Source organism: Candidatus Defluviilinea gracilis (assembly GCF_057138825.1).
Map to the genome: position 1 here is coordinate 1 of NZ_DBNHEF010000028.1, position 57,671 is coordinate 57,671.

Annotated in this window: 51 protein-coding genes and 1 pseudogene (1 of these 52 running past the window's edge); 22 read left to right on the plus strand and 30 right to left on the minus strand. The window is 53.2% G+C overall.

Annotated elements, in window-relative coordinates:
* The first annotated feature begins 371 nt into the window (after positions 1 to 371).
* Positions 372 to 941 carry a thymidine kinase gene (locus AC16KF_RS03615; RefSeq protein ID WP_484035930.1) on the plus strand — a complete coding sequence of 190 codons (570 nt, stop codon included), beginning with the start codon at positions 372 to 374 and terminating at the stop codon, positions 939 to 941.
* A 319-nt stretch (positions 942 to 1,260) separates the two neighbouring features.
* On the opposite strand, the gene AC16KF_RS03620 is transcribed toward AC16KF_RS03615, so the two are convergent.
* Positions 1,261 to 2,124 carry a phospholipase D-like domain-containing protein gene (locus AC16KF_RS03620; RefSeq protein WP_484035931.1) on the minus strand — a complete coding sequence of 288 codons (864 nt, stop codon included), beginning with the start codon at positions 2,122 to 2,124 and terminating at the stop codon, positions 1,261 to 1,263.
* Positions 2,125 to 2,243: 119 nt separating this feature from the next.
* On the opposite strand from AC16KF_RS03620, the gene hpt reads away from it, so the two are divergent.
* The 4 genes from hpt to AC16KF_RS03640 all read left to right on the plus strand — a co-directional run bounded on the left by hpt (position 2,244) and on the right by AC16KF_RS03640 (position 6,092).
* On the plus strand, positions 2,244 to 2,801 hold the full coding sequence (gene hpt, locus AC16KF_RS03625) for a hypoxanthine phosphoribosyltransferase (RefSeq protein WP_484035932.1): 558 nt from the start codon (positions 2,244 to 2,246) through the stop codon (positions 2,799 to 2,801).
* A 73-nt stretch (positions 2,802 to 2,874) separates the two neighbouring features.
* Positions 2,875 to 4,527 (plus strand): tRNA nucleotidyltransferase/poly(A) polymerase-related protein, encoded by a 1,653-nt coding sequence (locus AC16KF_RS03630; protein WP_484035933.1) that lies wholly within the window; start codon positions 2,875 to 2,877, stop codon positions 4,525 to 4,527.
* Positions 4,528 to 4,634: 107 nt separating this feature from the next.
* A complete protein-coding gene (locus AC16KF_RS03635) occupies positions 4,635 to 5,168 on the plus strand; it encodes a ribonuclease H-like domain-containing protein (RefSeq protein WP_484035934.1) in 534 nt (177 codons plus the stop codon).
* A 159-nt stretch (positions 5,169 to 5,327) separates the two neighbouring features.
* Positions 5,328 to 6,092 carry an alpha/beta fold hydrolase gene (locus AC16KF_RS03640; RefSeq protein WP_484035935.1) on the plus strand — a complete coding sequence of 255 codons (765 nt, stop codon included), beginning with the start codon at positions 5,328 to 5,330 and terminating at the stop codon, positions 6,090 to 6,092.
* Between the two features lie 238 nt (positions 6,093 to 6,330).
* Here AC16KF_RS03640 and AC16KF_RS03645 read toward each other — a convergent pair whose 3' ends face one another.
* On the minus strand, positions 6,331 to 6,744 hold the full coding sequence (locus AC16KF_RS03645; protein ID WP_484035936.1) for a response regulator transcription factor: 414 nt from the start codon (positions 6,742 to 6,744) through the stop codon (positions 6,331 to 6,333).
* A gap of 160 nt (positions 6,745 to 6,904) precedes the next feature.
* Between AC16KF_RS03645 and ppdK the strand changes: the two genes are divergently transcribed.
* Complete coding sequence (gene ppdK / locus AC16KF_RS03650) at positions 6,905 to 9,712, plus strand: pyruvate, phosphate dikinase (protein ID WP_484035937.1); 2,808 nt, start codon at positions 6,905 to 6,907, stop codon at positions 9,710 to 9,712.
* 157 nt (positions 9,713 to 9,869) lie between these two features.
* On the opposite strand, the gene AC16KF_RS03655 is transcribed toward ppdK, so the two are convergent.
* The 3 genes from AC16KF_RS03655 to AC16KF_RS03665 form a co-directional block, all read right to left on the minus strand.
* Entirely contained in the window at positions 9,870 to 11,882 is a 2,013-nt protein-coding gene (locus AC16KF_RS03655; RefSeq protein WP_484035938.1) for an alpha/beta hydrolase, read from the minus strand.
* A 475-nt stretch (positions 11,883 to 12,357) separates the two neighbouring features.
* Positions 12,358 to 13,110 carry a LysM peptidoglycan-binding domain-containing protein gene (locus AC16KF_RS03660; protein WP_484035939.1) on the minus strand — a complete coding sequence of 251 codons (753 nt, stop codon included), beginning with the start codon at positions 13,108 to 13,110 and terminating at the stop codon, positions 12,358 to 12,360.
* An 84-nt stretch (positions 13,111 to 13,194) separates the two neighbouring features.
* Positions 13,195 to 13,887, minus strand: a complete 693-nt coding sequence (locus tag AC16KF_RS03665) for a lysophospholipid acyltransferase family protein (protein WP_484035940.1) — start codon at positions 13,885 to 13,887, stop codon at positions 13,195 to 13,197.
* 152 nt (positions 13,888 to 14,039) lie between these two features.
* Between AC16KF_RS03665 and eno the strand changes: the two genes are divergently transcribed.
* The 3 genes from eno (at position 14,040) to AC16KF_RS03680 (ending at position 16,645) form a co-directional block, all read left to right on the plus strand.
* Entirely contained in the window at positions 14,040 to 15,338 is a 1,299-nt protein-coding gene (eno, locus tag AC16KF_RS03670; RefSeq protein ID WP_484035941.1) for a phosphopyruvate hydratase, read from the plus strand.
* Between the two features lie 26 nt (positions 15,339 to 15,364).
* Positions 15,365 to 15,616 (plus strand): YgiT-type zinc finger protein, encoded by a 252-nt coding sequence (locus AC16KF_RS03675; protein ID WP_484035942.1) that lies wholly within the window; start codon positions 15,365 to 15,367, stop codon positions 15,614 to 15,616.
* A 564-nt stretch (positions 15,617 to 16,180) separates the two neighbouring features.
* Positions 16,181 to 16,645, plus strand: coding sequence for an IS66 family transposase (locus tag AC16KF_RS03680; RefSeq protein WP_484035943.1), 465 nt, complete (start codon positions 16,181 to 16,183; stop codon positions 16,643 to 16,645).
* 114 nt (positions 16,646 to 16,759) lie between these two features.
* Here AC16KF_RS03680 and AC16KF_RS03685 read toward each other — a convergent pair.
* A pseudogene (locus AC16KF_RS03685) lies at positions 16,760 to 17,182 on the minus strand (adenosylhomocysteinase); the annotation flags it as partial.
* On the opposite strand from AC16KF_RS03685, the gene AC16KF_RS03690 reads away from it, so the two are divergent.
* Entirely contained in the window at positions 17,183 to 17,650 is a 468-nt protein-coding gene (locus tag AC16KF_RS03690) for a WD40 repeat domain-containing protein (protein WP_484035944.1), read from the plus strand.
* Positions 17,651 to 17,803: 153 nt separating this feature from the next.
* Here AC16KF_RS03690 and AC16KF_RS03695 read toward each other — a convergent pair whose 3' ends face one another.
* Together AC16KF_RS03695 and AC16KF_RS03700 are read right to left on the minus strand one after the other, a co-directional pair.
* Complete coding sequence (locus AC16KF_RS03695) at positions 17,804 to 18,604, minus strand: carbohydrate-binding protein (protein WP_484035945.1); 801 nt, start codon at positions 18,602 to 18,604, stop codon at positions 17,804 to 17,806.
* A gap of 30 nt (positions 18,605 to 18,634) precedes the next feature.
* A complete protein-coding gene (locus AC16KF_RS03700; protein ID WP_484035946.1) occupies positions 18,635 to 19,027 on the minus strand; it encodes a hypothetical protein in 393 nt (130 codons plus the stop codon).
* Between the two features lie 312 nt (positions 19,028 to 19,339).
* Between AC16KF_RS03700 and AC16KF_RS03705 the strand changes: the two genes are divergently transcribed.
* The gene (locus AC16KF_RS03705; protein ID WP_484035947.1) at positions 19,340 to 25,027 is read left to right on the plus strand and encodes an nSTAND1 domain-containing NTPase; all 5,688 of its coding nucleotides are present in this window, start codon (positions 19,340 to 19,342) and stop codon (positions 25,025 to 25,027) included.
* Between the two features lie 73 nt (positions 25,028 to 25,100).
* On the opposite strand, the gene ahcY is transcribed toward AC16KF_RS03705, so the two are convergent.
* The 4 genes from ahcY to mtnA all read right to left on the minus strand — a co-directional run bounded on the left by ahcY (position 25,101) and on the right by mtnA (position 29,505).
* The gene (gene ahcY / locus AC16KF_RS03710) at positions 25,101 to 26,432 is read right to left on the minus strand and encodes an adenosylhomocysteinase (protein WP_484035948.1); all 1,332 of its coding nucleotides are present in this window, start codon (positions 26,430 to 26,432) and stop codon (positions 25,101 to 25,103) included.
* A 145-nt stretch (positions 26,433 to 26,577) separates the two neighbouring features.
* The gene (locus AC16KF_RS03715; protein ID WP_484035949.1) at positions 26,578 to 27,531 is read right to left on the minus strand and encodes a carbohydrate kinase family protein; all 954 of its coding nucleotides are present in this window, start codon (positions 27,529 to 27,531) and stop codon (positions 26,578 to 26,580) included.
* A gap of 163 nt (positions 27,532 to 27,694) precedes the next feature.
* On the minus strand, positions 27,695 to 28,456 hold the full coding sequence (locus AC16KF_RS03720; protein ID WP_484035950.1) for a site-2 protease family protein: 762 nt from the start codon (positions 28,454 to 28,456) through the stop codon (positions 27,695 to 27,697).
* Positions 28,456 to 29,505, minus strand: coding sequence for an S-methyl-5-thioribose-1-phosphate isomerase (mtnA, locus tag AC16KF_RS03725; protein WP_484035951.1), 1,050 nt, complete (start codon positions 29,503 to 29,505; stop codon positions 28,456 to 28,458). Before mtnA ends, AC16KF_RS03720 begins: the two co-directional genes overlap by 1 nt.
* Positions 29,506 to 29,700: 195 nt before the next feature.
* Here mtnA and AC16KF_RS03730 point away from each other — a divergent pair, with 195 nt between their 5' ends.
* The 3 genes from AC16KF_RS03730 (at position 29,701) to AC16KF_RS03740 (ending at position 33,906) form a co-directional block, all read left to right on the plus strand.
* Complete coding sequence (locus AC16KF_RS03730; RefSeq protein ID WP_484035952.1) at positions 29,701 to 31,443, plus strand: peptide ABC transporter substrate-binding protein; 1,743 nt, start codon at positions 29,701 to 29,703, stop codon at positions 31,441 to 31,443.
* A gap of 191 nt (positions 31,444 to 31,634) precedes the next feature.
* Entirely contained in the window at positions 31,635 to 32,672 is a 1,038-nt protein-coding gene (locus tag AC16KF_RS03735) for an ABC transporter permease (protein WP_484035953.1), read from the plus strand.
* A 334-nt stretch (positions 32,673 to 33,006) separates the two neighbouring features.
* On the plus strand, positions 33,007 to 33,906 hold the full coding sequence (locus tag AC16KF_RS03740; protein ID WP_484035954.1) for an ABC transporter permease: 900 nt from the start codon (positions 33,007 to 33,009) through the stop codon (positions 33,904 to 33,906).
* A gap of 136 nt (positions 33,907 to 34,042) precedes the next feature.
* Here AC16KF_RS03740 and AC16KF_RS03745 read toward each other — a convergent pair whose 3' ends face one another.
* Positions 34,043 to 34,930, minus strand: a complete 888-nt coding sequence (locus AC16KF_RS03745) for a hypothetical protein (RefSeq protein ID WP_484035955.1) — start codon at positions 34,928 to 34,930, stop codon at positions 34,043 to 34,045.
* 54 nt (positions 34,931 to 34,984) lie between these two features.
* Between AC16KF_RS03745 and AC16KF_RS03750 the strand changes: the two genes are divergently transcribed.
* Positions 34,985 to 35,236, plus strand: coding sequence for a CBU_0592 family membrane protein (locus tag AC16KF_RS03750; RefSeq protein WP_484035956.1), 252 nt, complete (start codon positions 34,985 to 34,987; stop codon positions 35,234 to 35,236).
* Positions 35,218 to 36,063 (plus strand): hypothetical protein, encoded by an 846-nt coding sequence (locus tag AC16KF_RS03755; protein ID WP_484035957.1) that lies wholly within the window; start codon positions 35,218 to 35,220, stop codon positions 36,061 to 36,063. The genes AC16KF_RS03750 and AC16KF_RS03755 overlap by 19 nt, the downstream gene beginning before the upstream one ends.
* 3 nt (positions 36,064 to 36,066) lie before the next feature.
* Here AC16KF_RS03755 and AC16KF_RS03760 read toward each other — a convergent pair whose 3' ends face one another.
* Positions 36,067 to 37,122 carry a prenyltransferase gene (locus AC16KF_RS03760; RefSeq protein ID WP_484035958.1) on the minus strand — a complete coding sequence of 352 codons (1,056 nt, stop codon included), beginning with the start codon at positions 37,120 to 37,122 and terminating at the stop codon, positions 36,067 to 36,069.
* Positions 37,123 to 37,368: 246 nt separating this feature from the next.
* On the opposite strand from AC16KF_RS03760, the gene AC16KF_RS03765 reads away from it, so the two are divergent.
* Positions 37,369 to 38,010 (plus strand): class I SAM-dependent methyltransferase, encoded by a 642-nt coding sequence (locus AC16KF_RS03765; RefSeq protein WP_484035959.1) that lies wholly within the window; start codon positions 37,369 to 37,371, stop codon positions 38,008 to 38,010.
* Positions 38,011 to 38,073: 63 nt separating this feature from the next.
* Here AC16KF_RS03765 and AC16KF_RS03770 read toward each other — a convergent pair whose 3' ends face one another.
* From AC16KF_RS03770 to AC16KF_RS03845, 16 genes are all read right to left on the minus strand, one after another.
* Positions 38,074 to 38,970, minus strand: a complete 897-nt coding sequence (locus AC16KF_RS03770; protein WP_484035960.1) for a UbiA prenyltransferase family protein — start codon at positions 38,968 to 38,970, stop codon at positions 38,074 to 38,076.
* A 25-nt stretch (positions 38,971 to 38,995) separates the two neighbouring features.
* Positions 38,996 to 39,712 carry a bifunctional 2-polyprenyl-6-hydroxyphenol methylase/3-demethylubiquinol 3-O-methyltransferase UbiG gene (gene ubiG / locus AC16KF_RS03775; protein WP_484035961.1) on the minus strand — a complete coding sequence of 239 codons (717 nt, stop codon included), beginning with the start codon at positions 39,710 to 39,712 and terminating at the stop codon, positions 38,996 to 38,998.
* Positions 39,699 to 40,826, minus strand: a complete 1,128-nt coding sequence (locus AC16KF_RS03780) for a sedoheptulose 7-phosphate cyclase (RefSeq protein ID WP_484035962.1) — start codon at positions 40,824 to 40,826, stop codon at positions 39,699 to 39,701. The genes ubiG and AC16KF_RS03780 overlap by 14 nt, the downstream gene beginning before the upstream one ends.
* 13 nt (positions 40,827 to 40,839) lie before the next feature.
* A complete protein-coding gene (locus AC16KF_RS03785; RefSeq protein ID WP_484035963.1) occupies positions 40,840 to 41,319 on the minus strand; it encodes an S-ribosylhomocysteine lyase in 480 nt (159 codons plus the stop codon).
* A 69-nt stretch (positions 41,320 to 41,388) separates the two neighbouring features.
* Entirely contained in the window at positions 41,389 to 42,633 is a 1,245-nt protein-coding gene (locus AC16KF_RS03790) for a sugar phosphate isomerase/epimerase family protein (protein ID WP_484035964.1), read from the minus strand.
* Between the two features lie 281 nt (positions 42,634 to 42,914).
* Positions 42,915 to 44,615: a sensor histidine kinase gene (locus AC16KF_RS03795; RefSeq protein WP_484035965.1), complete on the minus strand. Its 1,701-nt coding sequence runs from the start codon at positions 44,613 to 44,615 to the stop codon at positions 42,915 to 42,917.
* A gap of 3 nt (positions 44,616 to 44,618) precedes the next feature.
* Positions 44,619 to 46,676: a sensor histidine kinase gene (locus AC16KF_RS03800; RefSeq protein ID WP_484035966.1), complete on the minus strand. Its 2,058-nt coding sequence runs from the start codon at positions 46,674 to 46,676 to the stop codon at positions 44,619 to 44,621.
* 98 nt (positions 46,677 to 46,774) lie between these two features.
* Positions 46,775 to 47,671: an EamA family transporter RarD gene (rarD, locus tag AC16KF_RS03805; protein WP_484035967.1), complete on the minus strand. Its 897-nt coding sequence runs from the start codon at positions 47,669 to 47,671 to the stop codon at positions 46,775 to 46,777.
* Between the two features lie 59 nt (positions 47,672 to 47,730).
* On the minus strand, positions 47,731 to 48,114 hold the full coding sequence (locus tag AC16KF_RS03810) for a DUF2203 family protein (protein WP_484035968.1): 384 nt from the start codon (positions 48,112 to 48,114) through the stop codon (positions 47,731 to 47,733).
* Between the two features lie 49 nt (positions 48,115 to 48,163).
* Positions 48,164 to 50,611, minus strand: a complete 2,448-nt coding sequence (locus tag AC16KF_RS03815) for a heavy metal translocating P-type ATPase (protein ID WP_484035969.1) — start codon at positions 50,609 to 50,611, stop codon at positions 48,164 to 48,166.
* A 22-nt stretch (positions 50,612 to 50,633) separates the two neighbouring features.
* Positions 50,634 to 50,837 (minus strand): hypothetical protein, encoded by a 204-nt coding sequence (locus AC16KF_RS03820; protein WP_484035970.1) that lies wholly within the window; start codon positions 50,835 to 50,837, stop codon positions 50,634 to 50,636.
* Between the two features lie 38 nt (positions 50,838 to 50,875).
* On the minus strand, positions 50,876 to 51,067 hold the full coding sequence (locus AC16KF_RS03825) for a YHS domain-containing protein (protein ID WP_484035971.1): 192 nt from the start codon (positions 51,065 to 51,067) through the stop codon (positions 50,876 to 50,878).
* Between the two features lie 135 nt (positions 51,068 to 51,202).
* Positions 51,203 to 53,356: a copper-translocating P-type ATPase gene (locus AC16KF_RS03830; RefSeq protein ID WP_484035972.1), complete on the minus strand. Its 2,154-nt coding sequence runs from the start codon at positions 53,354 to 53,356 to the stop codon at positions 51,203 to 51,205.
* Positions 53,357 to 53,532: 176 nt separating this feature from the next.
* Positions 53,533 to 53,751: a heavy-metal-associated domain-containing protein gene (locus AC16KF_RS03835; RefSeq protein ID WP_484035973.1), complete on the minus strand. Its 219-nt coding sequence runs from the start codon at positions 53,749 to 53,751 to the stop codon at positions 53,533 to 53,535.
* 23 nt (positions 53,752 to 53,774) lie between these two features.
* Complete coding sequence (locus AC16KF_RS03840) at positions 53,775 to 54,191, minus strand: cupredoxin domain-containing protein (protein WP_484035974.1); 417 nt, start codon at positions 54,189 to 54,191, stop codon at positions 53,775 to 53,777.
* 31 nt (positions 54,192 to 54,222) lie between these two features.
* Positions 54,223 to 54,492, minus strand: a complete 270-nt coding sequence (locus AC16KF_RS03845) for a metal-sensitive transcriptional regulator (RefSeq protein WP_484035975.1) — start codon at positions 54,490 to 54,492, stop codon at positions 54,223 to 54,225.
* 244 nt (positions 54,493 to 54,736) lie between these two features.
* Here AC16KF_RS03845 and AC16KF_RS03850 point away from each other — a divergent pair, with 244 nt between their 5' ends.
* The 5 genes in view from AC16KF_RS03850 to rquA are tightly spaced (at most 33 nt apart) and all read left to right on the plus strand, a layout consistent with a single transcriptional unit that may run on beyond the window.
* Complete coding sequence (locus tag AC16KF_RS03850; RefSeq protein WP_484035976.1) at positions 54,737 to 55,135, plus strand: RrF2 family transcriptional regulator; 399 nt, start codon at positions 54,737 to 54,739, stop codon at positions 55,133 to 55,135.
* Positions 55,136 to 55,168: 33 nt separating this feature from the next.
* Positions 55,169 to 56,170 (plus strand): prenyltransferase, encoded by a 1,002-nt coding sequence (locus AC16KF_RS03855; protein WP_484035977.1) that lies wholly within the window; start codon positions 55,169 to 55,171, stop codon positions 56,168 to 56,170.
* Between the two features lie 27 nt (positions 56,171 to 56,197).
* Positions 56,198 to 56,602, plus strand: a complete 405-nt coding sequence (locus tag AC16KF_RS03860; RefSeq protein ID WP_484035978.1) for a succinate dehydrogenase/fumarate reductase transmembrane subunit — start codon at positions 56,198 to 56,200, stop codon at positions 56,600 to 56,602.
* A gap of 7 nt (positions 56,603 to 56,609) precedes the next feature.
* Positions 56,610 to 56,981, plus strand: coding sequence for a succinate dehydrogenase/fumarate reductase transmembrane subunit (locus tag AC16KF_RS03865; RefSeq protein ID WP_484035979.1), 372 nt, complete (start codon positions 56,610 to 56,612; stop codon positions 56,979 to 56,981).
* Positions 56,982 to 57,008: 27 nt separating this feature from the next.
* A protein-coding gene (gene rquA, locus AC16KF_RS03870; protein ID WP_484035980.1) for a rhodoquinone biosynthesis methyltransferase RquA crosses the window boundary here: on the plus strand, positions 57,009 to 57,671 show its 5' portion. It continues 105 nt past the right edge of the window; the window shows 663 of its 768 coding nt (coding positions 1-663); the start codon lies at positions 57,009 to 57,011; the stop codon falls past the right edge of the window.

Consider the following 57,671-nt stretch of genomic DNA (forward strand, 5'->3'; position numbering starts at 1 on the left):
GGATTTTTTGTCCGCTAATCCTCACGAATTCACGCTAACCTTTCTCGGAAAAATTCGCGCAGATTAGCGGATTCGAAGGCAAAACACCGTGTTTTGAGCCTCGAGATTTTCAAATGCGATTACCCTAAACAAATTGCTTGCAGAATGATTATTCTCAGGTAAACTTACAGGCAGATGCGAAATCGTCTGCCTGTTTTGTTATATAAATACTTACCGCGAAGGAGCGAAGACCGCGAAGAAGATTAGACTCCATCCAAGAAATGGGACGCTGACCGCGTAGCGCGCAGAAAAACGCAGATTTTTTCTTTTTTAGTCAGCGTTAGTCAGCATTTATCTGCGTCCAACAATGACCTTCGCGGTTCATAATAAAAATGAAGCATAGTCACGGTTCGATTGAAGTAGTCTGCGGTTCGATGTTCAGCGGCAAGACGGATGAGTTAATCCGCCGTCTCGTCCGCGCGACGATCGCCAAGCAAAAGGTGCAAGTATTCAAGCCCGCAATTGACATTCGTTATGCAGTGGAAAAGGTCACGTCACACGCTGGCTCAGACTTCGACGCGATTCCCATCGAAAAAGCGACGGAGATCATCAACAAGATCGATTCGGATACAACCGTCGTCGGCATTGACGAGGCGCAGTTCTTCGACCCTGAGGTTGTCCCCGTCTCGCGCGAGTTGGCGTCACGCGGAATCCGCGTCATCGCGGCGGGGTTGGATACCGACTTCCGTGGCGAACCGTTCGGTCCGATGCCGATCCTCATGTCCATTGCCGAGGAGGTGGATAAACTCCACGCGATCTGCATGGTCTGCGGCGGCGAAGCCTCGCGCACGCAGAGACTGGTCAACGGCAAGCCCGCAAAATTTGACGATCCCGTTGTCATCGTCGGCGCGTCAGAGATGTATGAGGCGCGGTGTCGTGAGCATCACGAAGTGCCGAGATAACGCGATAAAGCATCTTATGCGAAGTTGACGGTATAATCTGCCAAGATTTGGAGACGGATTATGAAGAATGGCAACAGACAGACCTCAGAAAACAAATGAATATGTGAGTACCGCGGAGCTGTTTGGAACTATTAGAATCTTAGCATAATTGGATCTTCTGCTATACCTAATTCCCCGCAAATCGGACAATAATCCTCTTCGATCGAGCCGTCATAATTTTCATAGAACAAATCTATTTCGCTTGTGTTTATCCCATATACACGATTAACCAATTTGCCAAAATTTTGACAGAGAGCATTCTCGCAAATTATTGGAACCACTAATTTTTGACTCTGTACCATACGCGCCTCTCCTTATCGTAAACTATTAAACCTGCTTTCCGCAATGTTACCTGAGCATTTCTAACTTGATGTTTCCAGAGTTTTCCGAAGTGTTTACCATCAATAACACGATCAACATCGTCATCACATAAATCAGTATGAATATCCTTCACTTGGAAATGCAACTCTGCAGTTGGCATGGGTTTTTGAGACAACAAGTAAAGTAGGGTTTCAGAAAAAATAGAGTTTATACTTTTGTGTTTTACTCTTACTCGTATCAGATTGTCTTCAATGATCCTTTGCTGGTTTTTTGATTCCAAACGTAGTTTTTTGGAAATTGTTTTCTGTTCAACCTGAATTATTTTTCTTATGCTCTCGACTTGTGCTTGAATTTCTTCCAATTGGTTGGGCGTAACAATAGCACCCAATTTTTTGTATTCATCTATGTCATTTTGGATTTTGTTGACAGCGTCGTGGCTGTCTATCTTAATGCCATATTCTAAATTTCTTATCCCGCCGCCATCTGTAAAATTGGCGGATGTTATAATAGCACTTGATTTATTCGAAATATAGACCTTTGCGTGGATCTTGGGCAAATAAACAACGGTGACATTGTAATGATTCTTGAAAAGATATAACAATGCCTGTATTTCAGTTGCACCTTGGACTAGCGTTCTTAATGAAATATCCGTCAAAATACTAATTTTCACATCTTTATCAGGTCTATTTTTTGCAATTGCTTCAGCCAGCATTTTGATGGGGTTAAATGTTATGTATGGCGAGCAAATTAAACAATCTGAAGTAATGCTTTGAGCGAACTCTTCAAAAGTAGATTTGAATGGAGAACGAATTAAATTTAGCACGTTGCTTCACCTCTCATTCAGGACTCGTTCTCCAATTTTAACACGCAAACATTAAAATAAAGAAGTCTACTGATTGGGAAGAAATGATTCATATCCTTTGATCCAAAGTGTGTTGTAAAATGCAAAACTACAAAGACATCCTCGCCGAAATTCTTGTGGACGAAAAATCCCTCCAAGCCCGTATCGCCGAACTCGGCGCGGAGATCAGCGCGGATTACCCCGACGGCAATTTGCTCCTCGTGTGCATCTTGCGCGGCGGCGTGCCATTTCTCGTTGACCTCAGCCGCAACATCACATCTCCGCACATGATGGACTTCATGGCGGTTTCATCGTACGGCGCGGGCAAACGCGAATCAAGCGGCGCGGTGCGCGTCGCGATGGATTTGCAAATGGACATCCGCGACAAAGACGTGGTGCTTGTCGAAGACATTGTTGACAGCGGCAACACCATCGCATCGGTGCTTGAACTTCTGCAAGTGCGCCAGCCGCGTAGTCTCAAAGTCTGCGCGCTGCTCGATAAGCCCGAACGACGCGAAACTCCAGTTCCGATTCATTATCGCGGCTTCGAGATCCCAAATAAATTTGTCTTCGGCTACGGTCTCGACCTCGACGAATACTATCGCAACCTTCCGTTCGTTGGCGTGGTGGATTTGAATAAATATAAACCTTCCGATTGACGATTTCAGATTTACGATTTACGACGCTTCGACTTGCTCAGCGCAAGCTTTTGATTTACGATTGGGGAAAGATATGCAAGACAATTCAAATTATGCAGGTCGTTGGGTTGCCCGCATTCGCGGCAAGATCATCGCTCAGGGTGGAACGCCTGAGCAGGCATTGCACGCCGCGCAAAATACCCGTCACAAAGAAAAACTCGAAATCATTTACATGCCGATCAAATTTCCGCCCCCGCCTTTGTTGGAAAAAGTCCGCGACGCGCTGCCCGATCAGGATATTTACCTTGTCGGCGGCGCGGTACGTGACATGATCCTCAACCGCCTCTCACGGGACTTTGATTTTGCCGTGCCTTCGGGCGGCATTTCCCTCGCCCGACGCGTTGCCCGCGCCCTCGACGCCAACTTCATGATCCTCGACGAAGAACGCGACACGGGACGCGTCATCGTTATTGGTGATGACAACTCACGCACCTATCTCGACTTCGCCACCTATCGCGGAGGAGATCCTTCGACAGGCTCAGGACAAGCTCTCGAAGACGATCTGCACGCCCGCGATTTCACGATCAACGCCATTGCGTACGATCTGAAAACCAACTCCCTCATTGACCCGCTCAACGGCGCGGACGACATCCGCGCGAAAATCATCCGCGCCTGCTCCTCCACCTCGTTGACCGACGACCCCATCCGCATTTTGCGCGGAGTCCGTCTCGCCGCGGCGTTCGATCTCAAAATTGACCTCGCCACACGCGGCGCGATGAAAGATGCCGCGTCTCTGTTGCCGAACGTCTCACCCGAACGTCAACGCGACGAGTTATTCAAAATCCTTGAGGGACCGAAACCCGACTCGTCCATGCGCGCGCTGGAGATGCTGGACGTGTTTCCACACATGATGCCCGAACTCTCCGCCATGAAGGGATGCGAACAATCCCCACCGCATGTGTACGATGTATGGGAACACACGCTGAAAGTTCTCGGTCACCTCGAAGCGATCCTTGCCGCGCTTGAATCAGGTTCAGGCGGGGAAGATCCGTTTTTGAACGCGCTCGTTTCCGCACTTGGAAAATATCGCGAACGGTTTGAATCTCACTTCACTGAATCCCTCAACACGGATCGTTCCGTCCGCGCCGCGTTGTTCTTCGCCGCGTTGTATCACGATGTCGAGAAGCCAGCCACCAAGACTGTGGAATACACGGGGCGCATCCGTTTTTTTGACCATGATGTGCAGGGCGCGAAGGTCGCGTCTATGCGCGGGCACAAGTTCAACCTCAGCAACGACGAGATTCAGCGCGTCAAAAAAATCATCTTCAACCACATGCGCTTCCATTTCTTTACGATGCAGTTGGAGGAAAAAAAGAAGGAGCCGACGCGCAAATCCATTTACCGCTTCTTCCGCGACGCAGGCGAAGCAGGCGTAGACTTGATCCTGCTCGGTCTTGCCGACCTGCGCGGCACACGCGACCATACACAGACGACAGAGAATTGGAATGCCGCACTGGAGATCGCGAAAATTTTCCTTGAGAACTATTGGGAGAAACGCGAAGAGACCGTCGCCCCTCCGCGCTTGCTGGACGGCAACGAGTTGATGAAGGAACTCAATTTAGACGCGGGCAGAATCATCGGTCAATTGCTCGAGGCGATCCGTGAAGGTCAGGCAATCGGCGAAATCTCCACGCGGGATGAGGCGTTGTCGCTAGCGCGGAAATTGATAGAGGACGGCAATCTATGAACCGATTCCCAAGAGAAAACCACTGGGACACGGAGACACTGAGAAGATCAATTTAATAAACTCTGTGACTCAGTGTCTCTGTGGTTCAAAAGGGCTTGTCCAAAAACATGAACATCGTATTCTTCGACCTCGAAACACAAAAATTATTTGAAGAAGTTGGCGGGCGAAACCCATCGCAACTACTTCTCGCCTGCGGCGTGACGTGGTCCTCGGCGCGGAATGATTTTGCCGTGTATTGGGAAAAGGACGCGGTGGCTCTGGTCGCCGAGTTGAAATCTGCCGACCGCGTGATCGGATTCAACATCCTCAGCTTCGATTACGAGGTGCTCAAGCCATACGCGCCAAACGAGAATCTACGCTCCATCCGCTCGACGGATATGTTGCAGGATATTTATCGCACGCTCGGTTTTCGTCTCAGCTTGGATTCGCTGGCGAAGGCGACCCTCGGCGCGACGAAAATTGCCGATGGCGTGCAATCTGTGCAATGGTTTCGTGATGGCGAACTGGACAAGGTCGCTGAATACTGCAAAGCGGACGTGGACATCACCCGCCACGTGTATGAGTTTGGGCGCGATAACGGGTTTGTGCATTATTATTCAAAAATGGGAAGCAAGTTGAAGGTGGCGGTGAATTGGAAATGATTTTGCAGGACGAAGTCGATCATTGGCTCATTTTTTTTAACCGCTAAGCCCGCCAAGAGCGCTAAGATTAAATTCTCTCTTCGCGCTCTTGGCGGTAAATTTTGAAGCTCATTCGCCCTCACTCAAAATCTTTCGGAGACAGAAAGGCAAGGAGAAAAAATGCAAAAAATAAACGTCAACGGAATTGAACTTGCGTACGAACGCCGCGGCAAAGGGACTCCGCTTGTGCTGTTGCATGGATTCCCACTCGACCATCACACGTGGGATTTTGTCGCGCCGATGCTCGAAGGGACGTTCGATCTCATCCTGCCCGACCTGCGCGGATTTGGAGAATCATCCACGGTGGATTCGCAATACACGCTGGACGACTTCGCGTCGGACATTGCTGGTTTGCTCGATCATCTTGGGATACAGAAAGCCGCGATCGCGGGACATTCAATGGGAGGGTACATCGCGCTGGCATTCACAAAACTGTACCCCGAACGAGTCAGCAGGCTGGGACTTGTCTCGACGCAGACGCTTGCCGATCCGCCCGACCGCAAAGAGGGACGGTACAAGTCCGCGGCGGAGGTGGCAGAGAAAGGCATCGGCGGCGTGGTGGAAGCGATGAAGCCTAAATTTTCGCCGAGCGAGGAACACCAAAACGCAGTCACCGCGATCATGCAGAGACAACAACCCTCCGCGTTCATCGGCGCGCTCAGAGCCATGGCAGAACGGATGGACACATCGTCAATGCTGGCGGATCTCAACATCCCTGTTGTGGTTATTCATGGCGACGCGGATTCGTTGGTGGCTGTGGATCGCGCGCGTGAGATGAAATCCGCAGTGCCGTCGGCGCATTTTGTGGAGTTGAAAGGCGTCGGTCACTTGCCGATGATGGAAGCGGTGAAAGAAACGGCTGAGGCGTTGAAGCGCTTGGCATAATCGGCGTTCTGAAAGGATTGCCCTTGACGCAGTGCAACTGCGTCAAGAACTTTTGGAGTTGGCTAAGGCGTTGAAGTATTTGGCGTGAAGAAATTTGTACCGCAACGTTTAGGTTGCGAGCATCCTGGTAATGCGCGAGCGCAAAGTGAACTTTGCGGTACTCAGCGTATAAAAAATCATCCCCGGCGGAGAAGGCTGGGGATGACTGAATCAGGCGTCCACTGGGGAAAGAAGCGGCTCAGGGTGTCCCCATTTGCGGCACCAAGCCGTGACCGGGTGCGCCGTTTGTACCATTCCGTTTGATCAATCGGTTGATGTGCGCCACCAGCACGCGGCTGGGAGTCGGTTTGGTGAGGTAATCGTCTGCGCCGGCGTCCAGCACGCTGGCGATCATCGAAGGGTCGTTCAGGGCAGAGAGGATGATGATTGGCACCTGGCTAAACGCGCGCACCGATTTACAGACCTCCCACCCGTCCATCTCCGGCATCATCAGGTCGAGCACCACCAAGTCGGGTCGGTCGTCACGGATAAAATTCAATCCGTCGTTGCTATTATTCGTAGCCGCCACTTCAAAGCCCTGCGATTTTAGCAAAAGCGACAACAGGTCCGTGACGGCAGTATCATCGTCGATCACAAGAATTTTTATCGGCATAGTGTATCCAATCAGCCCCCATTATATCGAAGAATGACAGAGTTGGCACTTTGCAATGGGCTATCAGTTAGACGTGTCAAACGGCGGCGGTACGCATTACTTTTGTTCTAATTCGTTCGTGGTAAACTGTGTCCGATTTAGAAAAATTTTGGAGGACTGAATGACAACCTGGGTATATCTATTCGATGAAGTGGCGAAAGCCGAAAAATACGCGGGCTCGTGGGAGGATGTGCGCGCCCTGCTTGGCGGAAAAGGCGCTGGATTATTCGACATGACTCGCGCCGGGGTGCCGGTGCCGCCGGGATTCACGGTCACAACCGAAGCCTGTAACTGGTTTCGCCAGCGTGGGGCGTTTCCGCCGGGGATGTGGAAGCAAGCGCTCGATGCAATGAAAGTGACCGAGAAACGCGCGGGCAAGAAATTCGGCGACCCGAAAAATCCGCTGTTGGTTTCGTGCCGCTCGGGAGCGAAGTTCTCGATGCCGGGCATGATGAACACCATCCTCAACATTGGCTTGAACGATGAGGTGGTGGAAGGCTTGGCAACGCTGACGAACAATCCGCGCTTTGCGTGGGACTCGTACCGCCGCCTGATCGAGATGTTCGGCGCGACCGTGTTTAACCTCGACGACGAACATTTCGAACATCCGATGGCGGAGCATAAAGCCAAAAAAGGATACAAGTCTGACACTGAAATGACCGCCGAAGATTGGAAGGAATTGGTCGCGGTGTTCAAAGGGGTGTTCAAACAACAAGTCGGTTTCGATTTTCCGCAAGATGTGTACAAGCAAATGGAGTTCGCCATCAAAGCCGTGTTCGAATCGTGGATGGGCAAACGCGCCATTGACTATCGCCGCGCGACGAACATCCCCGACGATCTCGGCACGGCGGTCAACATCGTGACGATGGTCTTCGGCAACATGGGCGACGACTCAGCCACGGGCGTGGCGTTCACGCGCAACCCGTCCACCGGCGACAAGAAGATGATGGGCGAATATCTCATCAACGCGCAAGGTGAGGACGTGGTGGCGGGCATCCGTAACGCGGACCCGATCGAACACTTGAAAGACCAGATGCCGAAAGCCTACAAAGAATTCATGGGCATCACCGCGCGGCTTGAAAAGCACTACAAAGACATGCAGGATGTCGAATTCACCATCGAGCGCGGAAAGTTGTGGATGCTTCAAACGCGCAACGGAAAACGCACGGCGAAATCGGCGGTCAAGGTCGCGGTGGATATGGCGAAGGAAGGCTTGATCACCAAAGAGCAGGCTGTCCAGCGCGTCACACCGGAGAATGTGGATTCACTCCTCCACCCGCAGTTTGATCACGATGCGATGGAGAATGCCGAGAAGTCCGGTAAGTTCTTTGCGAAGGGCGTAAACGCCTCCCCCGGCGCGGCAGTCGGACAAATCTATTTTGACGCGGACACCGCCGAACGAATGGCGAAGGACGAGAAGCAGGATACGATCATGGTGCGTCCGTTCACCAAGCCGGACGATGTGCATGGCATGATCGCGTCGAAGGGCGTGCTGACCAGCGAGGGCGGAGCCACTTCACACGCGGCGGTCGTGGCACGTCAGTTCGGAATCCCGTGCGTGGTGGGCGCGTCGGCGATCAAGATCAATCTTGAAAAACGACAGATGACCGTCGGCGATGTGACCGTCAAAGAAGGCGATTGGGTTTCGGTGGACGGCACGACCGGTAAAGTGTTCATCGGAAAAATCCCGACCACGTCGCCGTCACTTGAAGAGCAAACTGAATTGCTCACCCTCCTGAAGTGGGCGGATGAAATTTCCGCCACGAAAGGTGTGCGCGAAGCGAAAGCCCCCGGCTACCCCACGCGCGGATTACAAGTGTGGGCGAACGCCGATTATCCGAAAGACGCGCAGCGCGCCCGCTCGTATGGCGCGGTGGGGATTGGTCTCTGCCGCACGGAGCATATGTTCTTCGAGCCGGAGCGTTTACCCATCGTGCAGGATATGATCCTCTCCGGCACGAGCGAGGGACGCACAGCCGCGCTCAACAAACTCCTCCCCCACCAGCGCAAAGACTTCGACGGTCTGTTTGAAGCAATGGACGGTTACCCGGTCATCATCCGTTTAATTGATCCGCCGCTTCACGAGTTCATGCCCGACGAGGAAAAACTCCTCGAAGAAGTCGTCACGATGCGCGTGAAAAATGAAACCGCTGGGTTGAAAGAAAAAGAAGACTTGCTCGCCGCCATCAAGGGACTGCACGAATCGAACCCGATGATGGGCTTGCGCGGCGTGCGCCTCAGCATTTCGATGCCTGAGATCGTAGAGATGCAAGTCCGCGCCATCTTCGAAGCCTCGGCGGATTGCACAAAGCGCGGCATCAAGGTGAAGCCTGAGGTGATGATTCCGCTCACGGGAACGGTGAAAGAACTCGAATGGATCCAACCGCGGCTCGAGCGCATCGCCAAAGCCGTGATGGATGAAAAGAAAGTGAAGTTCGATTACAAGTTCGGGACGATGATCGAGATCCCCCGCGCGGCAGTGACGGCGGCAGAAGTTGCCACACACGCCGAGTTCTTCTCGTTCGGCACGAACGACCTCACGCAAATGACGTACGGTTATTCGCGCGACGACGCCGAGCGCAACTTCCTCATCACGTATCAGGAACAGGGCATCCTCGAAGTCAATCCGTTCCAGTCGCTGGATCGCGGCGGCGTGGGCAAACTCATGGATTGGGCAATCGCCGAAGGGCGGACAACGCGCCCGAATCTCGAAGTGGGTATCTGCGGCGAACATGGCGGCGACCCAAGTTCCATCGAGTGGTGTCACATCATCGGCAACAATTATGTTTCGTGTTCGCCGTTCCGCGTGCCGATCGCTCGTCTCGCGGCGGCACACGCGGCGCTGAAGTATCGTCCGCAGAAGAAAGTTGCCACCGTGAAGAAGACGGCGAAGAAGAAATCCACAGCCAAAAAGGCTCGAAGAAAATAAGGCACAGGAAAAGACTCAGCCACAGATTGCACGGATTCTCGCGGATTATGAATTAAATCCGCCGATCAAAAAAGCCAACCCGCAAACCGGGTTGGCTTTTTTGTATAAATCGGTGAAATCCGTGGCTACGCTCGAAAAATGAATTTCGAGGCGAGTCTCAATTGTTGCTCTTATTGAACTCTTCGAAGTTCGGGAAGATGTGCCAGAGATGCTCGGTGTCGAAATTATCGCTGTTGATATTCTTCCCGTCGCATTTGCCGGTGATCTTGATGTTCTCGCCTTTGCGGTCATACTTCAAGTTGCATTTCCAGCGCCCCGTGGTGGTTACATTCAAAACAAAGCGGTCGTTTTCGAAGTTATAGAAGCCGGTGCCGGTCATCACGAAGTTGTAGGCGAACGCGCATTTATCGAGCGAAAAATTGACGCGCGTGCCGGCGTTATTCAATTCATACCCAAGCGCGCCGCCGTAATTACAACCGACAACGGTCGGAGTGAAACCGTCCCAGTAATAGAACTCGGGCAGGTAGTAAATTTCGGTCTCCATGGCAGATAACGCATTGCGCGGACTTCCAAACGAGACGGCAAAGCGCGGCGCGAGCGGAACGTGCGGATCAACCAGATATCCTTCGCAGGTTGTTTCGCGTTCGGCGGGCGTCACATCGTTGACGAGGAAATCGACCACGATCTCATCGGGGCAGGCGTTACCGCGCCCGAAGATGACGTGAGGTCCCTGTTCCTGTGTGATGAGGTAGGCGTCTGCCAGATGCTCATACACATTGACGCCGTTGCCATACGGGGTGGCAGGGTCGGCTGTGGAGCCAAGCACCAGAGTTGGGATGTCTTCAGCAAACAGATAGTCCGGGCGGGTCAAGTCGGTGGTGGCGTTGGGCCAATAGGCGCAGGGCAGGTCGGCATAGATCAACGAAGCCAAACGCGGGATGGAAAATTCAAATGAATCGACTGTGGCGAGGTAGGTGTTTGCCTTTTCCTCGGGCGTATTCCCGGGGTAGCCGTAATCCTGACATTCAACGCCGTAGAACACCGCTTCGGAATAGCTCGGGTCGGGGATTACGTCGAGGGTTTGCGGGTCAACCCCCAAATCCAGATAGAGGAGGCGGGCAAGCGGAAGAATATCCAATTTCGAGGTGAATGCCGCGAGAGCGCGGACAAACATCATGCGATCGCTCTCGCTATAAACCTGGCTCGCCGCAACATATTCGAGGTTGGCAAGTGTGAACGCGCGGTACGCGCCTTTGCCATTGGCAAGCGGAAAACGGAAATGGAGATTGCGTTTCTCTAGGATTTTGGCAAGCGCGTCGTATCCGCGGACGGCGTCGCCCAGCATATCTTTGCGGCAGGCGGGGTCGTCGTTGCAGGCTTCGAGCGAGGCGGTCAGCACATCGCTGAATGCCTGAGTCTGTTGCACGTAGTAATTAAATCCATCGAGGGTGAGGTCAACCGTGCCATCGAGGATGAGACCGGCGAGGTGGTCGCTGTGCGCGGCGGCATACGTCTGCGCGTATTGCGTTCCGTAACTTTCGCCATAGAGCCAGAACTTTTCATCGCCCAAGAGTTGGCGGAAAATTTCCAAATCTTCGACCGCTTGCTTCGTTCCAAGATAGGGCATGAGGCTGGGGTCGCTTACCTCGCCGACACAGCCGGCGCTGAACGCGCTGGAGGATTGCTTCAACGCCGCTTCCTGCTGGGGCGTTTTGCCGCGCGCATCGCGTTGATAAAACGCGCTGGCGGCATCAGGACACGTTTGGTCGCCGGAGAACAGCAAGCCACGCTGGTCGAAGAAAACGATGTCGAACGAATTCAGCACATCTTCGCCGAAACCGGACATGTAAGAATCCGCCGAGGAGATACCGGAGTAGCCGGGACCGCCAGTCGCGGTGACGAACATTCCCTTGCGCGCGCCCGCGGCAGGCAGGACGGCGAAGGTCACATTCAGCGTTCGGGCGTCCAACGGATTGAAATGATCGAGGGGAACTTCAATGGTCACGCAAGTGAACGCGCTTCCTTCAAAACACTCATAGCCGCCAAGCGCATCCAACAGGTCTTCCATGGGAGTCTGGAATGTTTGTTGATAGGGCGCGGCGGCAATGGACGAGAACAACAACACAACGATCAAAGCCAACTGTATGGGCAGATTAAAATGAGACTTCATGCGTCCTCCGCGCAATATAAATTGAATCTTTCGGGCTGATGAGGCATTATAGTAGAGAAAATCCGAGATAGGCAAGTGATGTTTGAACTCTAAAGGTTACAAAACCTTTCTCTACCGTACATGAGAAGATTATTACCGCAGAGCACGCTAAGGTCGCCAAGTTAAAAAGGTTTTCTTTGCGTTCTTTGCGGGTGTCGCATGGCGTCATGGCGACACTTAGCGGTGCACATGTACGGTAGAGAGCAAAACCTCAAAAGCGGTCAATGGCGAAATCTACCGACAGTTCCGCGGGCGATCATGGATTTTTTTGGGATGCTTTGAAAAGCCTCTCGCCGTGACACGTAACCGTTATCCATTATGAGTTCGACTTAAGCCGTTGTGCCGCGATCGTGAGCCATCCACGAATAGGAGCTCGCAATAAAAATAACACAGGCGCGCTTTTCGGCGCGCCTGTGTCGCAAACGATTTGGATTGACTACCGAACGTTGATCACTTGCCCAACGTAGATCAGGTTGGCGTTCGAGATGTTCGGGTTGAGCCAGAGCAGAGTCTCTACCGTGGAGCCGAACTTACCGGCGATGATCTTCAACGTGTCGCCTTTTTGCACGATGTAACTGGACGCGCCCAACGGGATGTTGATCGCCTGCCCGACGTAGATCAGGTTCGGGTTGGTGAGTTGCGGATTCACTTTCAGGATCTCCTCCACCGTTGTGCTCCAGCGCGAGGCAATGTTCCGCAGGGTGTCGCCTTTTTGCACATAGTACACCTGTCCGCTGGAGGGAGGCGGCGTGGCGGGCGGCGGAGTGGGCGTCACAGTCACGTACACTTTGATCCACTGACCTTCGTAGATCACGTTCGCGTTCTTGATCTCGGGGTTATCGCGAAGCAACGCCTCAACCGTTGTAACGAAGCGGGTCGCCAAACCTTTCAACGAATCGCCGCGCGCGACAACATAGATGAAGTAGCCGCCATCTGTGCCGAGGATCGCGCCGGGCAGTTGCAACACCTGACCGGGGTAGATCAAATTCCCAGAGCCGATGTGCGGATTGGCGCGTTGCAAGGCTGAGATGGACGTGCCGCAACGATCGGCGATCTTTCGCAAGGTGTCACCGCTGACAACAGTTACGCTGGAGCCGCAACCTTGCGCGAACGCCGGGCTTGTGGAGGCAAAGGTGGCAAGCGCCAATGCCGCAAGCAAAAAATATTGGATAAACTTTTTGGTTTTCATTTTTTCTCCTCTGAATTCTGACATTTAGTAGATGCCGGTTCCCCGCAAAATGTTCCGCACCCGGGCATGCCTCCCACAAATCTCCTAGCCAAACCCCTGCGGCAGGCTTGCATACACCCCGCGCATGGACGCGGGCAATGCCTGCGCCAGCGTGAACATCAAACGATCGGTTAACGCCAGCGGGCTTTCATTCTCCCTCACAACTAGCGGCGGCAGGATGTTTACCTCGACGAGGGCGCGACGCGGGAACCGCCCAAAAAACTGATCTGTGCCAGTAATCGCCATCGGGAGGATGGGACAACCCGCTTCGATCGCCATTCGGGCTGTTCCAGTTTTGGCGACGCTTAACCCCTTCCCTTTCGAGCGCGTCCCTTCGGGGAACATCCCCAGCCACTGACCCTGTTTGAGAACCTTCGAGGCGTGGCGCATTGCCCACATATCTTTATCTCCGCGAGAGACCGGGAACGCGCTCAAGTTACGCAACGCCGCATCCATGATGGGATTCTTGAACAACTCGGCTTTGCCCATGAAAAAGATCGGGCGCGGCAGTGAAAATTGCATCGGGAAGACATCGAAATTCGTGACGTGATTCGCCACCACGATGCCCGCGCCTTCCCTGGGCAGGTTGTCGGCGCCGGTCACGTCCATTTTCATGATGGCGAAAAAGACCGCCCGCAGAAGGACGAGCAAGGCGCGGCGCTGGGGAGTCTCTTCAAGATAGTATTTCTTTCGGGCGCGTGAATCAGAATCAATGGTGGGAGGAATCGCGGTATCCATAAATGTCCAACATCTAAAGTGAATTATACTTGCGGCGCACATCGAATCGCGCGCGTTCGTGATGCAGTTGAACCGCATCACGAACGAATGTGATACCGACGCAGCGGAACCGCGTCGGAGCCATCAAAACGATATAACACTTGGAGAACAAAATGGACACTATCATCGAAAGCATTTCTGCATTGGAAATTTTGGATTCACGCGGCAATCCGACCGTGGAAGTGGAAGTGACGCTGGCAGACGGTTCGTGGGGACGCGCGGCGGTCCCGTCGGGCGCGTCGACGGGCGAGCATGAGGCGCTGGAGATGCGCGACGGCGACAAGAAACGTTATGGCGGCAAAGGCGTGACGAAAGCCGTGGCAAACGTCAACGGCGTGATCGCGGACGCGTTGTTCGGCTGGGACGCCTCGGAACAAAAAGCGATCGATACAGAGTTGTTGACTCTCGACGGGACTGCGAACAAATCCAAGTTGGGAGCGAACGCCATTTTGGGAGTCAGCCTGGCGGTGGCGAAAGCGGCGGCGAATTCGTACGGTCTGCCGTTGTATCGTTATCTCGGCGGCGTGTACGCGCACATCCTGCCTGTGCCGATGTTGAACATCCTGAACGGCGGCGCGCATACGGCGTGGCAATCCACCGACATGCAGGAGTTCATGGTGATGCCGTTCGGCGCACCGACCTTTTCAGAGGGACTGCGCTGGGGCGCGGAGATTTATCACGCGTTGAAAGCGGTGTTGAAAGAAAAAGGATTTGCGACTCTCGTCGGCGATGAGGGCGGGTACGCGCCATCCTTCAAAGCAAATGATGACGCGGTCGAAGCGGTTCTCGCGGCGATCGAAAAGGCTGGCTTCAAAGCAGGGCGCGGAAAAGATGTTGCCATTGCGTTAGACCCCGCCGCATCGGAACTGTACGAAGAAGATACGAAAACATACAACCTTCGCAAAGAAGGGAAGAAACTCACGGGCGAGGAGATGGTCGAGTTTTGGGCGAAGTGGGTAAAGGACTATCCCATCGTTTCCATCGAAGACGGACTCGCGCAGGACGATTGGGACTCGTGGAAGTTGATGGTGAAGACGATGGGCGATAAAGTTCAGATCGTCGGCGATGACCTGCTGGTGACGAATCCCGAACGTGTGCGCAAAGCCATCAAAGAGAACGCCGCCAACGCGTTGCTCGTGAAAGTGAACCAGATCGGCTCGTTAACTGAAACGATTGAGGCTGTTGAAACCTGTCACCGCGCTGGCTGGCGAGCAGTGACCAGTCACCGCTCGGGTGAGACCGAAGACACGACCATCGCCGATCTCGCGGTGGCGTTGAACACGGGTCAGATCAAAACAGGCGCGCCCGCGCGGTCTGACCGCGTGGCGAAATACAATCAATTGCTCCGAATCGAAGCGGAGTTGGGCGATACGGCGAAGTACGCGGGGTGGGATGCGTTGGCGATCAGATAAGAAAGTTTTGGGCTTATAATCACACCATGGAAACAAAAAATTTCTGGCAAGGCGAGACCTGCGAATACTGCAACGGTAAGATCGTCGAGAAGCGCGTGACCCTTCATCGCAAGGTGAAGGGCGAGTATGTTTTGATCGAGAACATCCCCGCCGGTGTGTGCACCAAATGCGGAACTCGTTACTACGCTGCCAACGTGCTAAAAACCATCGAAGAGAGCGTTCGCGGACGGCGCGATATTGACCGCAAGATTCTGGTGCCAGTCTACGAATTTTCGTAAACGGAAAGGACCTGATGGAAGGATACATCCGTCAGGTCTTTTGATAGCCCCGCGCATCGAAGCGGAGTTGGGCGACACGGCAAAGTACGCGGGGTGGGAGGCGTTGAGGGTGTAGGCGGTTATTGTGAAAAATCTGTCCAGAGCCTGTCGAAGTATTCGTGGATGGTAGTTGTAAAAACCGTCCACGAATAAAAACCACGAACCTTCGGCGAATGGACGGCTCTCATATTCGTTTACGTGTGCCCGTCAGGGTATTCGTGAAAAATTCGTGGACGGTTTGTCCGTTATAAATCTTGTAACAGGTCACGACTATTATAGAAGAACGGTGTTACGAGGAGCATGATACCAGACATGACCAAGGATCGAGGAAAAATCGCGGGAAGAGTTGATCGCGCTCATACAGGAGTTAATGGCAGAAATTGAACGTTTGAAGGGAGAGCGAACGAATTCACGAAATTCGTCACAACGCCTTCGCGGGATTTCAAGCCGTATGGGTCAAAGAAGCGTAAGAGGCGTAAGAATGTCGGGGCAAAAGCAGGGCACGAAAAAACGGAACGTCCCTGGGTGGACAATCCGAGCAAAATTATCGAAGTTTGGGCTGAGCATCACCTGGGACACGAACGGGTGGTTCAGGTTTGCAAAGAAATGTTCGGATTTACTTTGAGTAAGGAAGGATTTGCAAGGCAGGTAGCCATTCTGGAAAATCGCCTGAAACAACTCTTGCAACGAACCTTCCGCCGACTGGGTAGCAATCTGCTCAAACGCTATCGCAAGTATCGAGATTCCTTATTCGTCTTCCTGCACCGCTCCGATGTGCCGGCCCACAACAATGCCTGCGAACGCGCCTTGCGTCCGTCCGTTTTTCATCGCAAAGTCATGGGTAGTTTCCGCTCCGATTGGGGCGCGCAAGGCTATGCGGCTCTGGCAACCGTCTTGAATACTGCCAAACGACATGGCGAAAGCACCTTTCAGAAATTAGTGGCTTTGTTGGGGCAGCCTGTTTTGCCGTTCCTCGAATCTACTGCGTGACCTGTTACGAATTAACGATACGTTGCTTTCGGATTGGACGAACAAGAAAAAAGCCTCGCGGATTTTTACACTGCGAGGCTTTCATCCTTCATCCTTCTGAATTCATCCTTTGAATTACGTTCCCTCTTCCCACGAATTCAAATAGTGAGTCTGTTCCGCCGTGAGCGTATCGATCTTCACGCCCATGGCTTCGAGTTTGAGGCGGGCGATCTCGTGATCGATCTCAGCAGGGACGGAATAGACTTTCTTCTCCAACGTATCCGCGTTCTTCGCCATGAATTCGGCGGACAAAGCCTGGTTGGCGAAAGACATGTCCATGACGGAAGCAGGATGCCCTTCGGCGGAAGCGAGGTTGATGAGTCGTCCTTCGCCGAGGATGTTGATCTTACGTCCGTCTTTCGTCGTGTATTGATCCACGAACGGGCGGACAAGATTCGGTTTGCCAACGCTCATCTTCTCAAGCGCGGGGATGTTGATCTCCACGTTGAAGTGACCTGAATTGGCGACGATCGCGCCGTCTTTCATCGCGGCGAAGTGATGTTCACACTTGCCGGTCATACGTCAGGCGTTGTTGATATCGCCTATAGCCCCAACGGGAAAAAGATTGCCACAGCAAGCAGCGACTCGACCGCAAAAATCTGGGATGCAACTACCGGCAAGGAATTGCTCACACTTACGGGCCATAGCGCAGAACTCAGACCGGTTACGTTTAGCCCGGATGGAAAATTCCTTGCAACAGGCAGTGGCGATAACACAGCCAAGGTATGGGATGTTGAGACGGGCGATGCAATTTTGACTCTACCGGGCAGTGAAGGAGGAGTATACGGGGTTGCTTTCAGTAGTACCGATAACGGCGCTCATCTCGTGGTCGCAAGTAATGATGGGGTTGTGCGAGTATTCACTCTTGATATCGAGGAACTTCTGGCATTGGCTCAAACTCGAATCACACGTCGCCTCAACGCGGCTGAATGTCAAAAATACCTGCATGTGGAGCAATGTCCTTAGATAGATAACCAAACGACCTCGCGGACCCTTCGGCATCCGCGAGGTCGTTTGGTTTACAAGTGATTGTCACCTTGAAGGTGACAGTCACTTACGATCTACAAAAGACCTCGGGGTTTTTGAAAACTCCGAGGTCTTTGATTCGTCTCAAATCGATTACGGACCTATCCAGCGAAGGACAAGACGGTCAATTCCTGCCACCTGATCACTCACATCATTTTTTATTACGAGCGTGTTTCTTCCCTGCTCAAGTCGTACGATGAGCTGAAGATCTGCCCATTTCATCACTGTATCATCAAAAGTTTTAAAGGTTGTTATTAGAATCGGACTAGGATTGCCATTCACATACAAATTTTGATAACCCGGATCACGGTATTCGGCATTATTCGTATATTTTTCATAACGGATGATTAGTTCATACTGACCAGCTGCCATTTCGGTAATAGTGAACTTTACAGAAGCTCCCCATGCCCCCAACCAGTATGCTTGATTGGATGCTGATACTGCTGTTTGATCACGGACAGGGAAACCTCCGCTACTCATTTCTCCATGTTCCGCCTCGAAGCTCTCGGACGTAAGGAGTTTTGGTGTTGACGTGGGCGGAGGCGGTAGCGTTAAAGTTGGCGAAAGAGGAGCACTGGTAGGCGGAGACTGCGTACTGGTAGCCGGGGCAATGGTTGGTTCAACTTGAACAGTCAATTGTCTGGTCGGTTCAGGATCATTATTTCCCTGTTCGTCAACAGTTGGTTGAACCTCGACTGTCGGCGTCGTTTGCTCTGTTAGATATTGGAAGAAAGGAAGCGCAACCGTCCCCATACAAGAGATGAACGCAACCGCAACGGCGGTTATCAACCCGATCTTTGCGATGCTAATTTCAGTCTTTCCAGTTTGCGTGCTTTCAGATTCCTTTTTGCTCATGATATTTTCTCCCATTGAGGGATGATGGTTGGATTCCATCATCCCTCAACAATATTTCGAATTGCGGCACTACTCTTCCACCAGCACCCACGTCGTGCCGTCGAATGCGCCCCGCCTGCCCTCACATTCATCGTTCTTGCTTTCTTCGGTGAGCTCGAAGTGCAGATTCGTCCCATCGAAGGTGTAGCGGAAACTCATGGGCGATTTGCCGCAGTTGAAATTGTTCGTTTCCTCGATGTACAGGTCGCCTTTGACGCTGTAGGTTCCCCAGACTTCATGCGCGCCGTAGTAGAAGTTGTTCCATGTACCATCTTCGTGGAAATCGAACCCCTCGAGCGGGGCTTCGGGATTTGCGAACCTGCCGGTAGGAAAGTTCGCCGAAGGCTTACTGGCACAGGCTTGCAACACCAGCATGGCGAGCATCAGTACTGCGACCAAGAGCGAAAACTTTTTGTTGTTCATTTTGATTCTCCTTGAATTGAACGATTTGAAATTTGCGCGCGATTTCATGTCCGCACTGTAACATTTTGAAATTTCAATTTCAAGGGTTTTTTGGCTTCCTATCGCTTTTTATATAACTTTCACACGGATTTCACGACCGATATAAAAAACGATATAAACTTGTTTGCTTCTTGTACTTGACCCATCGCTCGGCTATACTTTTTGTTATGTGACCTTGCCTAGAACGTCCCGCAGGTTTCGTTGCAGAACACATTGGGTTTCACTGAACCTGCGGGACGGTTAATAGCATCAGGTATTAACTGAGGAGCAGTCATGGAACAGGAACAATCCTTCGGTTTGTACGTTCGGCAACGGCGCCGCGAGATGGACCTCACGCAGGAGGAGTTGGCGCGGCGCGTTGGTTGCGCGGCGATCACACTGCGAAAGATCGAGGCAGATGATCTGCGCGCGTCCGTTCAAATTGCCGAGAGACTCGCGATGGCGCTGGCAATTCCACTGGAGGAAAGAGCCGGTTTCGTCCGCTGGGCGCGCTCTGTCAAACCTGCCGCGTCTGACCTGCCGCCGGTGACGCCTCCCCCAGCCATCGAAGAGATCGGGCGCGAAGACCTGACCGGACGCGCCATCCGCGGGTACGCGCTGGCGGAACGGATCGGCATGGGCGGCATGGGAACTGTGTATCGCGCGGTTCAACCCAACGTGGAACGGGAAGTGGCGGTCAAGATCATTCTGCCGGCATATGCAAATCATCCTGATTTCATCCGCCGTTTTGAGACCGAAGCGCAACTTGTGGCGCGGCTCGAACATCCGCATATCGTTCCACTCTATGATTATTGGCGCGAGCCGAATGTGGCATATCTTGTGATGCGGCTTTTACGCGGCGGGAATATTCAGAGCCGTCTTGAACAAGGCGCGATCTCAATTGAAAGCGCGCTCAAAATGTTCGAGCAGATCTGTTCCGCGTTGAATTCAGCCCATCGCATCGGGATCATCCATCGCGACCTAAAGCCCGCCAATATCTTGCTCGACGATGATTCGAATACCTATCTTGCAGATTTTGGGATCGCCAAGAATCTCGGCAACCCCGATATCGAAAACCAAACCAGCCTGGATGCCATGGTCGGCTCGCCGCAATACATGTCGCCCGAGCAGATCCAATCGCTTTCGATACGACCACAAACGGATATTTATTGTCTGGGCGTGATGCTGTACGAGATGTTGACAGGTACCGTCCCATTTGCGGGTCCGACGCCCTTCGACCTGATCCAACAACACATCAATACACCCATGCCCCCGCTTTCGGCGCACAGGGCTGGGCTTCCCGCCGCGTTGGATACTGTCATTGCAAAAGCGACCGCGAAAGACCCTGAGGACCGTTACACCGACGCGCTGTCTTTCTTGCATGAATTTCACAATGCCGTCGGCAAGTCGGCGGGCTTACAACCAGCAGTGATCGCCTATGAGGAAGAAGAGATCGATGGCGAGATCGTCAATCCGTTCAAAGGCTTGCGCGCCTTCAGCGAATCAGATTCAGAAAACTTCTTCGGGCGCGAATCGTTGATCCAACAATTATTGGCACGGCTCGGCGAGGGCGGAGACTTACATCGCTTTCTGGCGGTGATCGGTCCAAGCGGGAGCGGCAAATCGTCGGTGGTGCGGGCAGGCTTGATTCCCGCATTGAGGCGCGGCGGTCTGCCCGGTTCTGAGAACTGGTTCATCGTGGACATGCTGCCGGGTAAAAATCCATTTGAGGAATTGGAAGCCTCGTTATTGCGCGTGGCGGTTAACCCTCCCGAAAGTTTGTTGACTCAATTGAAAGATGGAAATCGCGGCTTGCTTCGAGCGGTTCATCGCATTTTGCCGGCGGATGAAACAGTCGAGTTGGTTCTCGTCATTGACCAATTCGAAGAAGTGTTCACGCTGATCGATGATGAAGCCGACCGCGCGTTGTTCCTCGACGCCATCGCTACTGCTGTGCTGGATGAACGCAGCCGCCTGCGCGTGGTCATTACCTTGCGCGCAGACTTCACCGACAAACCCCTGCGCTACGTGGATTTCGGCGAGATGATGAATCGGCGTTTTGAATTTGTCCTGCCATTGACAGCGGACGAGGTCGAGCAAGCGGTTGCCGGTCCCACACAGCGCGTCGGTCTCAGACTGGAAAAGGGACTCGTTTCGACGATCATTCGTGACGCTGGAAATCAACCCGGCGCACTTCCGTTATTGCAATACGCACTCTCTGAGTTATTTGAAAAACGCGAGGGACGCATGCTCACCAACAAAGCCTACCGCGAGATCGGCGGCGTGCTTGGCGCGTTAGGTCGGAGCGCGGAGGCGATCTATGCGCGTCTCGATGATTCCGGAAGATCGGCAACACGGCAGTTATTCCTGCGACTCGTTACACTGGGCGAAGGGACAGAAGACACGCGTCGCAGGGTCTTGCGTGAGGAACTAGACGATCTCTCCGTGAATCATCAACACCTATCTACTGTGATCGAACATTACGGCAAGGCGCGATTGCTGACTTTTGACCGCGACCCGATCTCGCGCGGCGCGACGGTTGAAGTGGCGCATGAAGCGCTCTTACGCGAATGGGCAGACCTGCGCGAATGGCTTGCAGAAAGCCGAAATGATATCCGCTTACAAAGACAACTCTCGAATGCGGCAACCGAATGGCTGAACACCAACAACGATAAGAGCTTTTTGCTCACTGGAACGCGGCTGGAACAATTCGAAAACTGGGCGGCGAACACTACTATTGCGATCACACAGAACGACCGCGCATTTCTCGATGCAGGTATTCGTGAAAGAGATCGGCTCGACGCAGAAGAACGCGCGCGTCAGCAACGCGAACTTGATGCCGCGCAAAAACTGGCAGAGACTGAAAGGCAACGCGCCGAAGAACAAACTCATTCAGCAGGACAATTACGCAAACGCGCCGTCTATCTGACAGGCGCATTGGTGGTCGCGTTGATCCTTGGCGCGGCAGCGATCCTGTTCGGGCGGCAGGCACAGGCGTCCAACCGCGAAGCAACCTCCCGTGAGTTGGCGGCGGCTTCGATCCTGAATCTCAATGCGGATCCCGAGCTCAGCGTGCTGCTGGCGTTGGAAGCGTTGGATTCGTCGAGAACGATCGAAGCGGAAGATGCCCTGCATCGCGCCGTGCAAACATCGCGGATCGAAATGGTGATACAAGCCAGCGCGCCCGGTTTTCCATGGAACGTAGAGGTCGGCCCGGATGGAAAATATCTGTTGGCTGGAGCCGATGGTTTTTCAAAAGTATACGATGCCAGGACCGGTGAATTGGTGTTTGAAGCGCCCGGTTATTTCTCAGTCTTTAGCCCGGATAGCAAGAAGGTGGCGGCTGGGTATGACGACGGCATTCACTTTTGGGATGTGCCGTCCGGCAAGGAGATCGTCCTCACGAGTCGAATCTATTATGAGGGCATCACATTTGAGTACAGCCCGGACGGTAAACGCATCCTGACTTCTGACTTCGGCGGCGTTCCTGTCATTTGGGATGTAGAGACGGGACAAAAGTTGGTCGAATTCATCGGTCATACTGCCAGCGCTCGTTTTGTTTACTTCAGTCCGGATGGCACCCGCGTCATTTCGTTTGGCGATGACGGCACAACACGAGTCTGGCATGCTGGAACCGGGAAGCAACTAATGGAATTGCGCGGGCAAGGCGTGGACGGGACCGGCGCGTTCAACCCTGACTCAAAATTGATCGCCACCACAGGCGGGTCGGGCTATTCTGACATCATCATTTGGGACGCTAAGACCGGCGAGCAACGATCTACAATTGTCGCTCATACTGCCGGGATCAACCACCTCGAATTCAGCCCGGACGGCAAATGGATCGCCTCCGCCAGTACAGACCGCACCGCAAAGATCTTCGATGTTACAACGGGACGTGAAATCGTAACCTTTGCCGGTCACACCGAGCCGGTGATCGAAGTTGATTTCAGCCCGGACGGCACACGGCTCGCAACCAGCAGTACCGATGGAACCTTACGAGTGTGGAACATCATCCGCCGCGAGGTATTTTCTTCGCGCACATCCACCACCTCGGACGGACAACTGGCATACAACTCGGATGGAACACTACTCGCAACCAGCGCTGAGAATGGAATGGTCAACGTATGGGATACAAATACCGGAGAGATCATCCACGCTCTGCCCTCTCTTGAAAAACTGGTATACGATCTGTCGTTCAGCCCCAACGGAGAAAAAATTGCTGTCGCCTACGAAGATTCCACTGTTCGAATATGGAGTCCGTCAAGCGGTTCGATACTGGGTGAATTACAAAAACATACAGCGCGCGTCAATGGAGTGGCGTTCAATCACAATGGCACACGCCTGATCACTGTCGGTGAAGATTACAAGGCGGTTCTTTGGGATGTCTCCGTTTCTCCTCCCGTAGAAATTTATACCCAGTTCTTTCCGGCTGCCGTCCGCACTGCCGCTTTCAGCCCGGATGATACATTACTTGCGTTGGGCATTTACAACAACACTGTGCAGATCCTTGATTCGGTCACAGGCGAAACGATCATCACTCTGCGCGGGCATACCGCTTCGCCCTCTGCAATTGACTTCAGTCCGGATGGATCGCGAATCGCAACATCCAGCCTCGACGACACCGCAAAGGTCTGGGATGTAAAAACCGGTTCAGAACTCCTGACGTTGAGCGGGCACGCCAGCCAGGTCATGTCCATCGCCTTTAGTCCAGACGCGCAACACCTAGCCACCGCCAGCCGCGACGGCACTGCCAGGCTTTGGGATGCAACAACAGGAAAACAACTCAACACCTTTGTCAGCGGCGGCTTGGGTTTGTGGGATATCGCCTTCCACCCCAATGGAAAACTGCTTGCCATCGGCGAAGATAACGGCGTGTATGTTTATCTCTTGGAATTGGATGACCTGATCACACTCGCCAATTCTCGCCTCACGCGAGGGCTAACTGTTGAAGAATGTACAAAGTATCTGCATAAAAGCCCGTCTGCATGCGGAGCGCCGGCAAGCGCGCCAACTGCCACGCCCATCCCTCCAACCGATTCGGGCAGAGTCTGTCAGGTAACCGGAACGAACGGGCTAACCGGCGCTGGCTTTGAAGAGGCAATATTTCGAGGCATGCAAAATTCCAATACGGAGTTTGGCTGGGATCTAAAAGTTCTTGAATCGGGAGAGATGATCGATTTTCAAAAACACATCGCTGAATTCCAGCGCGGCGATTGCGACCTGATCATTGGCACGTCCGAAATAGCGGATGCCATCTATGCCGCGGCTGAACAAGACCCGGAGCAGAAATATCTTGTGATTGAATTTCCGTTCGATCCGCCGCTGGACAATCTGAGAACACAATTGTACGCAACCGATCAAGCGGCATTCCTCGCGGGGTATCTGGCGGCATCACAATCGAAAACCGGCAAGGTCGGCACTTTCGGCGGCGCGGATTTTCCTCCCGTAACCGATTTTATGGACGGCTTCGCCCTCGGCGTGGAATATTTCAACGAGAAAAACGGAACTCATGTGGAAGTCCTTGGCTGGGATCCGCATAAACACGAAGGGATTTTTGCGGGATGTTTCAATTGCGAACAAAAAGGCAGAGACATCGCGCAACAGTTATTGGACCAGGGCGCAGATATTGTCTTTCCGGTGGCAGGTTATGACCCGGGCGTGGGAGCCGCCAAGGCAATCATGCCGCATGGAGAGGCATATCTCATCGGCGTGGACTTCGACTGGGCAGATGGGCTTCCAGAATATCAAGGTATCGTCCTTACCAGCATCCTGAAAAACTACGCGCCAACCGTGGAACTAACCGTTAGATCCATCATCGAGAATGAATTTGCAGGCGGTATCCATTTCGGCGGATTGCAGACAGGCGAAGTCGGGCTGGCTCCGTTCTACCAATTCGAATCACTGATCTCCGATGAAGTTAAAGCCGAGCTGGAACAGATCAAAGCGGATATCATCGCGGGAAAGATTCAAACGAAGCCGTAAAACAAACAGCCTCGCGGATGCCAAAGGTCCGCGAGGCTGTACTGCTTACTGATCACTGTTCACTTACAACTGACTAAGTTCCCTCTTCCCACGAATTCAAATAGTGAGTCTGTTCCGCTGTGAGCGTGTCGATCTTCACGCCCATCGCTTCGAGTTTGAGGCGGGCGATCTCGTGGTCAATCTCAGCAGGGACAGAATACACTTTCTTCTCCAATTTATCCGCATTCTTCGCCATGAATTCGGCCGACAAAGCCTGGTTGGCGAAAGACATGTCCATGACGGAGGCAGGATGCCCTTCGGCAGAGGCGAGGTTGATGAGTCGTCCTTCGCCGAGGATGTTGATCTTGCGTCCGTCTTTTGTCGTGTATTGATCCACGAACGGGCGGACGAGATTCGGTTTGCCAACGCTCATCTTCTCGAGCGCGGGGATGTTGATCTCCACGTTGAAGTGACCTGAATTGGCGACGATCGCGCCGTCTTTCATCGCGGCGAAGTGATGTTCGTCAATGACGTTGAGATCGCCGGTGACCGTGCAGAAGAAATCGCCGAGCTTGGCGGCATCGCCCATCGGCATCACTTGATACCCGTCCATCACCGCTTCGAGCGCCTTCATCGGGTCCACTTCGGTGACGACGACCTGCGCGCCCATGCCGCGCGCGCGTGACGCGAGACCGCGTCCGCACCAGCCGTAGCCTGCCACAACGAACACTTTGCCCGCGAGCAAAACATTCGTCGCGCGGATGATGCCGTCAATGGTGGATTGACCCGTGCCGTAGCGGTTGTCGAAGAAGTGCTTGGTCATCGCATCGTTCACCGCGATGACGGGGAACTTCAACACGTTATCTTTTTCCATCGCCTTCAAACGGATGACGCCCGTAGTTGTCTCTTCCGTGCCGCCGATCACGCCTTTCAACATTTCCTTGCGTTCATCGTCGGAGAGACCTTTTGCCCAACTCGCGAGAGACGGCTCAAGTTTTTCAAAGCGACCCATCTCGATGAAGAACAGCGACGAGACCAGATCTGCGCCATCGTCCATCGTCATGTGCGGTTTGTGTTCGAGCGCGGCGCGGATGTGCTTGAAGTACGTGACCTTGTCTTCGCCCTTGATCGCGTACGTGGGAATCTCGAACTGATTCACCAACGCCGCGGCGACATCGTCCTGCGTGGAGAGCGGGTTCGACGCGGTGAGGACAATGTCCGCGCCGCCGTCTTGCAACGCGACCATGAGGTTCGCAGTCTCAGTCGTCACGTGCAAACATGCCGACACGCGCAAACCCTTGAGCGGCTTCTCCTTTTTGAATCGCTCGCGGATCTGGCGCAGGACGGGCATCTCGCGCTCCGCCCAATCCATGCGGCGGCGTCCGCCCTCGGCTTGGCTGATGTCTTTGATATCGTAATTACTCATTTATTGCTCCTTCTGGATTGCGGACTTGAGTCCGCATTATTCTGGATTGCGGATTTCAATCCGCTTTCGGGAAATTGGCGGACTGAAGTCCGCGCTCCGTTTTTTTTTATCGTTCATTCCGCAGTTCAACTGCGGAACGAACTACTTATAACAACCCATCCATCTTCCCGCCATCTTCAAAATGCTTTCGAAACCGTTCCACAAATTCCTGACGCGAATACGAATGGCTTTGCGGACCGCGCTGCTCCAAACAATAGACCGCCGCAAGCGAACCGATCTCGCCGCACAACTTCCAGTCGAAGCCGCGCGAATAGCCCGCCAGGAATCCGCCGCGGAAGGCGTCGCCGACCCCGGTCGGGTCTACGATCTCTTTCTCAGGGACGGTTGGGATATGCACCGAATCGCCATTGACGTACAAGTCCGCGCCGTCTTTGCCGCGCGTGATAACCAATACTTTGACATGCTTAAGAATTTGATCCAAACTCCAGTTCGTCTTTTTGGAGATCAACCCGAACTCGTAATCATTGCAGAACAAAAACTGCGCGCCTTCCATATCGCGCGCCAATTCTTCGCCTTCGAGACGAAGCACTTGTTGACTCGGGTCATACAAATACGGGATTCCCAACTCGCGGCATTCGGCGGGAAACTTCATCATCGCATCCGGCGCGGACGGGGAAACGATCACCAAATCTGGTTTTTTGTCCAACTCTTTCAGCGACTGCGTGGAGGAGCGCGCCATCGCTCCGGGATAGAACGAGGCAATTTGCGCCGAGACGTTATCCGTCGTCGCAAAGAACGAGGCGGTGAACTCGCCGGGGATAACTTTCATCAAGGAGGTGTCCACGCCTTTCGATTCGAGCCATTGACGATACTCGCCAAAGTCTTCGCCGACGGTTGCCATCACGCGCGGCGTTGTCCCAAGCAACGCCATCGAATAAGCAATGTTCGGCGCGATACCGCCGCGCTGTTTCGACATGGATTCGACGAGGAACGAAAGACTGATCGAAGCCAATCGTTCCGGAAGGATTTGTTCCTTGAAAAGACCCGGGAAGGTCATCAAGTAATCGTAGGCAACTGAACCGGTGAGAAGGATGTCCATATATTTCTGCTCGGCGTATATCCTTTCGCCGAGGACGGCGAGAGGAGCGTGGGGTATTCGCATCAAAAGGCGTGACGCGGGTTGCGTCACGCCAATGTCAACGGGCGAAAGTTTATCACGTGAGACTGGGATTGTCTAGAAAATAGGATTGCAAATTTCTAATTTAATACCCGCTTCCAAATCGGTTTTGCAAAGCCTGATAACTTTGGAACGCGAGGAGTCCAAACAGGAGCGCGGTGTACGCGCTGTGAAATAAAACGAAGCCCGCCAAAGCCATGAGTCCGCCCGCGATCACCGACAGCCAAAGCGATTTGCGCACGCCCCCGATAGGATCGTACATAAGCAGGATGTTGCGCGCCACCTGACCGCCATCCAGCGGGTAGATGGGCAGAAGGTTGATCAAACCCCAAAAAACATTAACCCACAGCATCATCGTAAGGAAAATACTCATTGTGAACCCGCCAAACGGCAAGGTGGCTGAAGTAGGCAATGGCAGGAGTCCGAACAAGTTATTGTTGGCGACAGAGCCGCCAAGAAGTTGAACGCCAACAATAATAAGCCCGGCTAGCAAGAAGCCCGCGCCGGGTCCAGCCAGCGAGATCAAAATCTGCTGAACGGGACCGATGGCGACGCTTGCGTATCCGCTCCCCCACGGCGACATTTCGGGGATGGTCAAGCCGCCGGAGAAATGGAGCAAAATTTGCGAACGCAAACCATACCAACGAAATGCAAATGCGTGACCAAGTTCATGGATCAGGATGGAAACGAAAACAACAAGAATCCAAATCACGATCTGAAGCAGGTCGCCGCTAGCGCCCAGCAGGAGCGCAATCAGCCAAAACAGCGGATGCACGCGCACAGGAATGCCTGCAATGGAAAAGCGGAGGTCGTAACGGCTCGTCGGGGTAGGTTGAAAAAAGGACATTAGCTTCCCAACACCACTTTCTTCAAACTCTCCTCAAACGGCGGATATGCGATTCCGTTCTCAGTGACAATGGCTGTGACCAAACGATTCGGCGTCACATCGAAGGCGATGTTGCGCGCTTTGGCATTCTTCGGCGTCACGCGCTCGCCTTTGAATTCCAAGCCCAGCACTTCTTCGGGATTGCGTTCTTCGATTGGGATTTGATCTCCGTGTGAAAGCGAGAGGTCAATCGTGGAAGTCGGCACGACGGGATAAAACGGAACGCCATTGTCTTTCGCGGCGAGGGCAAGCATGTACGTGCCTATTTTATTTGCCACGTCGCCGTTCGCGGCGGTGCGATCAGAGCCGACAAAACATTTTTGCGCTTTGCCCGCTTTGAGGAAATAGCCCGCCGTGTTATCGCTGATGATCTCGTAGGGGATGTTGTATTGCTCCAGTTCCCACGCGGTGAGACGCGCTCCCTGCAAGCGCGGACGAGTCTCATCTACCAACACGTGAATCTTTTTCCCTTGTTCGTGCGCGGTGCGGATGACTCCGAGCGCGGTCCCCCAGTCCACTGCGGCGAGCGCGCCTGTGTTGCAGTGATGGATGATCGTATCGCCGTCGTTGATTAACGTCGCGCCGTGCTCTGCCATGCGCTTGTTGATTTCCACATCTTCATCGGCTATCTTCTGCGCTTCCCTTAACACAGCCTCTCGCAACTCATCCGCCGATCCGTTTACGGAGTACGCAATACGCAATACCCTGTCCACCGCCCATGCAAGATTCACTGCGGTGGGACGCGAAGCCTTCAACGTGGACGCGGCAGATTCCAAATCGGCGAGCAGGTCGCCCGTCGAAGTGGAAGCGGATTCGAATCCCGCGAGCGCGAGTCCGAAAGCGGCAGTCGCTCCGATGGCGGGCGCGCCGCGTACGACCATATCCGTAATCGCTTGCGCGACGGATTTGTGATCGTTGTACGATGCGACTTCGAAGCGCGCGGGCAAAACCCGCTGGTCTATCATTTTGACTTGGTTGTCTTCCCAGAATACGGTTCTCATGGGGGACATTTTACTCGTAAATTCGTCTTGCAAAAACCTTAACATCGCAGACAATCCGTGCAATAATACGGCGTTTGCGAAATAAACTCTTGTGCAAGCAACTTAGCCACAGAGATCACAGAGTTCTCAGAGAAAACCTCAAAACCTCTGGGTTCTCTGTGGCAAATAAGCAAGAGAAAAAATTTAAAATTTGCAGGAGGACCAATGTTCACCAAAAAGCGCGCGTTGTTCTTTCTGACCTTCGCGGTCATAGTCTCGCTGGCAATCGTTTCATGCGGACCAGCATCACAACCCACGGCGACTGAAGAACCCGCCTCTCCAACAGGTTCTGAAACAGGTTCGGAAAAAAGTATCACCATTGTCATCGGCGAAGACCCGCCATCGTTTAACCCGATGGTCGCGGATACCGGCTACGACGCGCTGGTGATGGAACTCGTTCTGCTCGGCATGGCAGACATTGACCCGAACGGAAATGTTTTCCCCGAACTCGCCGCAGAATTACCCACTGTTGAAAATGGCGGCGTGACGATTGACGACGAAGCGGGGACCATGGCGGTCACATGGACGATGCGCCAGGATGTGTTGTGGCAGGACGGCAATCAAGTGACCGCTGACGATGTGTTGTTCACTTGGAATGCGATCACCGATCCAGTCAACGGCACATGGATTCCCGGCATTGATTACATTGATTCGGTCGAGCAGTTGAGCCAGAATTCCTTCGTCGTCAACTACAACACCATTTATCCCGGCTACCTCACACAATTCGGCGGCGAGCAGATCGCCATTTGGCCCGCGCATTACTGCGACATCGAGCAGGGATTCCTCGCATGGGACTGCGGACGCGAACCGTTGAGCGACGGTCCTTTCGTGCTGCATGATTGGGTCGCGGGCGATCACATGACATTCCACAAGAACGACAATTATTATCTCGCGCCGAAACCCAGCCTCGATCAGGTGATCGTGCAGATCGTCCCTGACGATGCCGTGCGCAAGACGATGATGTTGAACGGCGATGCGGATATTGACATGTGGATCAACGCCAACACGGCGAAGGACCTCGAAGGTTCGGAAAAAGCAAAGGTCAGTCTGAGTCCGACCGACCGTTGGGTGATGCGGCTGTACTTCAATCTCGCGGCAAAAGGGACGGTGGATCCGGTGGCGACTCCTCACCCCATCCTTTCTGACGTCAACGTGCGGAAAGCGATTCGTTCCGCTGTGGATGTTGACACCATCTCCTCCGAAATTTTCTACGGGCTGACCACCCCCACATGGACGGAGTTCTTCCGCCCGCCGTATCAATGCAATGTGCCGCGCCCCGCGTTCGATCCTGAAGGCGCAAAAGCGATGCTCGAAAAAGCAGGCTGGACCGATTCAGACGGCGATGGAGTCCGAGAATGTCACGGTTGCTCCACCGGCGCGCCCGAAGGCTACAAAATGGAAATGGAATTCATCACCTATGCTGAATTCGGCGAACCGCTCGAATTGACTCAACAACTCATCGCGGAAGAACTCGGCGACATCGGAATCAAGATGAATATCACGGTCGTCGAAGGCAGTATCCTGTGGGATCAAGCCGAGAACGGCGGCATCGAACAAAGTGGCAACTACGATATTGACATTTGGGACGACGGGTACGCGGGCGTTGACCCCACCGATTACATTTGGGAACTGTATTCGCAAGAAGCGCTCGTGCCGGGTAGCGGCTACAACGTGATGCGCTACGACAATCCCGAAGTGGACGCGCTGATCGACGAAGCGTACACGCTCGATGAAGCCTCGCGCAAAGAAACGTTCTGCAAAATCGCAGACATCCTCAATGAAGATGTGCCGCTCGTGTATCTCTTCACCACTCCCAACCTCGAAGCCTACTCCGCGCGGCTTGTCGGCGTGCAGTCCACCGTCAACGATCTGGTCACATGGAATATCGCCGATTGGACATTGAAATAATTTTGCCGCTGAGTCACGGAGACATTGAGAATCAAAAAAATCATTAACCGCGAAGACCGCGAAGGACGCGAAGAATTAATTTCTTTGCGCTCTTAGCGTGCTTCGCGGTTAAACATTCTCAGACTATTCGACTAAGCAACTAAGTGACTAAGCGACTAAGTAACTAAGCGACTAAGTAACTACCGGACTAGATGACTACATACATCCTCCGCCGCCTCATTCAAACGGTCGGCTTGCTGTTCCTCCTCAGCGTGATCCTCTTCACGCTGGTCAACGTCGCGCCCGGCGGACCCATCACCGCGTATGCTGGCAGGCGTCCGCGTCCCGAACGGATCGAACAACTCAAACGACAGTTCGGGCTTGACCAGCCTCTTCCCCTCCAATACGTCTACTGGCTCGTCGGCAACGACTGGACAAAAATCGACTCCGACGGCGATGGCATCAAAGATGAAGCCGGCTCACGCAAAGGAATCCTGCGCGGCGATTTCGGTCTTTCGTATCGCACGCGCAAACCCGCGCTGGACGAAATTGCGTCGCGCCTTCCCAACACCGTCTACCTCATGTCCATCACCATGCTGGTCGCGCTCATCATCGCCATCCCGCTCGGCATCTACTCCGCCATCAAACAATATTCCCTCTTCGACTTTTTCGCCACAACATTTTCCTTCGCGGGTCAAGCCATTCCAGAATTTTGGCTGGGGCTTCTGCTCATCATCATTTTCTACGCGTGGTTAAAAAATCCCTGGACAGGAGAACCCCTTTTACCCGCTGGCGGCATCTCCTCCCTAGACGGCGGATTCTCCCTCTCCGACCGACTCGCCCATCTGGTTCTCCCGGTTCTTACCGGGACTTTGGGCTGGGTCGCCTGGTACTCGCGTTTTCTCCGTTCGAGCATGCTCGAAATCCTCCCGTTGAACTATCTCAAATCGGCGCGCGCCCGCGGACTCACCGAACGTAACGTCATCTTCAAACACGCCCTCAGCAACGCGCTGATTCCCATCGTCACCTTGCTCGCGCTCGACCTGCCCTATATTTTCACCGGCGCGGTGTTGATCGAATCCATTTTTGCATGGCCCGGTATGGGACGTCTCTACTACCAATCCGCCGTTGACCGCGATTATCCGTTATTGCTCGCGGTCCTCATCATCGGCGCGGCATTCATCATCCTCTGCAATTTAATTGCTGATGTTCTCTATGCCTACCTCGACCCGAGGGTGAGGTATGAATAAGTTATCCGTCCTGAGCGGAGTGAGAAGCGTAAGTTGCGACGAACGAAGACGAAGGATACTCCGCTCAGGACGGAGTCTGGCAAAGAGCGCATTTAAAACTCCGAAGGAGTGAAATGATTATCGATTCGCATAATACGGATTGCCAACCCCGAAGGGGTGTCATAATTTTGCATGAGGACATATCACCCCTTCAGGGTTTGATGGTGATTTGCGCCATTTTCTATAAATCTGCCATCCCTTCGGGATTGATAGCGTGAGAGGCAAGTGAATAAAATTTCTCGCTGATAAGTGATATTCTGCGGTTAGCAGAGCCACTCTACCATCGTCATAGTTCATGAACAACCAACCTACCAACCTCTCCTCCACCATCTGGAAACGCTTCACCCGTCATCGCGGCGCGATCGTGGGTATGGTCATCATCAGCATCATCCTCGTTGTGTGTGTGTTCGCTTTCGTCTCGCCGTTCGATTCTGAAAAATCGAATCTCGCCGAAAAATATTTACCTCCATCGTCCACATACCTCCTCGGCACCGACGCGCTCGGGCGCGACCTGCTCACGCGCATCCTCTACGGCGGACGCATCTCGCTAGCCGTCGGCGGTATCGCTGTGGCAATTTCACTCCTCATCGGAGTCCCTGTCGGCGCGTTGGCTGGCTACTACGGCGGCAAAATTGACACCGTCCTCATGCGCATCACAGACGCGTTTCTATCTTTGCCATCTTTCCTCGTTTTGATCCTGCTCGCGGCGATATTGCGCGAAGTGGAACTCCCCATCTTTCAACGTAACAGCGTGTTGACCATCAGCCTCGTCATCGGCATCCTCTCGTGGATGACGTTTGCCCGCCTCGTCCGCGCCGCCTTCCTCACCCTGCGCGAAATGGACTATGTCTCAGCCGCGCGCGCCCTCGGCTCCTCCGATGGACGCATCATGCTCGGTCACATCCTCCCCAATGGGATCGGCGTCGTCATCGTCGAAGCGACCTTGCAACTCGGCTACGCCATCATTCAAGAGGCAGGCTTGAGCTTCCTCAACTTTGGCATCCAGCAACCAACTCCCTCGTGGGGCAATCTCATTTACACCGCGCAGGATCACTTCACCAAATACCCGTGGCTGGCAATCTTCCCAGGCATAGCCATCTTCCTCACCATCATCTCCGTCAACTACATCGGCGACGGTCTCCGCGACGCGTTCGATCCATATAAGGTGATGGAGAAGGTTGGGGAATGGACGTGAAACTTGTTAAGGAGTTTTACTTATCATCCCGTCTCAAGGAGGAGGAGGAGGACCGCCACCATCATCATCGTCTGGTACAAATAATAATCTTTTTTTCAGTACATCTTTCATATACAATATCCTATCTAAATTTTAATTAGTCTGATTCAAGAAATAATGAATATGTGAGCTTTCTGGGAGACAGGTCGGATATCTGCCAAACTACACGAGATAAATTGTTATCCGAAAAATCTATCCGATAGGCTCCTATCGAAGGGGTTCGATGGAATGCTTTCCACTTTTTACCTCTTGGGGCAATGAATTCAATACTGAGTTCACTTGTCACGTGAGTTACACCCAAAGACCCGTGGGCATTTCCAGTTTCGATAAGTTCCTTCCATTCGCCAAGACGCTTGCACTCAATAGTTAGGGGTGAAAGTTGGTTTTCTTCACTAGGGTGATCAAGAAAAATAGCGTAACGAATTTTGCCTTCATTTCGAGATAATTCAATGACATCCAAGGGAGTCTCGTCAATCGGATTTCTAGCCGAAACGTTCATAGTGAAGCCTCTCGGAGCGTTGTCGGGGATGCTGTAGCCTTTATAGTAAAAATAACCCTTACATCGAACTGGAATAACGACTAGTTCTTCGCGAAGAAAATCGTTTCCATTTTCATCAACAGTATAAACCAGCCTCCATTTGCCAATAGTTATATCTTCCTGTAGAAAATATAAGCGTTGCAAGATTCTGAAAACGCGCTGAGTGTTGGATAATCCAAACAAATGAGGGTTCATTTCTTGCCAATATATGCGCCTGAGTCCTATATCGAGAAAAAGCGTTACGTATGCAGCAATTACAAAAGTTATTAGAAGATGAATGAAAACTCGCGAAGATACAAATTGCGGGAATTTCTCAATTTCATCGGGTACTCCGAGAGGTTCTGCAAGTTGCCAAATAGCAAGGTAAATCGTTACAAAAACAATAAGGTAAGCAATAGTAATTCCCCACCAATTTCTTTGTAACCATTCCAAAGGCTTCCTAAACATATTCTACTCCCATCATAGCTCGGAACTCATTCTCGAGATTATAATTCAAAATATATGTCACCGCATTTGTTCATCCAAATCCTCGGCTGGACGGGTTCCGTCCTCTTCCTCCTCGCCTATGCGTTGGTCTCGCTCAAAAAAGCGGATGGCGATTCACTGCTCTATCAAGGCATGAACATCGTGGCGGGCGCGTTCCTCGTCATTTACACATTCACGCTCGGCGCATACGCCACCACAGGTCTCAACGCGGTGTGGGTCGCCATCGGTCTGTTCACACTGGGGCGCAAATGGCTCAACCGACGTTAACCCCACACATCACGCCCAACGCGCGCGTGGACGAGATCGAACGCGGCTGGCGACTCTCCATCCCTGCTGGGAATGCAAACGAATATCGCAACGCGCAATTGGATGATTACGCGCGACTCTCACGCCGACGATTCCCGCATCGCTTCCCTCTCCGCCTCAGCCTGCTCGCCCGCACCTCAAGCGACTCCATCCCTGGGACGTGGGGCTTCGGCTTATGGAACGATCCGTTTGGGTTGTCGCTCGGCTTCGGAGGGAATCCGTTTCGAATGCCCGCGTTACCGAATGCGGTTTGGTTCTTCGGCGCGTCGAAAGAGAATTATTTATCTTTCAAAGACTTCCGTCCTGAGCGGAGCGAGGAGCGTAAGTTGCGACGAACGCAGTCGAAGGACGCTTCGACTACGGGCTTCGCAACCAACGCTCAGCCCTCCGCTCAGCGCGGAGTGGCAAATGGATTCATGGCGCAAACATTTCGTTCGCCAACATTTCATCCGTTGTTGATTCTCGCGGGGATAGCGTTTCCGTTTTCACGAAAGATGACGCGTCGAATGTTGGGAAGCATCATCGGCGAGGACGGAGTCGCCGTCAGCGTGGATAATACCGAATGGCACAGATACAGCCTCACTTGGGGAGAGAAGCGAGTGTCGCTCGAAGTGGATAACGTCCAAGTGTTTGAGTCGGCTGTGAGTCCGAATCCGCCTCTGGGGTTGGTCATCTGGATAGATAATCAATACGCATCGTTTACCCCCGATGGGAAAATCGGGTTCGGTGTTTTGGCAAACCCCGAACCCGCGTGGTTGGAAATTAGAGAACTGGAGATTGGAGACTAGAGATTAGAAGACCCAAAAGGCTGGAAGATATGTTCGGAGCAGTGCATCAATGATCAAGCCGAGCAAAATGTAGCCGCCGAATTGACGATTGTGTTGGAAGGCGAAGCCCGAAAACCAAACGGGCCAGAACGCGCGGGCTTGTTCAGGGGCTTGCGCGGGTTTGGGATGATTCAAAACCTTGATTGCGTTCAACGCATCTTTGGACGCGAGAAAGACGATGAGCATGGCGGGGGTGAAATAGCGCGAGACGAAGACGAGATACGCGATGACAACATAGATGAGGACGATGGCGACTTGATCGGCGCGTCGCGCGAACGCCTCACCCACGCGGACAGGGAACGTGCCGACGCCTTTGGCTTTGTCGTCGTCGTGTTTGTCAATGTGCTTGGCGATGTTGATGCTCGCAACGCCGAGACCATACGGCACGCCCGCCAATACCGCGCTCCACACATTGGACATGACGATCTCGTGTCCGCTGAACAATGCCAGCACATAATACACGCCGCCGATGATGATGGGACCCCAAATGAGGAAGATCGTAAATTCGCCAAGTCCCCAATATTTGAACGGATAGGTGTACGCGAGCAGAGCAATCGCGCCGAAGACGAATAATCCGATCACGGTTGTGTTGAAGCCTGTGCTCAGAAAGACGTACACACCTGCGAGCGTTGCGAGAAAGCCGCTCGCCAAAAACCAACGGATCTGTTGCGCCTTGGTGAAGAATCCCTGCACAAGCGGATGGACGCCGTATTGCGTGCGGAAGTAGTTATCCTTGTCCACGCCGCGTGAGAAATCGGTGTAATCGTTGAGCAGGTTGTTTGTGCCGTGCGCGATGAACAAGCCGAAGGTCACGATGAGGAAGGGAATCCACGAGAAGTAGCCGTCGCGCGCGGCGAGGATGCCCGCGATCACGCAGGAATAGACGGTGACCAACGTCACTGCCGAGCGCGTGGCGATCAGCCATTTCGAGACCACGTCGAGCGCGTCCCATTCTTTTTTGCTGTCCATTTTGATGAGTTGCCAAGAGGCTTTGCGCCACATGGCGAAGTTGATGTTCATTGGTTACTCCTTTTTTCCACAGCCGCAGAGTTCACAGAGACTTTTGAGATAAGAGCCTAAATCACTGCGCTCACTTCGGCTGATGTTCCTGGTGTCGGTGCTTCACGAAAGCTCAGGCGACACGATTCGCTGTGAAAATCGAACTACGTCAAGAACCTATTTTCGTTTTCGGTTTCAAAAATTATACTCGCAACATGCGCCATCGGTTACAATTCGACCCCGTCAAGAAAAAACCTGGAGGAGTTAATGTCTAACACGAACGAAGAATACATCCCCGCGCTGAGTTATCGCTTTCTCACGCCGTTTTTCGATTTCATTCAAAAATATATCGTGCGCGATACGCGCTATAAATCGTTGTTGATCCAACAGGCGAACATTCAGCCCGGTCAAGCGGTTTTAGATTTGGGTTGCGGCACAGGGACGCTGGCGATCATGGCAAAGGAGGCGCAACCCAGCGCGGAGGTGACGGGTCTCGACGCCGACTCCGACATGCTGAAGGTGGCGCGCTACAAATCGGGGGAACGCAAAGCACATGTGAAGTTTGACGTCGGCTTCACCAACAAACTCCCCTACCCCGATGCGTCGTTTGACCGCGTGATGTCCAGCATTATGATCCATCACTTGAAAACGCCAGACAAAATAACGACCGCCAGCGAGGTCTTCCGTGTGTTGAAACCTGGCGGACAGTTACACATCATTGACTTTGGCAAGCCGCGCACGTGGTATGGAAAGTTGATCGGTCCGTTTTTGCACAAGTTCGAAGAAGCCAACGATAACATTGACGGAAAACTTCCTGAAATCTTCGGGGCGCCCGGGTTGAAGACGGAGATCGTCGGTCACTTTTTGACGTTCTTTGGAGATCTGGCGTTTTTGAAGGGCGTGAAGTGATTTGACGATGGACAATAGACCATCGTCCATCGTCTCAAAATGAAATTGTTCTGAGCGCGACGCCTACAAGAAGATCACAAACGCCACAATGATCGCCAATTGCGCCATGGGATAAAAACTGGCGCGGTCGAAGAGCATTGCCGCCATGCGCCCTTCGCTTTGTTGGCGGAAGAGGTCGAAGCCGGGTTTGAGGAGCAGGATGAGACCGGCGAAGGCGGAGGCGAGCAGGTAGGGCAAGCCGAGGGTTAGCGGCGAGACGCGCGGCAGGATCAGGCTGAACGTCACGGTAAGAGCGAGGGCAAACAGGACGATGACGCCGGCGGTCCGCGTCCCAAAGTGAAGCGGAATCGTTTTGGCGTTGACTCGTTTGTCTTCCGCCGTATCGTTCCAATCGGCGGGGATGTTCTGCCCGCCAATCTCCCATACGAAAATCCAAATCAAGACAAGCGCTACTTTCGAGAGATCGGGGTTCGGGTCAACCACAAAGATGGCGGCGATGGGTCCGCTGGATTTGACGAGTCCGCTGACGAAGGTGCGCAGATACGTGACTTTGAGCAGCAGCACATAGATCACTTCGAGGATTGCGGCGGAGGCGAGAATGACAACGATAAAGGGATTGAGGACATACGCCCCGATCATCGCAACGACAAACCAACCCGCGAACCAAAGCGCGCCATGGCGAATGCTGAGGGCGTTTCGCGCGAGAGGATAGCGCAAATCGGAAGCCTCGACCGAATAACCGGCGTTGATGCCGCCTGCGAATTTTTCTTTATCTACGGCAATCCCAACGAGGTCGTTGAGCGCATAGATCGCGGTATAAGCCGCGAAGGCGGTGAAGAGGGATAGGACGATGGTCCAGAACGGCGGGAATGCGCCCAACCACAACAAGGCAACAAAGCCCGGCATGGCGAGGTCTAAAACTCCGTGAGTAGTTCTCGAAAGCGCGAAGAATCGCTTCATGTATGTCTCCAATGTACCGCAAAGTTTACTTTGCGCTTTTGCTTTTAATAAAATGCGCCATGTAGTTCACGTCTTCTTTATTCGGCGCAACCTTCCAGCCGCGCGTGATGGGATTGTACATCAGGCTGGCGAGGCGCGCAAAATCAAGCCCCGACTCGCGGTTCCACTGCTTGAGTTCGCTCGGGCGGATCAACATCGAGTAGGTATGCGTGCCGCGCGCCAACAGACGCAGAACATATTCGCCCATGACGATGGCAAACAGAAACGCTTTGGGCGTGCGGTTGATCGTGGAGAAGAACGCCTGCCCGCCGGGTTTGAGCGCCTTCGCGCATGCCGCCACCACTTTGCCCGGCTCCGGCACATGCTCAAGCATTTCCATACAAGCGACGCCGTCGAACGTCCCCGCCTCTCGATCCGCCACATCCTGGACGCTTTCGTAGCGATAATCAATTTGGAGATTCTGACTCTGCGCGTGACGTTTCGCCACCTCGACGGACGCTTCGGACAAGTCTAAGCCTGTTACCCGCGCGCCGGCCTTTGCCAACGCCTCAGAGAGGATCCCCCCGCCGCATCCCACGTCGAGGATCTTCGGGTTCGCGGGGAGTTGCTCCATGATGAACTTCGTCCTCAGCGGGTTGATGATGTGCAAAGTGCCCATCTCGCCTTTCAAGTCCCACCAAATACTGGAGAAGTGATCGAACCGATCGATCTCCCGTTGATGAACATTGTCAAAGGATTTCATATTCTTTGGTCATCCAATCTTCCAAAATTTTTACAGCAGATTCAATTTCAGTCGCGCTAATATCGTTGAGGAAAGTACAGCCGCCAATACCATGCGGCATGGGAACGCGCTGTAGTCCGTTACGATGATACGTGCGTTCGATCAACGAGGAGTAAAGCAGGCTGGGGTCGAGGATAGAGGCGTTGAAAGCGAAGCCCAACTCGCGCGTCAAGCGGAAGATGCGTTCTGCGTCAGAATCCGTCAACAAGTTGCGTCCGCGCGCAATCAGCGTGGAGAGGAGGATGTCAAGCAACACTGCCTCGCCGTGAAGCAAATTCGCCTCGTGCCGCGTCTCCAATCCGTAGCTGAAGGTGTGACCGAAATCCACCTTGCGGGCAAGTTCTGCCTCGAAAAGATTCGGCTCCAACTCCTTGATCATGCCGGTGATGGCGCGGTCGAGTAGGACGTCGCTTTCTCCATTTTGAAAATGCGACGCCACACTTTGCGCTCCATGCAATTCAAGCAGGTCGAACAATTCGGCATCGCAGACGACGGCAAGTTTGATGATCTCGCACACGCCGTTGAGGAGGTGACGGCGCGGAAGGGTTTTGAGAAGCGTTTTGTCGAGCAGAACAGTTTGAGGGGCATGAAAAGCGCCGAGGCGATTCTTGTTGCCGTTGAAGTTAAAGCCGGTCTTGATGCCGATGGAGGCGTCCACATACCCCATCAACGTGGTCGGTACTTTGATGTACGGCACGCCGCGGCGATGACTCGCCGCCACGAAGCCCACCAGGTCGGTGAGCACGCCGCCGCCGATGGCAATGATCGGCTCGTCGCGGCGATGAATCGGAAAAAGGTCGAGTTCATGCGCAAGGGCGAGGTAGTGATCCAGCGTCTTGTTTTCCTCGCCGCCGGGAAAGATAACAATACGCGCATCCACATGATGAAAATCAAAATACGCGCGGATGGCGGCGCCGTGATATTTTTCCACGTTGGCGTCCACCACCACAAAGCGGCGCGCGTCTTCGATCTTGCCGACCGAAAGCAACGCCCAATTTTGCGGGTGGAACAAGCCCGAGGTGTTGATCACCTCGTATTCGATTGTGTGTTGATAGGTGACTTTGCGCGTGGTCATTCTCGTCCCAACTCTACACGATCTGACGCCAGTCTGCTTTCGCGTCTAACACCCTTTGCGCGAGAGCCTGCGCCATCTCGAGGCTGTGATTCTTATAATTGCCGCATTGTTCGATGTTGGCGTAAGGGACTTCGGCGGCAACCAAGATATCATTTAATATTTTTTCGTACACATCCATCACGGCTTCGGAGCGTCCTTCATTGAGCAAAACCAGATAGAAGCCGGTCTGGCATCCCATCAAACCGATGGAGATGAAATTCTGCGGCATATACTTTTGGAATCCCCACAATAAGAAATGCTCAAAGGAGTGCATTTCGGTGGATGAGAGGAAAACAGAATTCGGCAGGTTGATCCGCAAATCCACCGAATAGACCACGTCGCCAGCCGCGCCCGGTTTCGCAGAGCGCAGTTTGACGTGCGGGGCTTTCAATCTGCGATGGTCGAGTTCGCCGACGGTGGCTGTCTCCCAACCGAGTTGTTCGAGGTTGATCATAAAAATACTCCAAAGGCAAACTGGAGTTTGCCATACTATACAAACAAAGGCAAACTGAAGTTTGCCGTACTATACAAACTTTGACAAATGTTTGTAACTATCCGCGAGCGCTTTTTCCCACGACGCCACATGGTGATACAACTCCACCGAGGCATAGCCGGAGAAGCCGTTGTCTTTGAGGGTCTTGAACGTGGCGGCAAAATCCATCGTCCCCTCGCCGGGGATCTCGTGGAAGTGGACAATGCCCGTCAACGTGTTGGCGACCATCTTATCCATCAGAAGTTTTCCGTTTGTGTCTTTCGTGCTTCGCAAATAGATGATGATCGGGCGAGCGCGTTCCAGCACATCGTAAGTCAAGCCCGGAACCGAAATGAGGTAGACGAAAATTTCGCTCTCAAACGGAGACTGCCCCGCATACAGGCTGTTGTAATCCACAAAAGCGGGCGGCACGGAGATGTTCACCGATCCCAGAATCGCTTCGATCAGTTTCTTTTGCTTTGCGCCGGGGGGCTCATCGTAAAAATAAATCGGGTGATCGGGGTCAACTAAAAGATAATCCGCTGTCTCGGGGAAGTAGATCAGGTATTTGGCAAAGTTCAAATCCATCTTGAGGTCGTCACTCGCCTTCACCAGCTTTAGGTTATAACCCTCCTGCGAATCGGACACGTGCAAAAACTTCGCGCGCGGCGCGGCTTTGCCCAGCGCCTCAAGATAGTTCGTCTCGGAGCAATAGTTATGATTCAGATCGAGGTGCAATTGGAAACGCGATGAACCGATCTCATCCACGAGATCCATGCCCTGCTCGAGCGTCTCGATGTACATGCCGGGCTCAGGCTCGATCAACAATGTGATGTTGTCGTCGTCGCGCAACGACGAAAGGCATTGATGGATACTATCCACCAGCAACTCGCGCGGATTGACAGACGGGTTGCTCACATGCTCATCGCGGATGAAGCCGCTTCCAAACGAGACGAGCGGTATGCCCAGCCTGCGGGCAACATGCACTCCCCTGCGGACAAGCTCAATGCGGCGTTTGCGTCCCGCCAGATCGGGAGTCATCAACGAAGGTTCGTGCGGACGCTGCGGCGTGAAGAAATGCGAGGCGGTGGACATGCAAGCCGCGGTCACTTCCAGCGAGTCGAGCTTCCGCTTGATCGCGTCGAGATCGTCGTCGGTCAGGTTGAACGGGTTGAATTGGTCGCGGTGAAACGAGAGTTCCACGCCGGGGTAGCCCGCTTTGTCCACCACTTCGATGGCGCGCAAAAAATCGAGGTTGGTTAACCCAAAGGTGCTGTAACTGAGTTTGATCATCATGCGCTCCGAAATACAACTCGTTTCCAACCGTGAAGTTCTTGATGCTGAAGTTCTTGACGCAATTGCGCTGCGTCTGCACGAAGTTCTTGACGTAGTTGTACTGCGTCAAGGCAGGCGACACGTTGCCTGAACTTTCGTGAAGACCGTCTATGACAAGCGATTTTCTCGTACTCCAGGGTTTCTAACAACGCGAAGAAGCGAGCCGGTCTTTGCAAACGCAAGGATTATACTCCCGTTTGTGAAAATAGATACAATCCGACCCGGCATTATCCGCTTTTCCATCAGGATGAGGGCGATTCGCTCGCCGGGCTGGCTTGGTCCGCCAGCGGAAGCGTGAAGTAAAACGTGGCGCCCTCGCCCACCCGGCTCTCCACCCAAATTCTGCCGCCATGAAATTCAACGATCCTCTTGGCAAGCGCCAAGCCCACGCCTGTCCCGTCGATCTTTGGATTCAACCGGTTGAACAAGCCAAAGATCTGCTCATGATATTGCGGCGCAATGCCTATGCCGTTATCGCGCACAAAGATCGTTACAAACCCATTCTGCGGTTCCTTTTGCCCGCCTATTTCAATCTGCGGATTCGATTGATCGCCCATGAATTTCAACGCGTTGTCGAATACGTTTTGTAGAACTTCCAAGAGGCGGCTCCGGTCTCCATAGAGGAAAGGCAGATCATCCTCAATGGTGATACGGATTTTTCTTTCCGCCAGGCGACCCTGGAGCAAGCCGAGAGTTTCGTCAATTAATGCTTTGAGCGCTATGACAGTGGGCGGATTCGTCAGCCTCCCAATCCTTGAAAGCTCAAGAAGGTCGTCCAATAGTTTGCGCATTTTCTCCGTTGCATCGCCAATGCGCCGGAGATCGCCTTCAAGCCGCTCCACATTTCCCGAGCGCGCGTCTTCGGGGAGAAAACCGAGGAAACCTTTGATCGTGATAAGCGGCGCTTTCAGGTCATGCGAAACCGTGTAGGCGAATTGCTCCAGTTCGGCATTTTTGGCTTCCAATTCCCTGATCAAGTCCTCGCGTTCTTGTTGAACCTGCTTTTGTTCGGTGACATCCTGAACCGCGCCATAAATGCCGATCAATGTATTTTGTTGCGAATCCAAAACAGGATGAGCATAATTTCTCACCCAGCGGATCGAGCCGTCTTTATGAACGGTCCGCAATTCTGAGATCACCGTTTCGCCCCTGCGAATTTTGTCCATATCGCGCGCGTCCTTCTCGATATCGTCGGGGTAGATCGTAGCCACCCACCCGCCGCGCTCATTGAATTCTTGCACCGTATAGCCCGATATCCGCTCGAACGCTCCCGCCACCCAGTTAAGCGCGATGTCGCCCTTTTCGTCCTGTATGTTGGAGAACACATAATCGGAGGTGACCGACGAGATCAAACGATAGCGTTCTTCGCTTCTACGCAGTTCTTCTTGCCGCTCCGCTTCCACCCTGTTGCGGTGGCTGATCGAAACTAATACCAGCACAGCGCTGATGAGAAAAGCGGAGAGAGGCCCAATGATGGATTCAAAATCGGCAAAAGATTGCGGCGCGGCAAAGGGAATGGAAAGCAGGATTGCCGCCTCAACGACCGCAAAGAGAATAGTTAGTTTGAGCGAGAGTAATATCCCAGCCAGGATCAGCCCTGGGATCAGATAATAGATGGTTGTCACAGGAGATGAGGACGTGCCGGAAACGATATTGATGAAGATGACCACCGGGAACATAATGAGGATCGACAACGCCGAAGCGCGGTAGAAACCAGCGCGATTCACAACGTAAGACCCAACCAGAAAAACATACCCATACCAGGGAGGCTGGTAACCCGGGATAGAGGCGAGGTAATAACCATCCACGCCCATAAAGATCACGATCATGATCAATAGAAAGATATTCAGCAGGCGCGACTTATGACGGAGCGCAATATCCTCCGCGATCTGAGGAGGTTCGATGAATGCTTCTTGCAGTCGCCGAAAGGGAGAGTGAGACATGGGTTAGCGCGCAGACTCGGACTGGGAGGGAAGCGTAAAGTAGAACGTGGCGCCTTTCCCCGCCTCGCTTTCGACCCACAATCTGCCGTCGTGGAATTCGACAATTCGTTTGGCGAGCGCCAGCCCCACACCGGTCCCATCGGCGCCCGGGTCTAGTTTATTGAACAAACCAAAGATTTTTTCATGGTATTCCGGCGCGATGCCGATTCCATTGTCACGGACAAACAGGATCGGCTTGCCGCCTTCGCGCCCAGCCTGCCCAATTTCAATCGTCGGGTCGACCTGATCGCCCATATATTTGGCGGCATTGTCAATCAGGTTCTGCAAAAGTTCCAATAAACGCTGGTGGTCGCCATATACAACCGGCAGGTCCGGCTGAATCAAAGTTCGCGCGCCGCGCGCCTGCAGGCTTCCTTCGGTCAATTCGAGCGCTTCTTCGACAAGTTCTCCGAATGAAACCATCTGTGGAGGATTCAGCGCCCTCCCAACGCGCGAGAGTTCCAGCAGGTCTTTCAACAAGTCTTGCATTTTATACGCGGCGAGGTAAATGCGCTGGACATCCTTCCGCAGTACTTCCATATCGCCGCGCTTGAGATCTTCTTCGAGATAGCCCAAAAAACCTACGATGGTCACCAACGGAGACTTTAAATCATGCGAGACGGTATACACAAACCGTTCGAGTTCCGCATTTTTTGCCTCCAGTTCGTTGATCAGTTTTTCACGTTCGGTGGCTATCCATTTGACGAGAGACACATCCCGGATCATCGCCATGACGGTATCGGAGTCGATGGATATGATCCGGGCTTCGAACGTTTTGCGCTCCCCGCTTTGCGGCATCTGATATTCAAACGCGTTTACCTGGCCCGATTCCAGCGCGCGAGTTATGGCGAATGCCGTCTGTTCCGCGAGCGGCGGAAGCACCTCCGACACTTTTTTACCGAGGAATTCCTCAGGCGGCATCAATGGGTCGAACAACGCGGATGGGACAAATCGCAAAATCGTTCCATCGCGCTGTAACTCGAAGAGCATATCGGGAATTGCGTCGAATATGGCGCGCATGCGGCGTTCGCTTTGAAAGAGGGCGTCTTGAGCCTGTTTTTGTTTTGTGACATCCAGAAACAAGGAGAGAATCGCGGGCTTGTCATCGAAATCGATCAACTCATAATACGCGTCTGTGATCTTCGTCTCGCCTGCGGCGGAAAAAAATTCGTAGACGGGGTTGTGGATTGTTTTCTCCTCGCGCAGTTTTGTAACGAATTTTCTCCGCAGTGATTCATCCTCCCAAATCCCCAATTCAATAGAGGTGCGCCCCAGCGCCTGGCTTGGAATAAAACCGGTTAACCTCCAATACGCCGCATTAGCGTCGAGCAACCGTCCCTCGTTGAGGCTGGTCAGAACGATCGCAATCGGGCTGGATTGAAAAATGCTGCGGAATCGTTCCTCGCCTTCGCGCAACGCTTTTTCCGCGCGCAACCTGCCCGCAAAATCCTCTTGAGTTTTTTCATGATCATCGCGCAGAATTTTGATCAATAAAAAGATGAGAAAAACCAGGAAGGCAAAGATCGCGGTCAGATCACGCGCGCGACCCAGCGCCGAATCGATCTGCGGGACCAAATCTCCGCGCAACTCGGCAATCGCCATGCCCCAAATCGCGACGATGCTTATCGCGGCAATGAAAATGGGAATTCGCCAGTCTGCCAACAGGGCGGCAATGAGAATAACGAGCATGTATACGTAAATCGCCAAGTCATGCACGCCATCCGAATACCATGCCCCGTAGGTCATCGCGCCCCACAACGAGAGCAAGGCGATGTTGGTGGCGGTATTCACATATCCCAATCTCAAAAGGAGGAGCAGAAGAAATTGTTCGACCAGCAAACCGAAGATGATGCTCGTTCTTGCGTCGAAGGATGCTTTCCCCTCGAGTAGATCGAAAAGAAGAATCAGCGCGCCGATGATCATCACCGCCCAGATCATCGAATGTAACAACCGCGCGGTCAAATTCCGCCGATCGGTTCCAAAGAGGGGTTGAAAGATTTTTCGAAAGCGACTGGTGTTCACGTGCCTGAAGCCTCCTCACGCAGTATAACACGGCGATTTTATCGTTAAACCCGAGGAGGCTTCCAAACATCCCCTGCTCTATGTAGCCTGCGGCGCGGCTATTTTTCGCTCACCGTGGAAAGCGCAGACAACGGAACGCGGCTAGCCCAATAGTTCTCCACCCAGAAGACGATTAAGGCAAGCCACACAATGCTGAAACCGATCAGCCGTGATTGGTCGAAGGGTTCGTCATAGACAAACACACCGATCAGGAATTGAATCGTCGGCGCGAGATATTGCAAGATGCCGATCATCGAAAGGGGGATCTGCTTCGCGGCGGAGGCAAACAGCAACAGCGGGATGGTCGTCACCACGCCCGCGCCGATCATCAGCAGGTCGGGAGTTGTTCCCGTGTGTAAAAATGCCGCGCTTCCATTGACTTCCGCCCATCCGAGATAAGCAACCGCGGGCAGAAAAAGTATCCCCGTTTCGAGTGTGAGACCGAACACCGAGCCAAGCGGCGCGAGCTTTTTCGTCAGTCCGTAAAATCCAAAAGTGAACGCCAGCAGTAGCGCGATCCATGGAAGGCGACCATACGCGAACGCGAGGTACGCCACCCCTACCGCGGCAAGCGCGACGGGAATCCATTGCGCAGAGCGTAATCGCTCGCGCAGGAAGATTACACCCATCAACACACTCAGCAAGGGATTGATAAAATAGCCCAAACTGGTTTCGACGATAAACCCCGCGTTGACCGCCCACACATACGTCAACCAGTTGACGCCGATCAGGATCGCGGCGATGAGATAAATTCGGAATGTCCGCGCGTTCAAGGCGGAACGAAAGTCATCCCATTGGCGCATGACCATGATGGTAACGATCAATAACAAAAATGACCACGCAATGCGATGCCCAAGCAATTCAATGGCAGGCACATCATGGAGCAATTTCCAATAGATCGGGAAGAACCCCCACAACGCATACGCGACAATGCCATTCAAAATTCCTTTATTCATTTTTCTCCTGAGCAATATGGATTTGTTTGAATCGGATGCGGCTATAACGCGCGACCTTACTAAAACGAGTGAATCGGTTGCCGCCCTGCATACCCGTCTTCGATCTCGTGCCAGAAGGCAATGTCGCCCTCTCCATGTTGCCAACATAAATACACTTCGCGTCCGTCTTTCAGCGCGGAGAAATCGAGCAAGCCGATGTTGATATCTTTGATCTGCGCGCCCGTATCCAGTATCTGATGAAGCAACGCGTCGAATTTTTCAAATTCAAGGACCATCTTGCTCAACGTGGGGTTGCCACCGTTCCCCGCAGACTTCTCGACGGCTGACCAAATTTCAGGCTGGTTGGCAAGAATCCGCTGGCGGATTTGCATCACTTCATCCATCAGCGGGCGGATGATCTTCAAGGTTTCATTAGCTTCCTGTACAGTAAAGTATTGTGGCATGGAGTGAGTATACACCAAACAAAAAGGCGGCTTATCGCCGCCTTTCTATCTAAATGTTTGCCCGTCGCAACCGCAAACTATTCGTCACCACGAACACACTGCTGAACGCCATCGCGCCTGCCGCAAGCATGGGATTCAACCAACCGAGCGCGGCGGCGGGGATCAGGATCACGTTGTAGAAAAAAGCCCAGAATAAATTCTGTTTGATCGTCGAGAGCGTCTTGCGCGAAAGCGAGATGGCGCGCGCCACGCCGCGCAGGTCGCCGCTCATCAACGTGACAGGCGCGGCGGCGATGGCGACATCCGTTCCAGTGCCGATGGCAATTCCAACATCGGCTTGCGCGAGCGCGGGAGCGTCGTTGATGCCGTCGCCGACCATGGCGATCACATTTACGATTTCAGATTTACGATTTTCGATTTTCGATTGGAGTTTCTTGACTTCGGACGATTTTCCTTCAGGTAAAACTTCAGCCAGCACTTCATCAATTCCGACTTGCTTGGCAATCGCCTCTGCTGTCTTTTGGTTGTCGCCTGTGATCATCGCAACTTTCAAACCCATGCGATGAAGATCATCAATCGCGTCTTTTGAATTTTCTTTCAGCGTATCCGCCACCGCGATCACGCCAGCGACTTGTCCGTCAACCGCGACAAGCATCGCAGTCTTCGCTTCGGCTTGCAAACGAGAGACTTCGGATTCGAGCCCATTCAAGGGATAGTTCCGCGCGTTCATCATGCGGAGATTGCCAACGGCAACGCTTCTTCCTTCGACCTCAGCCTGCACGCCATGCCCAGCCTCTGCCGCAAACCCAGCCGCTTCGCCCAAACCCAACCCCCGAGCCGTCGCCTCCGCCCAGATCGCCTCGCCAAGCGGATGTTCGCTTCCTTTTTCAACACTTGCCGCGAAACGCAGCAACTCGTCTACTTTCCACTTTCCATGTACCACAATATCCGTCACCGCGGGTTGACCTTTCGTGATCGTTCCCGTTTTATCCAACACCACAACATTGACTTTGCCCGCGCGTTCGAGCGCTTCGCTGTTTTTGAACAGCAATCCCAACTCCGCGCCTTTGCCTGTTCCCACCATCACAGCGGTTGGCGTGGCAAGTCCCATCGCGCAGGGACAGGCGATGACGAGAACGGCAACCATGTTGATCAACGCCGTGGTGAAGGGAGAATCAGAGAATTGGTAATTGGTAAATTGGGGGACAACGAAATACCAAATAGCAAAAGTTAGTAAAGCAATGCCAATGACCACAGGGACGAATACTGCCGAAACTTGATCGGCTAGTTTTTGAATCGGAGCCTTGCTCCCTTGCGCGTCTTCAACGAGTTTGATGATTCGCGCGAGCGCGGTCTCTTTGCCGACTTTTGTCGCTTCAAATTTCAACGCGCCGAGTTTGTTCAACGTCGCGCCGATGACCGCGTCGCCTTGCTTCTTTTCAACGGGAAGCGATTCGCCCGTCAGCATGGACTCGTCCACGCTGGACTTGCCTTCGATCACCACGCCGTCCACGGGAATCGTCTCACCAGGTTTGACGAGGACCACGTCGCCGACGCGCACATCGTCAATCGAAACGGAAGCCTCCTGCCCGTCGCGGATGACGCGGGCTGTTTTGGCGCGGAGTCCCATCAGTTTTTTAATCACTTCGGAGGTGTGTCCTTTTGCGCGCGCTTCCAAAAATTTTCCGAGTCGAATCAAGGTGATGATGACCGCGGCAGTCTCGAAATACACGTGACCAGCAATCGCGCCGAATGTAATGAACACCGAATAGATGTACGCGACCGACGAACCCATCGCGATCAACACATCCATGTTGGCAGAGCCGTTGCGCAGTGACTTGTACGCGCCGACGTAATATTGCCAGCCCACATAAAATTGAACAGGCGCGGCAACGAGCATCATCGTTAGGTTCACCCAACTTTCGTGCGCCCAATGCCCGAAGAAATTAAAATCGCGCAGCATCGAAAAAACAAACAACGGGACCGTGAAGATCAAACCGATGATGAACAGACGCCGCTGTTCCTGAATCTCATGTTCGCGCGCGATGGCTTCGGCATCTTCCGCTTCGCCGCCCAACTCCACCGCCTCAAACCCCGACTTTGAAATTGCCGCGCGGATCTCAGACTGACTCACCACTGTCGGCACGTAACGCACGCGCGCTTTTTCGTTTGCATAATTGACTTGCGCTTCGAGCACGCCCTCAAGACTCGCAAGCGACTTTTCAAGCCGCCGCGCATCGTTATCATCGGAGAGTCGCTTGATGATGATCTCGGCGTCGCCAGTCGCCACGCCGTATCCCGCGCGATTGACTCGGGCAATGAAATCTGTGATTCCCAGCTTGGCGGAATCAAAGTCCACAGTGGCGCGTTCGGACGAGAGATTGACAACCGCCGAGTTGACGCCATCGAGTTTCTTGAGGTTGCGTTCAACGGTCGCAACGCAGTTGGCGCAGGTCATGCCTGTGATGGGGAGAGTGAGTTGTTTTGTGTCGGACATACTATTTGTTATCTTCTTTCGTTCAATCTTCATCTAATGGATGTTCGATCTCGCCCGCCATAAAAGCGTCGGGGTTCTTTTCGAAAGCGCGCAGGCAGGCGGGGATACAAAAATATATTTGCTCACCGCGATAGATCGCGCTTGGGTAACCGCTGGTATCCGTCAACGTGCCACCGCAGACCGTCTTTGCTTTCGCGGCTTGCGGTTTATCAAATGGTTCTGACATGATTTTGAGTCCGTCGGCGTTAGAGAACGCAGACCACACTAATGAGATGAATGGTCGTGGTGTTCAGCCTGCTCGCCTTTATTCAAATATTTCTCGGGGTCTTTGTCGAATGACCTCTTGCAACCAGGCGCGCAGAAGTAGTACGTCACGCCTTTATATTCGGATGTGCCAGCCGCAGATTCGGGCGTTACGTCCATACCGCATACGGGGTCTACGAAAGGTTGTGTCATTTTGAATCTCCTTTTGAATGCATATCTTGGATAAGAATTTGTAGGGCGGGTTTTCAACCCGCCATTTGTCAATCTAGAAGGCGTCAGGCTAAAAGCCTGACCTACGAATGATTTTCGCAAGAGGTTTAATAGTTTTTACTGCGACAAATCAACGCGCCGCAACATTTGAGCATTGATCGCCACGACGATGGTACTGACCGACATCAACAACGCGCCTACGGCTGGTGAAAGAAGAATTCCAGCCGAGGCGAGAATTCCAGCGGCTAAAGGTAGGGCAACGATGTTGTAGCCTGAAGCCCAGATCAGGTTTTGAATCATCTTGTTGTAACTGGCGCGGCTCAACTTGAAAATTTTGACGACATCCAGCGGGTTGCTTTTCACCAAGATGATTCCCGCCGACTCGACAGCCACATCCGTGCCACTGCCGATGGCGATGCCCACATCGGCACGAGTGAGGGCGGGCGCGTCGTTGACTCCGTCACCGACCATGGCAACTTTTTTGCCTTGCTTCTGTAACTCAATCACTTTCTCGTCTTTATGTTCGGGCAACACTTCGGCAAAATACAATTTGATGCCAAGTTCATCGGCAACGGATTTGGCAACATCCTTGCTATCACCCGTCAACATGGCGACTTGCACATTCATCTCATTGAGTTTTTGAATCGCCGAATAACTTTCAGGGCGAATGACATCCGCCAACGCGAGGGCGGCGAAAATCTTCCCATCAACGATCAGGTAGACGACGGTCTGACCCTTTGTCCCTGAGGATGAAGCGAATTCCGAAATCGCCGAATCAGGCTGAAGGTTGAGCATCTCCAGCAAACGCGGACCGCCCACCCACAAATCTTTCCCGTTGTGTTTCGCGCGGATACCGCGTCCTTTGATGGCTTCAAAATCGGAGATGACGGGCAGATGCAAATTTTTTTCTTTCGCCGCGTCGCGAATCGCGCGGGCGATGATGTGTTCCGAATCCGCCTCCACAGCCGCAGTCAGCGCGAGAGCGTGGTTTTCATCCACGCCATTAGTTTTGATCGCAACCACTCCCTGCTCGCCTTTTGTGAGCGTGCCAGTTTTGTCAAAGATGACGACATCAATTTCACGCGCGGCTTCAAGCGCCAATCTGTTGCGGACTAAAATTCCGTTCTGCGCCGCGGACGTGGTGCTGATCGCCACGACCAGCGGGACAGCCAGCCCCAGCGCGTGCGGACAGGCGATGACCAACACCGTGACGACGCGCTCCAACGTGAAAAGATCAAAGCCCAATGCGAGCGTCCATAAAATAGCAGTGAGGGCGGCAACGCCGATGGCAAGATAGAACAACCAACCCGCGGCTTTATCGGCTAGTATTTGCGTGTTCGATTTACTTTGTTGCGCGTCACGCACCAAGCGCATGATGCCAGCCAGCGCGGTCTGTTCTCCGATGGCGGACACGCGCACGCGCAGACTTCCATCTTGATTGATACTGCCAGCGATGACTTTCGCGCCCGCGACTTTTTTCACGGGAAGCGACTCGCCCGTGATCATCGCTTCGTTCACATCCGACTCGCCGTCTGCCACCACGCCGTCGGCAGGGATACTCGCCCCAGGGCGGACAAGCACGAGATCGTTCAACTTCAACGAAGAGACTGGCATGGTGTGAACACTGCCATCAGGCATGATGTGTTCGGCAGTATCAGGCATCAACTTTGCCAAGGCGTTCAACGCGCCAGATGCCTGACGCACACTTCGCATCTCGATCCAATGCCCAAGCAACATGATGTCAATGAGCGTGACCAATTCCCAAAAGAAACCTTCGCCTAAATTAAAGAACAACGCGGCGAGGCTGTATACAAAAGAAACAGAGATCGCCAGTGAGATCAACAACATCATGCCAGGCTGGCGATTACGAATCTCAGGGACAGCCATTTGAAGGAATGGCACGCCGCCATAGACGAAAACGACTACGGCGAACACAGCCGCCACCCACTGACTGCCCATGAACTCAGGCATCCTGAACCCGAACCACATCTGGAGCATAGGCGTATACAGCAAAACGGGAATGCTCAGCAACAGCGAAATCCAGAACCGCGTGCGGAACATGTCTTCGTGTCCGCTGTGGTCTACGTGACCTGCGTGCTCGTCCGCCTTGCTCATTCCATGCGCGGCATGTGCGCCATGCATCTCATGTCCGCTTTGTGGCGCGGGGGTATGAGTCATGTGTTCGGCGTGTGAGTCCACTTTCGGCGTGGGATGAGCGTCATGTTCCATTTGGGAATGGTCGTGATGCTCATGTGTGGTGTGGTCTGTCATTTTGCTCTTTAGGACTGGTTCTCAACTCTTCTTTGCCACACCATTCGTGCCGCGAGCACGACGGTGCGAGACGGCAGAGCGCGCAGAGAACTCTGAGAAAACTCTTTTAGAATCTCTGCGAACTCGGTGTTCTCTGTGGCTGAGGCTCTTTTTCGATTTCTACAAGAAGTGCTCTCTTACAACGTGATCAATCCCTCGGCGGGATAGTCAATTTCCGAGAGCAACGCTTTGATGCTTTGCTCGCTAGCGGGCGTATCAAATGTGATCTGAACTTTCTTGGTGTTCAGATCGGCTTTCACTGCCTGAACGCCTTGCAACTCCCCCACTTCCATTTCGATGGTGTGAGTGCAGTGGTCGCAGTGCATGGCAGGGACGGAATAGGTAACTGTGGTCATGGTTTTATCTCCTTGAATTTGTTTTATTTGACGATCAATTCGCCGATCATTCCGGCTTCTTTGTGCCCGGGAACCGAGCAGAAGAATTGATACGTGCCTGGTTTTGCAACGGTGATCTCAAGCGTGGAAGTCCCGCCAGCTTGCACGGCGGCATGCACAGCGGCTTCTGAGGCGCCGCCTTCCATGTGGTGCATTTCAGAGCCGTTATCCTGCATGGATTCCATGGAGGCATCTATGGTTTCGATGACAAAATCATGCTCGACAAGCCCTTTGTTCTCGAGAGTGATCTTGACAGGCTGACCCGCCGGGATCGTGACCGACGACGGACCGAAAGCGAAATCGGTCAATTCCAGAGTAATCGCTTTCTCCGGGCTAGCCGCGGCTCCGCAAGCCGTCAGCAGGAAGACCAAAACAAACGCAGGCAAAATCTTTTTCAGCATCTTTCAACTCCTTGTAAAGGTTGGGAAAACATCAAACTTTTGTAGACATCTCGAACACTTCGGTAATTTCTTTCAAAACGCGTTGTCGCTCCTTTTTGTCGTTTCCCTGCACTGCGGAAATGACGCATGAGTTCAGGTGATTCTCCAGAATCTGAGCGCTGACCTTGTTCAACGCCGCATCCACCGCCTGGATCTGGCGGATCACGTCAATGCAATAGGCGTCCTCCTCCACCATGCGGATGACGCCGCGCAGGTGCCCTTCGATGGTTTTCAAACGGCGGATTGTAGCTTCATTTTCCATGTTGTCCTCGGATTTCCGACGGCGGCTTCCGCCTGGGTCTTACCCCCCCCAGGGGGGTAGGGTGAATATACTTCGCCAGCGGCAATCCGTCAAGGAATTTGGGCGCGAAAATCATCATCCGCATTCATGACATCTGTCACTTCTCGGACACGCCCTTCCAAAATACACTTTCATCGAGGATTTTGAATGTCCAAATTATCGGAATGCCGCGCTGTCCAACCCGCCCAAAACAAGGAAGGTAACCATGCAAATCACCCGCCAAGCCGACTACGCCACGCGAGCTATTTTGTACCTTGCGCGCGCGGGCAAAGATCAACGGATCGCCACCAGTCAGGTTGCCAGGGAACAGAAAATTCCGCCGTCTTTTCTGGCAAAGATCATCTCACAACTCTCTGTGGCAGGGTTACTGCACACTTCCCGGGGCGCCCGGGGCGGCATCACGCTCGCGCGGGAGCCGGACCAAATTTCACTGTTGGAAGTGATCGAGGCGATCGACGGCCCGATCCAACTTAATATGTGTGTGGAAAAATCTGGCGCATGTTCGTTCGACGAGACCTGCCCCATCCGCCCGGTGTGGTGCGACGCGCAAAATGAATTGGTCGCCAAACTCAAGAACACCTCGTTCGCTCAATTAACCCCCTAACGAGACATCACAGAGCGCTCAATGAACCTCCCAATGTGGCGAAAAGCTCTCACGGTAATTCCCAACGTATCCAAGCAGGAATGGGATGGTCTGGATATTTTCTCAAAGTGGCTGATCTCGACTCGCGCGGCTGTTCTAGTGATGACCGCCATGTCGGCGGTTCTTGCCGGACTGTTTGCCTGGCGCGCCAACTCGTTCGATCTTTCCGCATGGGTTGCCCTCACGTTGGGACTCGTCCTCGCCCACGCCAGTAACAATCTGCTCAACGATCATGTGGATTATTCGCGCGGCGTGGATCGTCACAATTACTTCCGCACCATGTATGGTCCACATCCCCTCGAAAACCAGTTACTCAGCCAGCGGCAACATCTCGCCTATTTTTTCGTCACCGTTTTACTTGCGTTCGTATGCGGGCTTTACCTTGTCTGGCAAACCAACTTCAACACAGTCACTTGGGCGTTGCTTGGCGCGGGCGCGTTCTTCCTATTGTTCTACACCTGGCCCCTAAAATATATTGCCCTCGGCGAGATCGCCGTTTTTCTTGTGTGGGGTCCGCTCATGGTGGGCGGAGGATATTTCGTCATCACGCACATCTGGGATTGGAATATTGCGATCGCCAGCGCGGTCTACGCTCTGGGCGTCACTACGGTCATTTTTGGCAAACATATCGACAAAATGATGCCCGACCGGGAAAAGCGCATTCACACCCTGCCGTCGCTTCTGGGGGAGAAAGCCTCCCGATACGCGGTTTTGGGAATGATGATCCTCCCCTATTTCATCGTCATCTACCTCGTGACAACGGGTACTTTTTCACCGGTACTGCTGATCGTCTTGTTTGCCCTTCCCAAGTTGAAACAAGTTGCCCCGGCGTTCCTCAAGCCCAAGCCTGAAGAACGACCGGAAGGATTCCCTCAGGGTCAGGGCGGCTGGCCCCTGTATTTCGCGCCGCTCGCGTTTATGTATAACCGCGCGTTTGGTTCGCTTTTTATTCTCGGCGTCTTGGCGGATGTGGTTCTCCACAAGTTAATCGTATAAACATCCGCCCATAAAGGCACGTTCGGCATGGTCAAAAATATTGTCAACGGCGTGTCAGGGCTCATACGCTATCACGGGGGCATATCACACTATACATTCCTCATGCACCGCATCTCGGGGCTGGGCGTTTTGGTCTTCCTCAGCCTGCATATCCTGCTTGAATCAACGGCTCATTACATGCCAAGCGTATACGACTCGCTCAACGGCGGTTTGCGAACCCCCGCCGGGCTTGCCGCTGAAATTATCATGGCATTCCTGGTCATCTTTCATGGCGTGAATGGATTTCGTATCGCCTACTTCGACCTTTTTCATCTCGACTTGTGGACGCCTCATCCCGCCCTTCATTCTGTTCGCGCCACCTGGATCATTGCCATCCTCCTCTGGCTTCCAGCCGCCGTCATTATGGCGTTACATGGTCTTCACATCATCTAGCAAACTTATGACAACCAATCGCCGCCTTCGGATCAAACCCACCTTCGATACAGCCGCATGGAAATACCTGCGTCTGAGCGCCATCTTGCTGGCGCCAATGGTCTGGTTCCACGCAATATTCACCACCCTCATCATTGGCGCTGAAAATGTCAACTTAAGCTTGGTCGCGGATCGCTGGGCAACCCTCGGCTGGCGCGTCTACGATATCCTGCTGCTGGCGTTTGCCTTCTCGCACGGCATCACCGGGCTGAGACAGATATTGTTCGACTTCGCGTCCGTCACAACGACGCGAAAAGCGCTGAACATCCTCCTGCTCTTATTTTGGCTCGCGCTCTCCGCTGTCGGCATTCTTGGAATCATCGGCGGCGTTGCAAAATAACAAACTTCTTAAAGGAGAAGCAACCTCATGAACACCACCATCAGCCAGAACATCAAGAACGGAAGAACACTGTCTCGGATTGTAGACTCATGGGCAAAGGATAAGGATCAGCCTTACCCCGCGAATGTCCAAATCCCCGCCTATCTCGAGAACACGTACTGGTGGGCTTACGTTCGACCTTACGCGATCTCATTTTTCGATCACCCCTGGATCGTCAACTTGATCTTGCTGGGCAATATGGATCAACTACGCGACCGGGCTTTGGACGCGCTGGGCAATCAAATCCATGGACGCACACTACAGATCGCCGCGGTCTACGGCGAATTTTCCACCCAACTGGCAGACCGTATCGCCGCAGGCGCCTCGCTTGATATTGCGGATGTCGTCCCCGCCCAATTGGAAAACATAAGAAGAAAAATGCCTCACAACGCGCCTGTCCAGTACATCCAAAATAATGCCGCGAACCTGACCATGGAAGACGCAACATACGATCAGGCGGTGATGTTCTTCCTGCTCCATGAAATGCCCGCGGAAGTTCGAAAACAAACATTAAGCGAAGCGCTGCGCGTCCTCAAACCCGGCGGGAAACTGGTTATCGTTGATTTTCACAAACCGTTTTGGTGGAATCCTCTCCGCTATCTCTATCCAATCATGTTCAACATGCTCGAACCCTTTGCCCTGGAGATCTGG

Bases quoted from the DNA above. Each gene is read 5' to 3' on its own strand.
- AC16KF_RS03645 (WP_484035936.1), bottom strand. From the start codon at position 6,744: ATGCCGATAAAAATTCTTGTGATCGACGATGATACTGCCGTCACGGAC.
- AC16KF_RS03780 (WP_484035962.1), bottom strand. From the start codon at position 40,826: ATGACCACGCGCAAAGTCACCTATCAACACACAATCGAATACGAGGTG.
- AC16KF_RS03760 (WP_484035958.1), bottom strand. From the start codon at position 37,122: ATGAACATCAACTTCGCCATGTGGCGCAAAGCCTCTTGGCAACTCATC.
- AC16KF_RS03745 (WP_484035955.1), bottom strand. From the start codon at position 34,930: ATGTTTAGGAAGCCTTTGGAATGGTTACAAAGAAATTGGTGGGGAATT.
- AC16KF_RS03675 (WP_484035942.1), top strand. From the start codon at position 15,365: ATGGAAACAAAAAATTTCTGGCAAGGCGAGACCTGCGAATACTGCAAC.
- AC16KF_RS03860 (WP_484035978.1), top strand. From the start codon at position 56,198: ATGGTCAAAAATATTGTCAACGGCGTGTCAGGGCTCATACGCTATCAC.
- AC16KF_RS03790 (WP_484035964.1), bottom strand. From the start codon at position 42,633: ATGATGATCAAACTCAGTTACAGCACCTTTGGGTTAACCAACCTCGAT.
- ppdK (WP_484035937.1), top strand. From the start codon at position 6,905: ATGACAACCTGGGTATATCTATTCGATGAAGTGGCGAAAGCCGAAAAA.
- AC16KF_RS03640 (WP_484035935.1), top strand. From the start codon at position 5,328: ATGCAAAAAATAAACGTCAACGGAATTGAACTTGCGTACGAACGCCGC.
- AC16KF_RS03840 (WP_484035974.1), bottom strand. From the start codon at position 54,191: ATGCTGAAAAAGATTTTGCCTGCGTTTGTTTTGGTCTTCCTGCTGACG.
- AC16KF_RS03705 (WP_484035947.1), top strand. From the start codon at position 19,340: ATGGAACAGGAACAATCCTTCGGTTTGTACGTTCGGCAACGGCGCCGC.
- AC16KF_RS03765 (WP_484035959.1), top strand. From the start codon at position 37,369: ATGTCTAACACGAACGAAGAATACATCCCCGCGCTGAGTTATCGCTTT.
- AC16KF_RS03665 (WP_484035940.1), bottom strand. From the start codon at position 13,887: ATGGATACCGCGATTCCTCCCACCATTGATTCTGATTCACGCGCCCGA.
- rarD (WP_484035967.1), bottom strand. From the start codon at position 47,671: ATGAATAAAGGAATTTTGAATGGCATTGTCGCGTATGCGTTGTGGGGG.
- AC16KF_RS03820 (WP_484035970.1), bottom strand. From the start codon at position 50,837: ATGTCAGAACCATTTGATAAACCGCAAGCCGCGAAAGCAAAGACGGTC.
- AC16KF_RS03615 (WP_484035930.1), top strand. From the start codon at position 372: ATGAAGCATAGTCACGGTTCGATTGAAGTAGTCTGCGGTTCGATGTTC.
- AC16KF_RS03630 (WP_484035933.1), top strand. From the start codon at position 2,875: ATGCAAGACAATTCAAATTATGCAGGTCGTTGGGTTGCCCGCATTCGC.
- AC16KF_RS03635 (WP_484035934.1), top strand. From the start codon at position 4,635: ATGAACATCGTATTCTTCGACCTCGAAACACAAAAATTATTTGAAGAA.
- AC16KF_RS03835 (WP_484035973.1), bottom strand. From the start codon at position 53,751: ATGACCACAGTTACCTATTCCGTCCCTGCCATGCACTGCGACCACTGC.
- AC16KF_RS03715 (WP_484035949.1), bottom strand. From the start codon at position 27,531: ATGGACATCCTTCTCACCGGTTCAGTTGCCTACGATTACTTGATGACC.
- AC16KF_RS03810 (WP_484035968.1), bottom strand. From the start codon at position 48,114: ATGCCACAATACTTTACTGTACAGGAAGCTAATGAAACCTTGAAGATC.
- hpt (WP_484035932.1), top strand. From the start codon at position 2,244: ATGCAAAACTACAAAGACATCCTCGCCGAAATTCTTGTGGACGAAAAA.
- eno (WP_484035941.1), top strand. From the start codon at position 14,040: ATGGACACTATCATCGAAAGCATTTCTGCATTGGAAATTTTGGATTCA.
- AC16KF_RS03700 (WP_484035946.1), bottom strand. From the start codon at position 19,027: ATGAACAACAAAAAGTTTTCGCTCTTGGTCGCAGTACTGATGCTCGCC.
- AC16KF_RS03655 (WP_484035938.1), bottom strand. From the start codon at position 11,882: ATGAAGTCTCATTTTAATCTGCCCATACAGTTGGCTTTGATCGTTGTG.
- ahcY (WP_484035948.1), bottom strand. From the start codon at position 26,432: ATGAGTAATTACGATATCAAAGACATCAGCCAAGCCGAGGGCGGACGC.
- AC16KF_RS03730 (WP_484035952.1), top strand. From the start codon at position 29,701: ATGTTCACCAAAAAGCGCGCGTTGTTCTTTCTGACCTTCGCGGTCATA.
- AC16KF_RS03660 (WP_484035939.1), bottom strand. From the start codon at position 13,110: ATGAAAACCAAAAAGTTTATCCAATATTTTTTGCTTGCGGCATTGGCG.
- AC16KF_RS03755 (WP_484035957.1), top strand. From the start codon at position 35,218: ATGGCTCAACCGACGTTAACCCCACACATCACGCCCAACGCGCGCGTG.
- AC16KF_RS03825 (WP_484035971.1), bottom strand. From the start codon at position 51,067: ATGACACAACCTTTCGTAGACCCCGTATGCGGTATGGACGTAACGCCC.
- AC16KF_RS03785 (WP_484035963.1), bottom strand. From the start codon at position 41,319: ATGATCAACCTCGAACAACTCGGTTGGGAGACAGCCACCGTCGGCGAA.
- AC16KF_RS03830 (WP_484035972.1), bottom strand. From the start codon at position 53,356: ATGACAGACCACACCACACATGAGCATCACGACCATTCCCAAATGGAA.
- ubiG (WP_484035961.1), bottom strand. From the start codon at position 39,712: ATGAAATCCTTTGACAATGTTCATCAACGGGAGATCGATCGGTTCGAT.
- AC16KF_RS03690 (WP_484035944.1), top strand. From the start codon at position 17,183: ATGTTCACACTTGCCGGTCATACGTCAGGCGTTGTTGATATCGCCTAT.
- mtnA (WP_484035951.1), bottom strand. From the start codon at position 29,505: ATGTCCCCCATGAGAACCGTATTCTGGGAAGACAACCAAGTCAAAATG.
- AC16KF_RS03740 (WP_484035954.1), top strand. From the start codon at position 33,007: ATGAACAACCAACCTACCAACCTCTCCTCCACCATCTGGAAACGCTTC.
- AC16KF_RS03735 (WP_484035953.1), top strand. From the start codon at position 31,635: ATGACTACATACATCCTCCGCCGCCTCATTCAAACGGTCGGCTTGCTG.
- AC16KF_RS03795 (WP_484035965.1), bottom strand. From the start codon at position 44,615: ATGTCTCACTCTCCCTTTCGGCGACTGCAAGAAGCATTCATCGAACCT.
- AC16KF_RS03750 (WP_484035956.1), top strand. From the start codon at position 34,985: ATGTCACCGCATTTGTTCATCCAAATCCTCGGCTGGACGGGTTCCGTC.
- AC16KF_RS03850 (WP_484035976.1), top strand. From the start codon at position 54,737: ATGCAAATCACCCGCCAAGCCGACTACGCCACGCGAGCTATTTTGTAC.
- AC16KF_RS03770 (WP_484035960.1), bottom strand. From the start codon at position 38,970: ATGAAGCGATTCTTCGCGCTTTCGAGAACTACTCACGGAGTTTTAGAC.
- AC16KF_RS03695 (WP_484035945.1), bottom strand. From the start codon at position 18,604: ATGGAATCCAACCATCATCCCTCAATGGGAGAAAATATCATGAGCAAA.
- AC16KF_RS03720 (WP_484035950.1), bottom strand. From the start codon at position 28,456: ATGTCCTTTTTTCAACCTACCCCGACGAGCCGTTACGACCTCCGCTTT.
- AC16KF_RS03855 (WP_484035977.1), top strand. From the start codon at position 55,169: ATGTGGCGAAAAGCTCTCACGGTAATTCCCAACGTATCCAAGCAGGAA.
- AC16KF_RS03865 (WP_484035979.1), top strand. From the start codon at position 56,610: ATGACAACCAATCGCCGCCTTCGGATCAAACCCACCTTCGATACAGCC.
- AC16KF_RS03815 (WP_484035969.1), bottom strand. From the start codon at position 50,611: ATGTCCGACACAAAACAACTCACTCTCCCCATCACAGGCATGACCTGC.
- AC16KF_RS03845 (WP_484035975.1), bottom strand. From the start codon at position 54,492: ATGGAAAATGAAGCTACAATCCGCCGTTTGAAAACCATCGAAGGGCAC.